The sequence below is a fragment of the Microbacterium sp. NPDC076911 genome (genome assembly GCF_040687125.1).
In the GTDB taxonomy this organism is placed as follows: Bacteria; Actinomycetota; Actinomycetes; order Actinomycetales; family Microbacteriaceae; genus Microbacterium.
The window spans coordinates 400,091-456,416 of the sequence record NZ_JBFBMP010000001.1 but is presented as its reverse complement, the minus strand read 5'-3'; the positions used below and the strand labels follow the sequence as shown (position 1 = coordinate 456,416).

55 protein-coding genes and 5 tRNA genes (2 of these 60 cut by a window edge) are annotated in these 56,326 nt (G+C 61.0%); 21 read left to right on the top strand and 39 right to left on the bottom strand.

Features of this window, described 5'->3' with window-relative positions:
* A protein-coding gene (locus tag AB0O81_RS02230; RefSeq protein ID WP_363580755.1) for a rhodanese-related sulfurtransferase crosses the window boundary here: on the top strand, window positions 1-560 show its 3' portion. 328 nt of this gene lie to the left of the window's left edge; the window shows 560 of its 888 coding nt (coding positions 329-888); its start codon lies beyond the left edge, outside the window; the stop codon is at window positions 558-560.
* Between the two features lie 27 nt (window positions 561-587).
* Here the strand turns inward: AB0O81_RS02230 and AB0O81_RS02225 are convergent.
* From AB0O81_RS02225 to rplU, 10 genes are all read right to left on the bottom strand, one after another.
* Window positions 588-663, bottom strand: a tRNA-Ala gene (locus AB0O81_RS02225).
* A 73-nt stretch (window positions 664-736) separates the two neighbouring features.
* Window positions 737-1,087 carry a ribosome silencing factor gene (gene rsfS, locus AB0O81_RS02220; protein ID WP_363580753.1) on the bottom strand — a complete coding sequence of 117 codons (351 nt, stop codon included), beginning with the start codon at window positions 1,085-1,087 and terminating at the stop codon, window positions 737-739.
* A gap of 23 nt (window positions 1,088-1,110) precedes the next feature.
* Window positions 1,111-2,322, bottom strand: coding sequence for a hypothetical protein (locus AB0O81_RS02215; RefSeq protein ID WP_363580751.1), 1,212 nt, complete (start codon window positions 2,320-2,322; stop codon window positions 1,111-1,113).
* On the bottom strand, window positions 2,319-2,915 hold the full coding sequence (gene nadD / locus AB0O81_RS02210; RefSeq protein WP_363580749.1) for a nicotinate-nucleotide adenylyltransferase: 597 nt from the start codon (window positions 2,913-2,915) through the stop codon (window positions 2,319-2,321). Before nadD ends, AB0O81_RS02215 begins: the two co-directional genes overlap by 4 nt.
* 9 nt (window positions 2,916-2,924) lie before the next feature.
* Window positions 2,925-3,149, bottom strand: a complete 225-nt coding sequence (locus AB0O81_RS02205) for a hypothetical protein (RefSeq protein ID WP_363580747.1) — start codon at window positions 3,147-3,149, stop codon at window positions 2,925-2,927.
* Between the two features lie 54 nt (window positions 3,150-3,203).
* Window positions 3,204-4,463: a glutamate-5-semialdehyde dehydrogenase gene (locus AB0O81_RS02200; RefSeq protein WP_363580745.1), complete on the bottom strand. Its 1,260-nt coding sequence runs from the start codon at window positions 4,461-4,463 to the stop codon at window positions 3,204-3,206.
* A gap of 38 nt (window positions 4,464-4,501) precedes the next feature.
* Window positions 4,502-5,284, bottom strand: coding sequence for a glutamate 5-kinase (gene proB, locus AB0O81_RS02195; RefSeq protein ID WP_363580743.1), 783 nt, complete (start codon window positions 5,282-5,284; stop codon window positions 4,502-4,504).
* Window positions 5,281-6,789 (bottom strand): GTPase ObgE, encoded by a 1,509-nt coding sequence (obgE, locus tag AB0O81_RS02190; protein WP_363580741.1) that lies wholly within the window; start codon window positions 6,787-6,789, stop codon window positions 5,281-5,283. The genes proB and obgE overlap by 4 nt, the downstream gene beginning before the upstream one ends.
* A 101-nt stretch (window positions 6,790-6,890) precedes the next feature.
* Complete coding sequence (gene rpmA / locus AB0O81_RS02185) at window positions 6,891-7,148, bottom strand: 50S ribosomal protein L27 (RefSeq protein WP_337338028.1); 258 nt, start codon at window positions 7,146-7,148, stop codon at window positions 6,891-6,893.
* A 19-nt stretch (window positions 7,149-7,167) separates the two neighbouring features.
* Entirely contained in the window at window positions 7,168-7,476 is a 309-nt protein-coding gene (gene rplU, locus AB0O81_RS02180) for a 50S ribosomal protein L21 (RefSeq protein ID WP_363580739.1), read from the bottom strand.
* Window positions 7,477-7,678: 202 nt separating this feature from the next.
* On the opposite strand from rplU, the gene AB0O81_RS02175 reads away from it, so the two are divergent.
* A complete protein-coding gene (locus AB0O81_RS02175; RefSeq protein ID WP_363580737.1) occupies window positions 7,679-7,963 on the top strand; it encodes a DUF4031 domain-containing protein in 285 nt (94 codons plus the stop codon).
* Here AB0O81_RS02175 and AB0O81_RS02170 read toward each other — a convergent pair.
* The gene (locus AB0O81_RS02170) at window positions 7,960-10,386 is read right to left on the bottom strand and encodes an Rne/Rng family ribonuclease (protein ID WP_363580897.1); all 2,427 of its coding nucleotides are present in this window, start codon (window positions 10,384-10,386) and stop codon (window positions 7,960-7,962) included. The two genes, AB0O81_RS02175 and AB0O81_RS02170, sit on opposite strands and share 4 nt — an antisense overlap.
* Window positions 10,387-10,689: 303 nt before the next feature.
* On the opposite strand from AB0O81_RS02170, the gene AB0O81_RS02165 reads away from it, so the two are divergent.
* A complete protein-coding gene (locus tag AB0O81_RS02165; protein WP_363580735.1) occupies window positions 10,690-11,292 on the top strand; it encodes a vitamin K epoxide reductase family protein in 603 nt (200 codons plus the stop codon).
* 22 nt (window positions 11,293-11,314) lie between these two features.
* On the opposite strand, the gene ndk is transcribed toward AB0O81_RS02165, so the two are convergent.
* The 8 genes from ndk to AB0O81_RS02125 form a co-directional block, all read right to left on the bottom strand.
* Window positions 11,315-11,728, bottom strand: coding sequence for a nucleoside-diphosphate kinase (ndk, locus tag AB0O81_RS02160; protein WP_363580733.1), 414 nt, complete (start codon window positions 11,726-11,728; stop codon window positions 11,315-11,317).
* Window positions 11,729-11,751: 23 nt separating this feature from the next.
* Window positions 11,752-12,150 carry a DUF4233 domain-containing protein gene (locus AB0O81_RS02155; protein ID WP_363580731.1) on the bottom strand — a complete coding sequence of 133 codons (399 nt, stop codon included), beginning with the start codon at window positions 12,148-12,150 and terminating at the stop codon, window positions 11,752-11,754.
* A gap of 20 nt (window positions 12,151-12,170) precedes the next feature.
* Entirely contained in the window at window positions 12,171-13,529 is a 1,359-nt protein-coding gene (locus AB0O81_RS02150; RefSeq protein ID WP_363580729.1) for a Mur ligase family protein, read from the bottom strand.
* Window positions 13,526-16,900, bottom strand: a complete 3,375-nt coding sequence (gene ileS / locus AB0O81_RS02145) for an isoleucine--tRNA ligase (protein ID WP_363580727.1) — start codon at window positions 16,898-16,900, stop codon at window positions 13,526-13,528. Before ileS ends, AB0O81_RS02150 begins: the two co-directional genes overlap by 4 nt.
* 214 nt (window positions 16,901-17,114) lie before the next feature.
* Entirely contained in the window at window positions 17,115-18,674 is a 1,560-nt protein-coding gene (locus tag AB0O81_RS02140; RefSeq protein WP_363580725.1) for an ABC transporter ATP-binding protein, read from the bottom strand.
* Complete coding sequence (locus tag AB0O81_RS02135; RefSeq protein ID WP_363580722.1) at window positions 18,671-19,483, bottom strand: ABC transporter permease; 813 nt, start codon at window positions 19,481-19,483, stop codon at window positions 18,671-18,673. Before AB0O81_RS02135 ends, AB0O81_RS02140 begins: the two co-directional genes overlap by 4 nt.
* The gene (locus tag AB0O81_RS02130; RefSeq protein ID WP_363580720.1) at window positions 19,480-20,466 is read right to left on the bottom strand and encodes an ABC transporter permease; all 987 of its coding nucleotides are present in this window, start codon (window positions 20,464-20,466) and stop codon (window positions 19,480-19,482) included. Before AB0O81_RS02130 ends, AB0O81_RS02135 begins: the two co-directional genes overlap by 4 nt.
* A 28-nt stretch (window positions 20,467-20,494) precedes the next feature.
* Window positions 20,495-22,108, bottom strand: coding sequence for an ABC transporter substrate-binding protein (locus AB0O81_RS02125; protein ID WP_363580718.1), 1,614 nt, complete (start codon window positions 22,106-22,108; stop codon window positions 20,495-20,497).
* Between the two features lie 169 nt (window positions 22,109-22,277).
* Between AB0O81_RS02125 and valS the strand changes: the two genes are divergently transcribed.
* A complete protein-coding gene (valS, locus tag AB0O81_RS02120) occupies window positions 22,278-24,857 on the top strand; it encodes a valine--tRNA ligase (protein WP_363580716.1) in 2,580 nt (859 codons plus the stop codon).
* Between the two features lies 1 nt (window position 24,858).
* Window positions 24,859-25,104: a hypothetical protein gene (locus AB0O81_RS02115; protein WP_363580714.1), complete on the top strand. Its 246-nt coding sequence runs from the start codon at window positions 24,859-24,861 to the stop codon at window positions 25,102-25,104.
* 7 nt (window positions 25,105-25,111) lie between these two features.
* On the opposite strand, the gene AB0O81_RS02110 is transcribed toward AB0O81_RS02115, so the two are convergent.
* Window positions 25,112-25,321: a hypothetical protein gene (locus AB0O81_RS02110; RefSeq protein ID WP_363580712.1), complete on the bottom strand. Its 210-nt coding sequence runs from the start codon at window positions 25,319-25,321 to the stop codon at window positions 25,112-25,114.
* A complete protein-coding gene (locus AB0O81_RS02105; protein ID WP_363580710.1) occupies window positions 25,318-25,923 on the bottom strand; it encodes a helix-turn-helix domain-containing protein in 606 nt (201 codons plus the stop codon). The genes AB0O81_RS02110 and AB0O81_RS02105 overlap by 4 nt, the downstream gene beginning before the upstream one ends.
* An 85-nt stretch (window positions 25,924-26,008) precedes the next feature.
* Between AB0O81_RS02105 and AB0O81_RS02100 the strand changes: the two genes are divergently transcribed.
* Window positions 26,009-28,060 carry a M3 family metallopeptidase gene (locus tag AB0O81_RS02100; RefSeq protein WP_363580708.1) on the top strand — a complete coding sequence of 684 codons (2,052 nt, stop codon included), beginning with the start codon at window positions 26,009-26,011 and terminating at the stop codon, window positions 28,058-28,060.
* On the opposite strand, the gene clpX is transcribed toward AB0O81_RS02100, so the two are convergent.
* The 5 genes from clpX to AB0O81_RS02075 all read right to left on the bottom strand — a co-directional run bounded on the left by clpX (window position 28,057) and on the right by AB0O81_RS02075 (window position 32,528).
* Window positions 28,057-29,325, bottom strand: coding sequence for an ATP-dependent Clp protease ATP-binding subunit ClpX (gene clpX / locus AB0O81_RS02095; protein WP_363580706.1), 1,269 nt, complete (start codon window positions 29,323-29,325; stop codon window positions 28,057-28,059). The two genes, AB0O81_RS02100 and clpX, sit on opposite strands and share 4 nt — an antisense overlap.
* A gap of 169 nt (window positions 29,326-29,494) precedes the next feature.
* Window positions 29,495-30,166 carry an ATP-dependent Clp protease proteolytic subunit gene (locus tag AB0O81_RS02090; protein WP_363580704.1) on the bottom strand — a complete coding sequence of 224 codons (672 nt, stop codon included), beginning with the start codon at window positions 30,164-30,166 and terminating at the stop codon, window positions 29,495-29,497.
* Window positions 30,167-30,195: 29 nt separating this feature from the next.
* Entirely contained in the window at window positions 30,196-30,792 is a 597-nt protein-coding gene (locus AB0O81_RS02085) for an ATP-dependent Clp protease proteolytic subunit (protein WP_363580702.1), read from the bottom strand.
* A 145-nt stretch (window positions 30,793-30,937) separates the two neighbouring features.
* A complete protein-coding gene (gene tig / locus AB0O81_RS02080; protein ID WP_363580700.1) occupies window positions 30,938-32,386 on the bottom strand; it encodes a trigger factor in 1,449 nt (482 codons plus the stop codon).
* Between the two features lie 68 nt (window positions 32,387-32,454).
* A tRNA-Pro gene (locus AB0O81_RS02075) sits at window positions 32,455-32,528 on the bottom strand.
* A 187-nt stretch (window positions 32,529-32,715) separates the two neighbouring features.
* Between AB0O81_RS02075 and AB0O81_RS02070 the strand changes: the two genes are divergently transcribed.
* From AB0O81_RS02070 to AB0O81_RS02060, 3 genes are all read left to right on the top strand, one after another.
* A tRNA-Gly gene (locus AB0O81_RS02070) sits at window positions 32,716-32,789 on the top strand.
* Between the two features lie 184 nt (window positions 32,790-32,973).
* Window positions 32,974-33,879: an alpha/beta fold hydrolase gene (locus AB0O81_RS02065; RefSeq protein WP_363580698.1), complete on the top strand. Its 906-nt coding sequence runs from the start codon at window positions 32,974-32,976 to the stop codon at window positions 33,877-33,879.
* Between the two features lie 36 nt (window positions 33,880-33,915).
* Window positions 33,916-34,788, top strand: coding sequence for a hypothetical protein (locus tag AB0O81_RS02060; RefSeq protein ID WP_363580695.1), 873 nt, complete (start codon window positions 33,916-33,918; stop codon window positions 34,786-34,788).
* Here the strand turns inward: AB0O81_RS02060 and AB0O81_RS02055 are convergent.
* Together AB0O81_RS02055 and AB0O81_RS02050 are read right to left on the bottom strand one after the other, a co-directional pair.
* Window positions 34,785-35,321: a gamma carbonic anhydrase family protein gene (locus AB0O81_RS02055; protein ID WP_363580693.1), complete on the bottom strand. Its 537-nt coding sequence runs from the start codon at window positions 35,319-35,321 to the stop codon at window positions 34,785-34,787. The two genes, AB0O81_RS02060 and AB0O81_RS02055, sit on opposite strands and share 4 nt — an antisense overlap.
* A gap of 25 nt (window positions 35,322-35,346) precedes the next feature.
* Window positions 35,347-37,452, bottom strand: coding sequence for an acyltransferase family protein (locus AB0O81_RS02050; RefSeq protein WP_363580691.1), 2,106 nt, complete (start codon window positions 37,450-37,452; stop codon window positions 35,347-35,349).
* A 174-nt stretch (window positions 37,453-37,626) separates the two neighbouring features.
* Between AB0O81_RS02050 and AB0O81_RS02045 the strand changes: the two genes are divergently transcribed.
* On the top strand, window positions 37,627-38,112 hold the full coding sequence (locus AB0O81_RS02045; protein WP_363580689.1) for a DNA starvation/stationary phase protection protein: 486 nt from the start codon (window positions 37,627-37,629) through the stop codon (window positions 38,110-38,112).
* A gap of 65 nt (window positions 38,113-38,177) precedes the next feature.
* Here AB0O81_RS02045 and AB0O81_RS02040 read toward each other — a convergent pair whose 3' ends face one another.
* From AB0O81_RS02040 to AB0O81_RS02025, 4 genes are all read right to left on the bottom strand, one after another.
* The gene (locus tag AB0O81_RS02040) at window positions 38,178-39,683 is read right to left on the bottom strand and encodes an amidohydrolase family protein (RefSeq protein ID WP_363580687.1); all 1,506 of its coding nucleotides are present in this window, start codon (window positions 39,681-39,683) and stop codon (window positions 38,178-38,180) included.
* A 128-nt stretch (window positions 39,684-39,811) separates the two neighbouring features.
* Window positions 39,812-40,813, bottom strand: a complete 1,002-nt coding sequence (locus tag AB0O81_RS02035) for a DNA-formamidopyrimidine glycosylase family protein (RefSeq protein WP_363580685.1) — start codon at window positions 40,811-40,813, stop codon at window positions 39,812-39,814.
* 6 nt (window positions 40,814-40,819) lie between these two features.
* Window positions 40,820-41,332 carry a ribose-5-phosphate isomerase gene (locus AB0O81_RS02030; protein WP_363580683.1) on the bottom strand — a complete coding sequence of 171 codons (513 nt, stop codon included), beginning with the start codon at window positions 41,330-41,332 and terminating at the stop codon, window positions 40,820-40,822.
* A 46-nt stretch (window positions 41,333-41,378) separates the two neighbouring features.
* On the bottom strand, window positions 41,379-42,539 hold the full coding sequence (locus AB0O81_RS02025; protein WP_363580895.1) for a ferrochelatase: 1,161 nt from the start codon (window positions 42,537-42,539) through the stop codon (window positions 41,379-41,381).
* 182 nt (window positions 42,540-42,721) lie between these two features.
* On the opposite strand from AB0O81_RS02025, the gene pepN reads away from it, so the two are divergent.
* The 4 genes from pepN (at window position 42,722) to AB0O81_RS02005 (ending at window position 48,628) form a co-directional block, all read left to right on the top strand.
* A complete protein-coding gene (pepN, locus tag AB0O81_RS02020) occupies window positions 42,722-45,268 on the top strand; it encodes an aminopeptidase N (RefSeq protein WP_363580682.1) in 2,547 nt (848 codons plus the stop codon).
* A 138-nt stretch (window positions 45,269-45,406) separates the two neighbouring features.
* The gene (locus AB0O81_RS02015; protein WP_363580893.1) at window positions 45,407-46,447 is read left to right on the top strand and encodes a mechanosensitive ion channel domain-containing protein; all 1,041 of its coding nucleotides are present in this window, start codon (window positions 45,407-45,409) and stop codon (window positions 46,445-46,447) included.
* The gene (locus tag AB0O81_RS02010; RefSeq protein WP_363580680.1) at window positions 46,444-46,926 is read left to right on the top strand and encodes a globin; all 483 of its coding nucleotides are present in this window, start codon (window positions 46,444-46,446) and stop codon (window positions 46,924-46,926) included. Before AB0O81_RS02015 ends, AB0O81_RS02010 begins: the two co-directional genes overlap by 4 nt.
* A gap of 37 nt (window positions 46,927-46,963) precedes the next feature.
* On the top strand, window positions 46,964-48,628 hold the full coding sequence (locus AB0O81_RS02005) for an FAD-binding dehydrogenase (RefSeq protein WP_363580678.1): 1,665 nt from the start codon (window positions 46,964-46,966) through the stop codon (window positions 48,626-48,628).
* A gap of 6 nt (window positions 48,629-48,634) precedes the next feature.
* Here the strand turns inward: AB0O81_RS02005 and AB0O81_RS02000 are convergent, their stop codons facing one another.
* The gene (locus tag AB0O81_RS02000) at window positions 48,635-49,306 is read right to left on the bottom strand and encodes a hypothetical protein (protein WP_363580677.1); all 672 of its coding nucleotides are present in this window, start codon (window positions 49,304-49,306) and stop codon (window positions 48,635-48,637) included.
* 134 nt (window positions 49,307-49,440) lie between these two features.
* Between AB0O81_RS02000 and AB0O81_RS01995 the strand changes: the two genes are divergently transcribed.
* The gene (locus tag AB0O81_RS01995; protein ID WP_363580891.1) at window positions 49,441-50,286 is read left to right on the top strand and encodes an acyl-CoA thioesterase II; all 846 of its coding nucleotides are present in this window, start codon (window positions 49,441-49,443) and stop codon (window positions 50,284-50,286) included.
* A gap of 7 nt (window positions 50,287-50,293) precedes the next feature.
* On the opposite strand, the gene AB0O81_RS01990 is transcribed toward AB0O81_RS01995, so the two are convergent.
* The 5 genes from AB0O81_RS01990 to AB0O81_RS01970 form a co-directional block, all read right to left on the bottom strand.
* On the bottom strand, window positions 50,294-50,812 hold the full coding sequence (locus AB0O81_RS01990) for a thioesterase family protein (protein ID WP_363580675.1): 519 nt from the start codon (window positions 50,810-50,812) through the stop codon (window positions 50,294-50,296).
* Window positions 50,805-52,484 (bottom strand): energy-dependent translational throttle protein EttA, encoded by a 1,680-nt coding sequence (gene ettA / locus AB0O81_RS01985; RefSeq protein ID WP_363580673.1) that lies wholly within the window; start codon window positions 52,482-52,484, stop codon window positions 50,805-50,807. Before ettA ends, AB0O81_RS01990 begins: the two co-directional genes overlap by 8 nt.
* Window positions 52,485-52,568: 84 nt before the next feature.
* On the bottom strand, window positions 52,569-53,132 hold the full coding sequence (locus AB0O81_RS01980; protein WP_363580671.1) for a hypothetical protein: 564 nt from the start codon (window positions 53,130-53,132) through the stop codon (window positions 52,569-52,571).
* Window positions 53,133-53,174: 42 nt separating this feature from the next.
* Window positions 53,175-53,687: a single-stranded DNA-binding protein gene (gene ssb, locus AB0O81_RS01975; RefSeq protein WP_363580669.1), complete on the bottom strand. Its 513-nt coding sequence runs from the start codon at window positions 53,685-53,687 to the stop codon at window positions 53,175-53,177.
* Between the two features lie 196 nt (window positions 53,688-53,883).
* On the bottom strand, window positions 53,884-54,096 hold the full coding sequence (locus tag AB0O81_RS01970; protein WP_363580668.1) for a methyltransferase: 213 nt from the start codon (window positions 54,094-54,096) through the stop codon (window positions 53,884-53,886).
* A gap of 108 nt (window positions 54,097-54,204) precedes the next feature.
* On the opposite strand from AB0O81_RS01970, the gene AB0O81_RS01965 reads away from it, so the two are divergent.
* The 6 genes from AB0O81_RS01965 (at window position 54,205) to AB0O81_RS01940 (ending at window position 56,253) form a co-directional block, all read left to right on the top strand.
* Window positions 54,205-54,277 (top strand) — tRNA-Arg (locus tag AB0O81_RS01965).
* A gap of 61 nt (window positions 54,278-54,338) precedes the next feature.
* Entirely contained in the window at window positions 54,339-54,962 is a 624-nt protein-coding gene (gene orn / locus AB0O81_RS01960; protein WP_363580666.1) for an oligoribonuclease, read from the top strand.
* 37 nt (window positions 54,963-54,999) lie between these two features.
* Window positions 55,000-55,075: transfer RNA gene (locus AB0O81_RS01955), tRNA-His, on the top strand.
* Window positions 55,076-55,091: 16 nt separating this feature from the next.
* Entirely contained in the window at window positions 55,092-55,439 is a 348-nt protein-coding gene (locus AB0O81_RS01950) for a metallopeptidase family protein (RefSeq protein WP_363580664.1), read from the top strand.
* A complete protein-coding gene (clpS, locus tag AB0O81_RS01945; RefSeq protein ID WP_363580889.1) occupies window positions 55,430-55,738 on the top strand; it encodes an ATP-dependent Clp protease adapter ClpS in 309 nt (102 codons plus the stop codon). The genes AB0O81_RS01950 and clpS overlap by 10 nt, the downstream gene beginning before the upstream one ends.
* Window positions 55,735-56,253, top strand: coding sequence for a DUF2017 family protein (locus AB0O81_RS01940; protein ID WP_363580662.1), 519 nt, complete (start codon window positions 55,735-55,737; stop codon window positions 56,251-56,253). The genes clpS and AB0O81_RS01940 overlap by 4 nt, the downstream gene beginning before the upstream one ends.
* A 9-nt stretch (window positions 56,254-56,262) precedes the next feature.
* Here AB0O81_RS01940 and AB0O81_RS01935 read toward each other — a convergent pair whose 3' ends face one another.
* On the bottom strand, window positions 56,263-56,326 hold the end of the coding sequence (locus AB0O81_RS01935; protein ID WP_363580660.1) for a hypothetical protein. Its footprint extends 530 nt past the window's final position; only the last 64 of its 594 coding nucleotides appear in the window; its start codon lies off the right edge, out of view; it ends in the stop codon at window positions 56,263-56,265.

Genomic DNA, 56,326 nt, shown 5'->3' with positions numbered 1-56,326 from the left:
AACTCGAAGTCGACGCGCACGGCGTCGTTGGTGGGGGGACGCACCTCTCCCCCGACGCGCTGCATCAGCTCGTCTCCGAGCGCGGCGATGATGTCGTTTTCTTCGACGGGCGAAACGCTTTGGAAGCTGCGATCGGCCGATTCGCTGGTGCGGTGGTGCCGAATGTCGAGACCACTAGAGACTTCGTGCGCTTGCTGGATTCCGGTGAGTTCGATGAACTGAAAAACCGACCTGTAGTGACGTATTGCACCGGGGGTATCCGTTGCGAGGTGCTCTCGAGTCTGATGGTGTCTCGCGGCTTCGACGAGGTCTACCAGCTGGATGGCGGAATCGTGCGCTACGGAGAACGTTTTCGCGACAAAGGGCTCTGGGAAGGTTCACTGTACGTTTTCGACAAGCGGGGTTCGATTGACTTCAGCGATGATGCCGCCACTATGGGCGAATGCAGCGGGTGCGGAGCCGCGACGAAGCGCACCGCGAATTGCAGCATCCGATCGTGCGACACCGAATTCGTTGTGTGTGATGCTTGTACTCAAATTCCTTGCGTCGTGCACAACTAAAAAATCCCCGGAATAACCGGGGATTTTTGGTGGACCTGAGGGGACTCGAACCCCTGACCCCCTGCATGCCATGCAGGTGCGCTACCAGCTGCGCCACAGGCCCATCTCGTTGCCGGCCGGAGCCGGGGCAACCCCTCTAGATTACTACACGTTAGAGGAAGTACCGAACACGAAGCTCAGTCTGAATTGGTCTTTGTCGGCAAATCGATCGCGATGACAGGACAGTCCTTCCACAGACGTTCGAGCCCGTAGTAGTTGCGTTCCTCCTCGTGAAAGACGTGAACAATGAGGTCGCCGAAGTCAAGAAGCACCCAACGAGACTCCTTGCGTCCTTCGCGCCGAAGACGTTTGTGGCCAGCCTGAAGCAACTGGTCTTCTACCTCATCCGCGATTGCGGCGACATTGCGTTCGCTACCGCCGGTGACGAGCAGAAAGGCATCGGCGAGAGGAAGCGGCTCCGAGACATCAAGCGCGACAAACTCTTCCCCGCCCTTCGAATCCGCAGCTGCGGCGGCGATCTGAACCATTTCGTAAGTGGACGTTCTTGCTGTCAAGAGAATACTCCGGTCGCAAATGCGACGATCAGCACGCCGACGAGGGCGAGCGCTAGGACGCCCGCGGTGATCGCGAGCGTCATCATGAGCCGGCTGCCCTTTTCAGGCGCCGGAGGTCGAATTACTTCGCCAGCAGACTTGACCGTGCTGATAGCAGCGCTGGCCGCAATCGGCGTGGGCGAAGAATGCGCAGGCAGTTCGCCGTCGATCAACACAGCGTCAGTTTCTTTGCTGTCAGCGGTGCCGACCGCGTGCCCGGTCGACCCAAGGCCCTCGGGCAACTGGAAAGTTCCCGTCACGAGAACTTCACCGGTAGCGGTCACCGCGCCCCCGAAGTCGGTGGCTGGATTGTCAGCGATGATGAGCGCGTTGGAGGTCGACACCGCGCCGGTGGAGCGGGAGAAGATCTGGTCAAATGAGGCGGGAACGTCGCTCTCGGTGGCTTTCGCGGTGAGCAAGTTGGCGCCGAGCAATGGATTCACGACAGCACGATCGGCCTCGCTATCGGCCTCATCGTGCGCGTCGCCACCAATCTCGACAGGTGCGACCATCGGTGCCGCCGCCTCGGCGGCGCGTGGCTGAGCCTCGGCGCTGTCTGCCGCAACCAGGCTGGCTGCTAGGGCGGATGCTTCTGGAGAAACCTTGACGAACATGTCACGCCAGCCTTCGTTGTCGGCGCTCACATCCTCGTCAAGAACGGTGGGAGCGAAGTCACTGTCACCGAACGACTCTGTTGCTACGGGTGTAGCCCCGGTGCCGAAAACTGACTTCAGGCCATCCTCCTCGACACTCTGGGTGCCGATCGTCGCCGGCACAGGCTGTGAAGCATGTTGTGCAGCAACCTCTGGGGTGATTACGGGAACGGACGCCGTGCGAATGCGCTCCTGCTGACGCGCCTGACGGCGCGTCAATGGGCTCACGCCCAGGTCGACGCTTGAATCAGCCGCAGGAGCAGGGGCGACGTCCACAGGCTCAGCGGGTCGCGGCAACGGCGTCGCCGTGACCTTTGGCGTTTCGTGCGTCGCTGCTGTGACTTCTTGGGTGAAGTCAGTTTGCTGCCCCGGCGCGTCCGTTGCGCTGGGCTCCGGTTCACTCTCGCGCTCTGGCTGCAAATCGACAGCGATGATGGGCGTGGCTCCGGTATTTCGGATTTCACGCAATTGCTTGCGGGTCAGCGGTGGGTTCGCCGGCTGCTCAGGTGTACTCATTCCTCGCTCCGGTATAGGTCGTGCTTTGCAATGTACTGGACGACTCCGTCTGGGACGAGGTACCACACCGGGTCTCCTCGTTGGACGCGCTCACGGCAGTCGGTTGATGAGATAGCCAAGGCCGGAATCTCAAGCAGGCTGACACCCTCAGTCGGTAGCCCGTCTGTGCTCAGCGCGTGGCCTGGACGGGAGACAGCGACGAAATGGGCCAGATCCCATAGATCATCATGCTCCCTCCAACTGAGAATTTGCGCTATGGCATCGGCACCGGTGATGAAAAACAGTTCAGCGCCGGGATATTCCTCGCGAAGGTCGCGCAGAGTATCGATGGTGTACGTAGGTCCGTCGCGCTGAATGTCCGTGCGACTGACAGTGAACTGCGGGTTGGAAGCTGTCGCAATCACCGTCATGAGATAGCGATCCTCACCCGGAGAGACATCTGATTTCTGCCATGGGCGCCCGGTGGGAACGAATATGACCTCGTCAAGATCGAACGACTTGGCGACTTCGCTCGCGGCAACTAAGTGGCCGTGGTGAATGGGATCAAACGTCCCACCCATCACTCCTATTCTTGGTACCTGCGTCACCGACATTCAGCGGGCCTAGTGGCCGTGTCCCACCTGCTGGACGTCGTTCTCGTGGGCTTTTGCGTATGCTTCGGCCTTGTGCGCGTGGCGGTTGGCGACGTTGCGATACGAAAGGGTCACAATACCCAGCGAAGCGAACACAATCAGCGCGACGATGCCGAAGCCGACCGTCTCGAGCGCCACGTTTCCGTGATGTTCGGACTCTTCCGCTGCGAGGTACAGGATCGTGGCGAGGGTCATGCTTGCTCCGTTCAGGTGTGCCTGTGTCGCGCAGGCTTGTTCCAGTCTAGGTGGTTAGGCCCGCACTTGCCCGGTGCCGCGCGCCAGCCACTTCGTACTCGTGAGCTCAGGCAATCCCATAGGGCCTCGTGCGTGCAGCTTTTGGGTGGAGATTCCCACTTCAGTGCCGAACCCGAACTCTCCGCCGTCTGTGAATCGTGTCGACGCATTCACCATAACGACAGCGGAATCTACCTCAGCCAGGAAGCGATCGGCATTGCTTTCAGATGCCGTGATGATCGATTCGGTGTGTCCTGTGGAGTACTGCCTGATATGCGACAGCGCCTCGTCGAGGTCTGCCACCACTTTCATGGATACATCAAGGCTCAGGTACTCGGTCGACCAATCCGATTCGGTAGCTGGCACGATGTGATCTGCCAACGTCCCAACAGTTTCATCACCGTGAACCGTCACGCCGCGAGCTTGCAGAGCCTCGGTGACGGGAGCAACCAGACGCGCCGCAGCGTCGCGAAGCACGAGTACAGTCTCGACCGAGTTGCATACGCTCGGGCGCTGCACTTTAGCGTTGACAACGATGTCGCGGGCCCATTCCAGTGGGGCGTTGGCGTCCAGGACGATATGAACGACGCCCGCGCCGGTCTCAATCACGGGGACCAACGACTCGGTGACCACAGTTTCTATCAATGAGGCGCTCCCCCGCGGGATCAGCACGTCGATGAGTCCGCGTGCCTGCATCATCTCCCGGGCTCCGGCGCGCCCGAAGTCATCGACAGTTTGGATGCCGTCCGGATCGACGTGCACTCGGGTAAGCGCATGACGCATCGCCGTGATCAACGCGGCGTTCGTCTGTTCGGCGGCTGAGCCGCCGCGCAAAACCACCGCATTGCCTGAGCGGAGCGCAAGAGCGGCGATATCAACAGTGACGTTCGGTCGTGCCTCGTAGATCGAGCCGACGACACCAAACGGAACCGAAACTTTCGTCAGAGCTACGCCGTTGGGCAACACGCGTTCGTCGAGCACTCGACCGACTGGGTCGGGCAGCTGTGCGACGTCGCGCACAGCACTCGCGAGAGCAGCGATGCGATCGGCATCCAACCGCAAACGATCTTGGAGCGCCTCAGACAGTCCATTGCTACGTCCACGAGCGAGATCTTCGGCATTCGCCGTCACGATGTCGTCTGTCGCGGTCACGATCTCGGCTGCGACAGCCATGAGCGCGTCACTCTTTTGCTGATCGGTAAGCAACGAAATCGTCCGCGAGGCGTGCTTGGCGAGAACCATTCTGTCGCGCGCGGTGGCGGCCGTGGTGAGCATCACACCAGCTTACCGAGCAGACCGATACTCGATGGCATTCAAGGCTTCGGGTGAAACCAGGTGCCGACGCTACTCCCGCGGAGCGCATCGACTACGAGGTCAGCACTTGTGACGAGTACCCCAATACCCGAGGCGGCCGCAATTCGGGCCGCCGAGACCTTCGTCGCAGCGCCGCCTGTTCCCACGCTGTTGACCACAACTGAACCGAACTCGAATCCAGCAAGCTCGTCGCCGTAGGCAACCTCGAAAATCGGCTCCGCCCCCGGCTCATCTGGTGGTCGCGTGTAGAGGCAGTCAATATCGCTGAGCAACACCAGCGCCTCTGCCCCGATTAGCTGGGCAACCATCGCTGCTAGGCGATCGTTGTCGCCAAAACGGATCTCATGCGTCGCAACGGTGTCATTCTCGTTGACGACGGGCAGGATGCGGAGTCCCAGCAGTCGGTCCATCGCCCGCCGTGCATTGGAACGGGGAGTGGGGTGCTCGAGATCTCCTGCAGTCAGCAACACCTGTCCCGCGACGATCTGAAATGGTCGTAGCGCGGCCTGATAGCGATAGATCAGGATGTTTTGTCCCACTGCGGCCGCCGCCTGCTGCGTAGCGAGGTCGCTCGGCCGCTCATCGAGCGACAAGAAGGGCATGCCCGTCGCGATAGCTCCCGACGAGACCAGCACGATCTCCGTGCCTCGACCGTGTGCTTCGGCAATCGCCTCAACGATCGGCCCGATCTTGTGCGAGCTATCGCCGCTGATTGATGAAGACCCGACCTTGACGACCACTCGTCGTGCGGCGGGGATCAGGGCGCGTGCCGCTGTGCTCACTCGTCGTCCCCAGTGCGGCTACCACTCTCCGCGATGCGCTCAGTTTCAAGTTCGGCGCGGGCTTGAGCCTTCGCATCCATTCGCTCTTTGTAGTGGTCGCGTCGTTCGGCGGTCGTACGGCGATTGCTCTGCAGGAGTCGAGGATCGGTGCCTCGAGGTGCGGTCATCAACTCGGCCGCTGACGTCACCGAGGGCTGCCAGTCAAAGATGATGCCGTCGCCCTCACCGATGACGACGGTTGCGCCTGGAACCGCGCCGGCGCGGAAAAGCTCAGTTTCAACACCGAGCTTTTCGAGTCGATCACCGAGGAAGCCGACTGCCTCTTCGTTCTGGAAGTCAGTCTGCTGAACCCAACGCAATGGCTTTTCGCCGAGCACGCGATAGAAGTTGCCGTACGTGCCGCCTTCGACACGTATCGTGAACTCCTTTTTAGATCCGCGCGGCCGGATGACGACGCGCTCTTGAACCGGAGTGGCGGCGAGCTTTGCGCGGTGTTCAGCTACGACCTCACCTAGCGCGAAGGTGAGCTGACGTAGCCCCGAATGGCTCACTGTAGAGATTTCGAACACTCGAAACCCTCGCGCTTCGATATCCGCGCGTACGAGATCGGCGAGGTCTTGAGCTTCTGGCACATCTACCTTGTTGAGGGCGACGAACTGTGGTCGCTCAAGCAGAGGTGTCTGGCCTTCTGGAACCGGATACGCAGCGAGTTCCGAAAGAATGGTGTCGAGATCGCTCAGCGGGTCGCGCCCTGGTTCGAGGGTCGCGCAATCAAGCACGTGCACGAGCGCTGTGCAGCGCTCCACGTGACGCAGGAATTCAAGTCCGAGGCCCTTGCCCTCGCTTGCTCCTTCGATGAGACCCGGGACATCAGCGACGGTGTAACGGTTATCGCCCGCCTGCACGACGCCGAGATTGGGGTGCAGGGTCGTGAACGGGTAGTCCGCGATCTTGGGTCTCGCCGCGGAGATCGCCGCGATCAGGCTGGACTTGCCTGCAGACGGAAAACCTACCAGCGCGACATCCGCGACTGTCTTCAACTCAAGATAGACATCGCCTTCCCACCCGGGTGTACCCAGGAGTGCGAAGCCGGGAGCCTTGCGCTTTGGATTTGCAAGTACCGCGTTGCCCAAACCGCCGATTCCGCCGGGTGCGACGACGAAACGCATGCCGGGGTCGAGCATGTCGGCCAGCACTTGCCCATCTGCGTCTTTGACCACAGTTCCAATTGGCACCGGAAGTTCGAGCGTCTCTCCGAGGGCACCTGAACGGTGATCTCCCATGCCGAAGCCGCCGTTGCCCGCTGAGCGGTGCGGTGAGTGATGATACGCAAGCAGCGTGGTGACCTGTGGTTCAGCGACCAGTACGACGTCGCCGCCGTGTCCCCCACTGCCACCATCGGGGCCAGCGAGAGGCTTGAACTTCTCGCGCTTGACCGACACGCAACCGTTTCCGCCCTTACCGGCGCTCAGGTGCAACGTCACACGATCGATGAACGTGACCATGCGTTCCTCCCTTTACGGTGCGGTCTGGGTCAAGCCCAGAGTAAATGGAAGGGGCGGGCCGAAGCCCGCCCCTTCTAAGAAAATCTGTGAAACCTGCGGGATTACTCCGCGAAGGCCACGATGTTGACGACCTTACGACCGCCCTTTTGTCCGAACTCGACAGCGCCTGCGCTCAGTGCAAACAGGGTGTCGTCGCCGCCACGGCCGACGTTGACGCCGGGGTGGAAGTGGGTGCCGCGCTGGCGGACGATGATCTCGCCGGCGAGAACTTCCTGACCACCGAAGCGCTTCACGCCGAGGCGCTGTGCGTTGGAGTCACGACCGTTACGAGTGGAGCTTGCGCCCTTTTTATGTGCCATCTCTGCGTCTCCTGTGGCTCTACTTGATGCCGGTGACCTTGACGCGCGTGAGGTCCTGACGGTGCCCCTGGCGCTTCTTGTACCCGGTCTTGTTCTTGAACTTCTGGATCACGATCTTCGGGCCGCGCTCTTCGCCGATGACCTCGGCGGTGACGGTTACCTTCGCGAGCTTGTCAGCGTCGGTCGTGACGGCGTCGCCGTCAACGAACAGAACGGCGGGCAGCTCGATGCTTGCGCCAATCTTTGCCTTCTGTCGGTCGAGAACGACAACCGTGCCGACCTCTACCTTTTCCTGCCGGCCACCGGCGCGCACTACTGCGTAAACCACTTCACACCTGTTTCGTCTTGGGAGCGCACGGCTCCGAATTGTCTTTGTGAGACTGGGAAAGTCCTGGTGCGGAAGCAAGGCTCTCGACAGTTTCGCCATCACTCTGCAAAACGTGACGCACCAAAGGACTACTTTACCGGATGCGGGGCGTATCAGCAAAAGCATCGACGCCGTGTCGCGAGCGAGTGAGTAGGATTCGGGGGTGGCGATCCTAATTGACGACGCGCGCTGGCCCGCACATGGCCGACTCTGGGCACATTTAGTGAGCGACTCGAATCTCGACGAGCTCCACAGTTTTGCTCGCGCGCACGACATTCCGCTCCGGGGGTTTGACCTCGATCACTACGACGTGCCGGAACAAATACACGCGCAGCTGGTCGCAGATGGTGCGGAATACGTGAGCGGGCACGAACTCGTACGTCGCCTGATCGCGTCGGGGTTGCGCGTCACCGCTCGTGAGCGGCGCGCGCAACACCTCAACGACTAGTCTTCCGGAATATGGGCGACCGGTGTGCCCGTGAGGGCAGCCGTGGTCACCCGTCGACGCGCGCGTCCCTGACCGGGGGCCTTCGGCTCGGGGAGAGCCTCGAGAACTGAATCCAGCAGCAAATCCTTCTCAGTCTTCGGAGCCTGCTGTTTCGCGGGCGCCTTTGCTGCGGGCTCTTTTCGCTTTTTCCGTGGCTTCTTGGCGCGTGGTTCAGGTGCAGCTTCGATTGCTGCAGGTGCTTCGTCGGCCACCGACTCATCGGGATGGTGAATGGTGGATGCTGCGATCTGCGCGAGCGCCGACTTTACGCCCTCGGTGATCACATGCGTGCCGCCGTTGGCTTGCGCAGGCGGCTGTTGCTGCTGTGCGGCACCGCGAGGGCGGCGGCCCTGTTGTCCGCCTGAGCTGGCAGTACGGTGCTTGACGACCGGGTCGTGGTGCACCACAACACCGCGCCCTGCGCACACGTCACACGCCTCGCTGAACGTTTCGAGCAGGCCTAACCCAAGCTTCTTTCGCGTCATCTGCACGAGGCCCAAAGACGTCACCTCAGCGACCTGGTGTTTCGTGCGGTCACGGCTGAGGCATTCAACCAATCGTCGCAGGACAAGGTCGCGATTTGACTCCAGCACCATGTCGATAAAGTCGACCACGATGATGCCACCGATGTCACGGAGCCGAAGCTGGCGCACGATCTCTTCAGCCGCTTCAAGGTTGTTCTTAGTGACAGTCTCTTCGAGATTGCCACCCGTGCCCACGAATTTCCCGGTGTTAACATCAACGACCGTCATCGCTTCGGTGCGGTCGATCACCAATGAGCCACCAGAGGGAAGCCAGACCTTGCGGTCGAGCGCCTTCTCGATCTGCTCGGTGACGCGGTACTCGTCAAACGGGTCGCGGTCGCCCTCGTGTTCCTTGACGCGGTCGAGAAGATCGGGGGCGACGGACTGCAGGTACGTCGTGATCGTCTCGTGCGCCTCATCACCCTGGATAAGCATGTGTGTGAAGTCTTCGTTGAAGACATCGCGCACGATCTTCACCAGCAGATCGGGCTCAGAGTGCAACAGCGCAGGAGCGCCGATCGACTGAATCTGCTTCGAGATGTGTTCCCACTGATTCGTCAGGCGTTGCACATCGCGGGTGAGCTGCTCTTCTGTGGCACCCTCGGCCGCCGTGCGCACGATGACACCGGAGGACTCCGGGAGGACCTCTTTGAGGATCTTCTTCAGTCGCGCTCGTTCGGTGTCGGGTAGCTTGCGTGAGATACCGTTCATCGCGCCACCGGGTACGTACACGAGGTAGCGACCCGGAAGAGAGATCTGGCTGGTCAAACGCGCGCCTTTGTGGCCGACCGGATCCTTGGTCACCTGGACCAGCACCTTGTCACCTGATTTGAGTGCCAACTCGATGCGACGAGGCTGGTTGCCAGTCTCGACGCCATCCCAGTCAACTTCACCTGAGTACAGCACCGCGTTGCGACCCCGACCGATGTCGACGAACGCCGCTTCCATGCTTGGCAGCACGTTCTGCACTCGCCCGAGATACACGTTGCCGATCAATGAAGCATCCTGATTGCGAGCCACGTAGTGCTCCACCAGAACGTTGTCTTCCAGTACCGCGATCTGAATTCGGCCGTTCTTCGAACGAACAACCATCACGCGATCCACGGCTTCGCGGCGAGCGAGGAACTCGGCTTCGGTGACCACGGCGCGGCGGCGTCCGGCTTCGCGTCCGTCGCGGCGTCGCTGCTTCTTCGCTTCGAGTCGTGTCGAACCCTTGATTCGCTGCGGCTCAGTGATGAGCTCAACGGCCCGCTGACGGGGGTGCGACTGAGTCGGCGCAGAATCCGACTGATCATTCGGCTCCTGGCGCGCGTCGCCACCACGGCGGCGGTTGCGGCGGCGATTGCTTCCGCGCTGTCCGTCGTTGTCATTGCTTTCGGGCTGTTCTTCGGCCACGTTCGGCAGAACGGTGATTTCAGGCGCGTAGAACATCAGCTGCGTCGACACAGCCGACACGAATGTCTCCGGGAGCAATCCGAGGCTCACCGCAGTGACAGGTCCGGCTGGCGTCGCTTCGGCGGGCTGCTCAGGTTCACTTGCGGGTGCTGTAGCTGACTGCGGGCGCGGGTCTCCCGCAGACTCGCTGGAGCCATCTACCTGCACAGGTGCATCTTCAGCAGGTGCGACTCCCGCGGGTGCATCTTCAGCAGGTGCGACTCCTGCAGGTGCATCTTCAGCAGGTGCGTCCTCGCGCGGCGTTTCTTCCGTAGTCGATTCGCTCGGCTCCTTTGCTGGTGCAACGGCCGGCGGTGCGCCAGGGGCAACATCGGGGACAGCCGGTGCGTCGGGCGCAGCTTCTTGTGCCGACGAGGTATCGGGCGCGGTCGGGGTATCGAATTCTTCGTTTATGCCATCGGCAATCAAGGGTTTACTCCCTGCGGGGTCGCGCCGCGCGCCACCCGGCAAAATCTTGTGCGGTGCCGCACCTGCGGTGCCGCTCTCTCACTCGGTCTGCAACACACTCTCAACTCTCGTGGTGAGACGTTGTGTTGCCAAGGGCCTTCGTTGCCCTGAAGTCTTCGGTGATGTGCACATCGGCGCGGCCGCGGCACATCAAACTTCATTATCGCACTTTCGCGCGGCGATTGCTCGCCAACGCGCAATACGCGTGTTTGCAAAGTCGTTTGTCTGCTTCGCACCAGCATCAATGGGATAATCCTCCACATGCCCAACCCGTCGCCCCGCACCCGTCCGACCGCTCTGGCCGTGTGGCTGGTGATTGCTGGCGTCATTGGATGGTGGGCGGCATTTCAGCTGACGATCGAGAAGTTTCATGCACTGACGAATCCAGGTGAAGCCGCCTCATGTGACTTCAATCCTCTGGTGCAATGCTCTGCGAACCTCGATTCGTGGCAAGGGAGCGTTTTTGGCTTTCCCAACCCGCTCCTGGGGTTGACCGCATGGGCGGCCCCCATCGTGGTGGGAATGGCGATTCTCGCAGGCGCACGCTTTGCACGGTGGTTCTGGTTGCTGTTCGAACTCGGGCTCACCCTGGCCCTCGTCTTTGTCATCTGGCTGATCAGCCAAAGCATCTTCGTGCTCGGCACCTTGTGCCCATGGTGCATGGTGACGTGGTCGGTGACGATTCCAACCTTTTACGCTGTAACTCTTCACACACTGCGAACGGGCTTGTTGCCCGCACCTGCATCGATTCGACGAGGCGCGGGCAAACTCACAGGGTGGATTCCCGTGCTCACCGTTGTCAGCTACGCGATCATTGCGGTCATCGCGCAGTTGAGACTCGACGTCTTGGGGGCGCTGTTCTAGGAGCGCGAGTTCGCGTTGAGGTTCAGAACCAGATCTCGAGCTCGCGCGCTGCAGACTCTGGGCTGTCTGAACCATGAACCAGGTTCTGCTGGACCTTGAGCCCCCAGTCACGTCCCAAGTCGCCGCGGATAGTTCCTGGAGCAGCCAACGTGGGATCAGTCATCCCCGCCAACGACCGAAACCCTTCGATGACCCGGTTCCCCGCGAGACGAATGGCGACTGAAGGGCCAGACATCATGAACTCGAGGAGCGGTTCGTAAAACGGCTTGCCCTCGTGCTCGGCATAGTGCCGCTCAAGCGTGGAGCGATCTGGCTCGACAAGTCGAACATCTACGAGCGAATAGCCTTTAGCTTCGATGCGAGCCAGGATTGCGCCGGTCAGGCCACGAGCCACGCCGTCCGGCTTCACGAGGACGAGGGTTTCTTCCGTTGACATTTGTGTATCTCCGTTCGCCTGAATCAGGCAGGTTCGGTTGGTGATGCAGCTCGCTTGGCGTTGTTGCGGTCAAGCGAGCTTCCTTTGATGGTGGCATATGCATACATGCCCCCGAAAATGAGGGCGACAAACAGCAGCGCCGGCACAAAAAATGCGCCAAGTGCGACGACTAGCTGCAGCACCCATCCCAAGGCGATGCCCCAGCGGTAACGCACCAGACCAGCCGTAAGCAGCATCAGCACCGCGACAGCGACACCGGCAACGACCCCCCACCACTGCGGCACCGTATCGGGCAGAGCCTTCAAACCGAAGATCGCCAGACCCCCCAGAAACGCGATAACCGCCTCAAAGGTGAGCACGATCGAGGCGAGCGACTCAGCTGCCCCTCGCGAGCGCCGAGGGCGTGCGGGCTTCGCGGGCACGTCGGATCTATCTGACGCAGTCACTCTTGCCAACCCGACTTCCACTCCTCGGACTCGGCGAGGCCGAGGGCCTCACCGGCGAGAATCACAGAGCCCGCGATAACCACGGCGCGCCGATCTGCAGCAGCCGCCCACTCGCGTGCGGCCATCGCGGCCTCTGCAAGATCAGTGTGCACGGTGACGGGCAGGCCCTGAGCCTCTGCGATATCTGCCACCCTGTCGGCGTCGCTTGCCCGTTCCGAGGTCGGCGCGGTCGCAAAAATGTGTGTTGCCGCCGGCGCTAAAGCCTTGACGATGCCGACCGCATCTTTGTCAGCGAGCATGCCGAGAACGATGCCCCACTCGTCAAAATCGAAGGCCTCGTGCAAAGCGGCGACAAGGGCTTGCGCACCGTGCGGATTGTGTGCGGCATCCACCAACACTGTGGGGTTTATCCCTGCCAGCTGGAGTCGCCCCGGTGTCGTGACCTGGGCGAATGACTCGGTGAGGATGTCGGGGGCGATTGGCTGCGTGCCGCCGCCTACCAAAGACTCCACCGCGGCAATCGCGAGGGCAGCGTTGAATGCCTGGTGTTCCCCGTAAATCGGCAAGTACTCGTCGTTGTAGGTTCCGGCGAGGCCGCGCACCGACACGAGCTGCCCACCGACGGCGAGGCGCTGTTGTGTGAGGGCGAAATCCGTACCTTCGATCGCCACCGACGCTCCGCGAACGCCGGCCGCTGCTCGAATCGCTGCTTCTGCTTCGGGAGTCTGGCGTGCCGAAACAACCGCCGCTCCGTCTTTGATGATTCCGGCCTTGACCTCTGCGATCTCGGCAATGGTGTCGCCCAAGCGATCGGCATGGTCAATGTCGATTGGCGAAAACACTGCAACATCGCCGTCGGCGGTGTTGGTGGAGTCCCACGAACCGCCCATTCCGACCTCAATCACGGCTACATCTACCGGCGCGTCTGCGAACACCACAAAGGCGAGAACGGTGAGCAACTCGAAGAAAGTCAATGGCGCGTCGTCGGCCGATGCCAGCTCGGCGTCGACGATTTCGACAAAGGGTTCGATCTCGTCCCACGCATCGGCAATGGCAACATCGGCGACATTCTCGCCATCCACCACGATTCGCTCAGTGAAGCGCTCAAGATGGGGGCTCGTGAATAGCCCCGTGCGCAGCCCATGCGCGCGCACCAAGCTCTCGATGATCCGGCCTGTGGATGTCTTTCCATTCGTGCCCGTGAGGTGTACGACACGGAATGTACGCTGCGGGTCATCCAGGAACTCCAGCACACGTCGAGTGCGCTCAACTCGCGGCTGCACCCACTGCTCCCCCTGACGAGCGAGGAGCGTCGAATAGACAGCGTCGGCGCGTGCGCGGTGTTTTTCGCTCATGCTGCTGCCTCGGCTTTCGAAACCGCAACGATGAAGGCGCCACGATTTGCGTACGTGCCCGCGTTGAACTCAGCGCTGTGATCGGCGGGCTTCGCATCGAGTGCGCCAAGCGTGACTGCGTGTGAAACTGCGAGCGTCTCACCAGCAATGTCGGCGACATCAAACGCGGAACGAACCGCGGCTTCATCAGTCGCATCGGTGAAGGCCAGTTCTAGATGAATGCGGTCGCTCACGTCGAACCCAGCGGCTTTTCGCGTGTCTTGTACGGCGCGAATGAGATCGCGGGCAAGGCCCTCCGCCTCGAGCTCGGGGGTGGTCGCCGTGTCAAGCAGAACGAAGCCGCCTCCGGGAATCAGAGCAAGCGCTTCGCCCTCCGGTCTTCCCGAAGTCTCGAGCACGAGGTCGTACTCCCCCGGGTTCAGCGGCAGTTCCCCGTCAGGGGTGGTCACAGAAACGGCTCCATCCTGCTCTGACCACGAGCCGGTTCGCGATGCCTGGATCGCATGCTGAACGCGCTTGCCCAGCCGAGGGCCAGCAGCACGCGCGTTGATCGAAAGGCGGTGAGTGATTCCGTACTCGCCAGCAGCATCGTCTTGGAGCTCGACGAGCTCAACGTTCTTCACGTTCAATTCGTCACGAAGGATGTCGTCGAACTGCCCGAGCGCCTGCGCGTTCGCCAGCACAACGGTCATCGATGCGAGCGGCAGACGCACGCGCTTGCCCTCCCTCTTGCGAAGGGCATTCGCCACGCTCGACACTTGACGCACAGCATCCATCGCGCTTCGAATATCGGTAGCCGCGGGAAAAGCGGTAGCGTCGGGCCAGTCTTGCAAATGCACGCTACGGCCGCCGGTGAGCCCCTGCCAGACGCGCTCCGAAAGGTGCGGAATCAACGGAGCTGCGACGCGTGTCAGCGTCTCGAGCACGGTGTACAAGGTGTCAAATGCGTCACGGCTGGTCTCATCGTCTGACACGCCAACCCAGAATCTGTCACGCGACCGACGGATGTACCAGTTCGTCAACGCCTCGCCGAACTCACGTAGCTTAGCTGCGGCCAGCGTTGAATCGAGGGCGTCAAGGTCGTTAGCGACGTCGCGCACGAGGTCACCCGTAAGCGCCAGAATGTGACGATCGAGAACATTGGTGGAATCCGTGCGCCATGTCGCTTCGTACCCGGCGTCACCCTGCCCTCCAGCGGCATTGGCGTAGGTGGCGAAAAAGTACCAACTGCTCCATAGCGGCAGCATGAACTCACGCACGCCAGCTCGGATGCCCTCTTCGGTCACGACCAGGTTGCCGCCGCGCAGAACAGGGCTTGCCATGAGGAACCAGCGCATCGCGTCAGAGCCGTCGCGGTCGAACACTTCTGAGACATCTGGATAGTTGCGTAGAGATTTGGACATCTTCTGTCCGTCATTGCCCAGCACGATGCCATGGCAAGACACACCAGTGAAGGCTGGGCGATCGAAAAGCGCTGTCGACAGCACGTGCATGACGTAGAACCAGCCACGAGTTTGCCCGATGTACTCCACGATGAAGTCGGCGGGCGAGTGCGCATCGAACCACTCTTGGTTCTCGAACGGATAGTGCACCTGCGCGTAGGGCATCGAGGCGGAATCAAACCAGACGTCGAGCACGTCTTCGATACGACGCATCGTCGACTTGCCTGACGGGTCGTCGGGATTCAGGCGAGTGAGCTCATCGATAAACGGGCGGTGAAGATCGACCTCACCGTCGGCGTTGCGAGGAAGGCGGCCAAAGTCGCGCTCCATCTCTGCGAGCGAACCGTATGCGTCGGTGCGCGGGAACTCGGGATTGTCGCTCTTCCAAATCGGGATTGGGGAGCCCCAGTACCGGTTGCGACTGATCGACCAGTCGCGGGCACCTTCAAGCCATTTGCCGAACTGGCCGTGCTTGACGTTTTCTGGCACCCACGTGATCTGCTCGTTGTTGGCGAGCATCTCGTCTTTGAACTCTGTAACGCGAACAAACCAGCTCGATACAGCCTTGTAGATCAGCGGATTGCGACAGCGCCAGCAGTGCGGGTAGGAGTGCTCATAGCTGGCAAGTCGCAACAGACGTCCGGACTGACGCACGAGGCGCACGAGTGGCGTGTTCGCATCCATCCACAACTCGCCCGCGACGTCGGTCACCTGGGGAAGGAATCGACCGCCGTCATCGAGACTCATCACGAGCGGGATACCTGCGGCCTCGGTGATGCGTTGATCATCTTCACCAAAAGCAGGAGCCTGGTGCACGATGCCGGTGCCGTCTGAGACCGTCACGTAGTCGTCAACGAGAATTCGCCAGGCGTTCTGGGTGCTCCAGGTTTCGGCGTCGGCGTAGTAGTCAAACAGCCGGTCATATGCGACGTCAGCCAGTTCAGCACCGAGCACCCACTGTTCGATCGCGGCCCGAGCGTCATCGCCTGATTCGTACCCGAGGTCTTTGGCGTAGCCGACCAGCAGTTCTTCGGCGATGAGATATCGGTGTGCCGTCGCCTCGAGCGGATCGTCTGCCGTTCCGTCCGCATCGCGGTGCACGTCCGCGGCGCCTGCCGGTCCACCAGGAACGACCACATAGCGGATCGTGGGGCCCACAGCCAGAGCGAGGTTTGTGGGAAGGGTCCACGGCGTCGTCGTCCATGCCAGGGCGCGCACCCCCGTCAGTCCGAGAACCTCCGCTTTGGCGCCGACGAGCGGGAAGGTGACCGTCACAGACGGGTCCTGACGCATCTTGTAGACGTCATCGTCCATGCGTAACTCGTGCGCACTGAGCGGTGTCTCATCGCGCCAGCAATACGGCAACACGCGGTGGCCTTCGTACGCGAGGTCTTTGTCGTACAGCTGCTTGAACGCCCAGAGCACACTTTCCATGTAGTTCGTGTCAAGCGTCTTGTAGCCACGTTCGAAGTCAACCCACCGGGCCATGCGGCCGACGTATGTCTTCCACTCCTCGGAGTACGCCATCACCGACTCGCGCGCCTTCTCGTTGAAGGTAGCGATGCCCATTTCTTCGATCTGAGCTTTCTCGGTGATGCCGAGCTGTTTCATCGCTTCGAGTTCAGCCGGAAGACCGTGGGTGTCCCACCCAAATACGCGGTCGACCTTCTTGCCGCGCATCGTCTGGAAGCGAGGAAAGACGTCCTTGGCATACCCGGTCAGCAGATGACCGTAGTGAGGCAACCCGTTGGCAAACGGAGGTCCGTCGTAGAAAACCCACTCTTCAGAGCCCTCACGTTGCGCGATGGAATCGCGGAAGGTGTCATCTTCGCGCCAGAACGACTGAACGTCCTCTTCGATTGAAGGAAACCGCGGACTCGGTACGACCGCGTCTACGGCCGGTCCGAATGCGGACTTGGGATACGACATGTCACTCCAGCAGGTTGCAATGCTTCCTGCGAGGACGACGCTCCCGGAGGGAAGAGCCGCGGTACCACCCCGCGTGACGAATGCGTCTGCATGCGTCCTCTCTCACTGCGGCTGTCACGGGCCTGACCCGCTCGGTTCTACTAAGCCGCAAAGTTCAAGACTGTTCTTCCGAGAGCTCCCCGGTGATAGCCGGATCGGTGCTGGTAGCAAGATTCTACTCGCCTTTTTGGACTTTCGCTGTGGATGCTGATGTACCTGACGCCGCGAGCAGCTCGCGCGTGAAGGGATGCTTCGGGTTGGCAAACACCGTGGAAGTCGCCCCAGCCTCCACCACCATGCCGTCCCGCATGACGAGAACGTCGTCGGAGATGGACGCGACGACTCCTAGATCGTGTGAAATGAACAGCATCGCCAGGTTGCGTTCGGCTTGAATGCGTTGCAGCATCAGCAGCACACGCTCCCGGACCGGGGCATCCAACGCCGACACAGGCTCGTCAAGCACCAGAACATCTGGGTCTGTCGCAAGTGCCCGGGCAATAGCCGCGCGTTGGCGTTGACCTCCTGATAGCTGCCGAGGTTGGCGCGTTCTTACGTCGAGATCAAGACCTACGTCGCGCAACAGCCGGGCGATGTGCGAAGCCTGTTCAGTTCGAGGAACGCCCGCAGCGGTGAGCGCCTCCTTCAGCGACCGACCGATGCTCCAGCGCGGGTCGAACGCACCCAGGGGGTTCTGGTGCACGAGCTGCACACGCACGCTCGAGCTGTCGCCCGTGCCAGGCCGCCAGAGTTCACCGTCACGCAGTATCTGGCCGGCGTCTGCTTTCTCCACCCCAAGAAGCAGACGCGCGAGGGTGGTTTTTCCCGAGCCGGACTCACCCACGACGGCAAGAGTGCGGCCCCGCGGCAGAGTGAACGAAACGTCACTGACCGCGACGCGATCAAACGCCTTCGACACTCCCCTGGCTTCGAGCACGATGTCGTTTACCAGCTCACGTGGGGCACGCGGCGAACGTCGAGCAGCCGCCACCAGTGTTTTGGTGTGAGGATGCTGCGGAGCACTGAGCACCTCGGTCACTGGGCCCGTCTCCACGATCTGACCGTGTTGCATCACAGCTACGCGATCGGCAACTCGCGCCACGGCGGCAAGGTCATGGCTGATGAAGACGATCGCGACACCGCGATCAACGATCTCGCGCAAAAGTGTCAGTACGCGCGCTTGCACCGTGGCGTCAAGAGCCGTGGTGGGCTCATCCGCGATGATCACCGCGGGGTCTGCGGCGAGGGCAGAGGCGATCAAGGCGCGCTGGCGTAAACCGCCGGATAGCTCGTGCGGAAACTGCCGAGCACGCCGCCGAGGATCGGGCATCGCCACCGCAGTCAGCAGCTCGTCAGCGTGCGATCTGCGTGCAGAGCGCGACAGTGGTTTCTTGTGCACTTCAATCGCCTCGACGACCTCACGCTCAACGCGGCGCAGCGGGTCAACCGACACGAGTGCATCTTGTGAGACCAGCGCAATACGCGCACCGCGCAGAGATCGCCAGCCAGGTTCGCTCAAGTGCGCGGCATCGATGCCGTCAACTTCGAGCGCGGTAGCCGTGACTGCCGCATCTCGTGGCAGTAGTCCCAGCAACGCAGCCGCAGTGACCGATTTGCCCGCGCCCGACTCACCGACAATCGCGAGGCATTCCCCAGGGCGCACGTCAAAGCTCACGTTGTCGACGACGATCCGGTCTCCAAAAGCAATCCGCAAGTTCTCAACACGCAGCGCCCTCACGATGATCTGCCTTCTGCTCGAGCGCGCAAGAGTCGTCCCACCGCTGTTGCCGCTACAACCGTCACGGTGATCGCCAGCCCCGGAAAGACCGAAATCCACCATGCCTGACCGAGCACATTTCGACCGCCCGACAGCATTAGCCCCCACTCGGGCGTGGGCTCCGTTGGGCCCAGCCCCAAGAAGGACAAACCGGCCGCGGCCAGAATGCTCGATCCGATCCCGATTGTCGCGAGCACACTGAGCGCGCCCACCACGCTTGGCACCACGTGTCGTGTAAACGCAGCGAACGGATGCACGCCGAGTATGCGCGCCGCTTCAACGTGTTCGGCCTGCAACAGCGTGCGCGTCTGCGCCCTCGCGAGGCGCACGTACACCGGAACCGCAGCGACGGTGACCGCGATCGCGATGTTCACAGGCCCGGGTCCGAGAATCGCCACCACGACAAGCGCGATCAGAAACTCTGGGAAGGCCAGCAGTATGTCAGTGGCGCGCATGGTCGCAGCATCCACGAATCGAGGCCCGCTACCCGAGAGGGCACCGACCACTAAACCGACCACAAAAGCCAATGCGGTGGCGAGAAGACCGATTCCCGCCGAACGGGATGCACCGTAGACAACTCGCGCGAAGACGTCGCGACCGCTCTGGTCAGTTCCGAAAGGATGCATCGCGCTCGGTGGCTCTAGGGCCGCGCGCACATCAGTGGTCAGCGGATCAAGCGAAGTAAACATCGCTGGCGCGAGCGCCATCGCGGCAATCACGGCGAGGACCACGAGGGCAATCGCGAGCAACGTGCGGCGCGCGGTGCTCATGCGGCGCCCTCGCTCGTGCGGACGCTTCGACGTGAGGCGCGGAGGCGTGGATCGAGGACAGGGTAGAGCGCATCGACGACGAGATTCACAATCACGAACACGACGGCGCTGAGCAAGATCACACCAGTGATGACCGGCAGGTCGCGATCCGTGATGGCGGTGAGCGTCACGCGGCCGATGCCAGGACGGCCGAACACGGTTTCGACGAGCACCGCGCCGCCCAAGAGAGAGCCGATGAGATACGCAGCCAGCGTCAGCGCGTTCGAAGCGCCGTGGCGGGCAGTGTGTCGCAGTGTGAGCCATGTAGAGCTCGCGCCGCGAGCACGCACGGTGGTCGCGAAAGGCAAGCGCTCGGCCGCTTCGATGCCATCGCGCAACACCTGGCCGAGCAGCGCCGCGACGGGGAGAGCCAGCGTCACGGCCGGCAGCACGAGCGACAGCGGGTCACGTGCCCCCGAAACCGGAAACCAGCCCAGTTGGAATGCGAAGAGGGCGAGCAACAGGAGCCCGATCCAGAACACCGGAGTTGACAACACCACGAGCTCAGCGGCCGACGCCACCGCTCGACTGGCGGGCCCTCGCGCAAGAACCGCTACTGTTGCCGCGATGATGATCGCAAGTACCAGCGCGAGTGAGGTCAGTTGTACCGTTGCCTCGAGCTGTCGGCCGATGACATCGATGACGGGCATGCGCAGCTGGTAGGAATCTCCAAGGTCTCCGCTGCCGAGCTCACGTAGGTAGTTGAGGTATTGCTCGAGCGGTGGCCGATCAAGTCCCAGTTCGGCACGGATCTGATCCTTCGCCGCTTCGCTGATCTGCGCTTGCGGCCCGAGCATTACTTCCACTGGATCCCCGGGAATAATCCGCACCGCGATGAAGGCGAGTGTCGCTGCCCCCCAGAGAACAATCACGATGGATGCGACGTGTCGTCCGCCCCAAGCAAGCGAGCGCCACCACCGGCTGGTGTCCGCGTCGCGCGTCATAGCTCCCTCTCACAGCGAGGGCGTCGCGTCACTCGACAGTCACGGAGTAAAACAGCGGTCGCCCGTAGAGATCGTATTCGAGGCCCGCAATCGTGTCGCCGACGGCGGTGATCAGGGAAGGGCTGTAGAGGGGCACGATTGCATTGTGCTCAGCGTTCCACTCCTGCACCTCGCCATAGATTGAGGCTCGCTCTGCGGGGTCTGTCGCGGTGAACCCACTCTCAAGCAGTGCGTCAAGATCAGCATCGCTCACTTGCGATGCGTTTTGAAATCCATCGGTATGCAGGTGATTACGCAAAAGGTCTGGATCGACGCCGGAGTACCCCCAATCGGTGAGATCAAAGGTCTTCGGACCGTACTGCTCGTTGTATGCGCCAGGCTCGAGGACTTCGCGCACAACCTCGAAGCCCACATCCCGCAGGTTCTGCTGAATTGCGTTGGCAAGCGCTGCTCGATCATCGGGCACCGGAGTCCACGCAATCCACCGTGCGGAGAGCCGCCCGTCGCCGTTGATTCGGTAACCTTCATCGTCGTACTCGGTGAATCCCGCTTCATCGAGCAGCGAATTAGCCAGATCAGGGTCGAATGCCCAGGTTTCTTCAAGAGTGGCGTTGTATCCGGGCGTGGTTGATCCCAGAATTGACCAGGCTCGGGGGAACTGGTCAAAGAAGATCTCTTCAACCGCGGGCCCGATATCGATCGCTCGCGAGAACGCTTCGCGCACGAGCGGGTCGCTGAACACGCCATACTGCTCGTTGAGATAGAGCGAGTACGGCAGCCCTGGGTACTCCATCGATTCGACGCTCAGCTCATCGCCCAGTGTGGACGCGACATTCGGGGGAAGCTGGCTCGCGAGATCGGCTTCACCGCTTGTCACAACGCCGGCGCGCACCGACGGCTCGGGCAAAATGCTTACGCGCAGTGTTTCGAATGTCGGCGCGAGGGTTCCATTCGGACCCCACGCGTAGTCAGCGTTGCGGGTGTAGATGATCTCCTGATCCGGGATGTATTCGCTGAGCACGAACGGGCCCGTACCCACGGTGATGTCGGGGCCGCCCGCTTTGAGATCGTCGGCGCGATTCTCAAGCACTGCCGGCGAGTAGAACCCGAGAAGCGCTGTGCTCGCAGCCTGAAGGAATGGCGCATAAGGCTGGGTGAATGAGACGGTCACCGTATGATCGTCGATCACCTCGGTGCCCGCATAGAAGTCGCCGCCGAGCATGCTCGCTGCTTGAGCCGACTCTGTCGCAGGGTCAACGATGCGATCGAAGTTCGCCTTTACCGCGGCTGCGTCGAACGTTTCACCGTCCGTGAAGGTCACGTCGTCTCGCAACATGAAGGTGTACTGCGTGGAGTCTTCAGAGATCTCCCACGAATCGGCAAGCCACGGGCTGAAGGTGCCATCGGCTTCTTGGAAGACCAGCGAGTCCAGTACGACGCGCTGCACCATGCCAGAGACATCGAGCTGACTCGTTTGAGGATCCATGTGCCCCGCCGACAGATTCGCTCCTTCGATGGCCCACACCACCTCGCCCGATGCCGAAGCCGATGACTCCGAATCGGCCGTGGCAGCGCACGACCCGAGGATCAGGCTCGCACCGGCGAGCAGAGCGACAGCAGAAAGACGACGTAGCGATGGCATGACACAACCTCAGCAGCAGATGGGGGGGGGGAACATGACAACCGTAGTCTATTTTTGGACTGGGTGGATTTACGCCGACGCGGGCGCATGGGAGCTGGGCGGTAAACTGGTGCAGCATCCACACTCAGGCACGCTCACACAGTGCCGCACATACCGGTCGAGGAGATCCATGTCCGACGCGCTCATTCCCGATAAGCCCGCTCTCGAGGGCCTTGAGTCCAAATGGGACAGCGCATGGACTGCGCAGGGCACCTACGCTTTCGATCGGATTCGTGCCGCAGAGGTGGGCAGGGATGGTGTGTTCTCGGTCGACACTCCCCCACCCACAGCATCAGGCAGCCTGCACATCGGCCACGTCTTCAGCTACACGCACACAGACGTAAAGGTGCGTTTTGAACGCATGCGCGGCAAGACGGTGTTCTATCCGATGGGTTGGGACGATAACGGGTTGCCGACCGAACGCCGAGTGCAGAACTACTACGGCGTTCGTTGCGACACGACATTGGCCTACGACGACGAATTCGTTCCTCCGTTTGAAGGTGGCGATAACAAGAGCAGTCGCGCTGCTGACCAGGTGCCGATCAGTCGTCGCAACTTCATCGAACTTTGCGAGCGTCTCACTGTCGAAGATGAGAAGCACTTCGAGGACCTGTGGCGTTCACTCGGCCTGAGTGTTGACTGGACTCAGACGTACCGCACAATCTCAGACGACACGATGCGCACGAGCCAGCGAGCGTTTCTGCAGAATCTGCAGCGTGGCGAGGCGTACCAGGCCATGGCTCCCACGCTGTGGGACATCGACTTTCGCTCCGCAATTGCGCAAGCAGAGCTCGAGGACCGCGACCAGCCAGCGGCGTACCACCGCATCGCCTTTCACAAGAGCGATGGCTCGGGCGATGTGCACATTGAAACGACTCGCCCGGAACTGCTCGCGGCGTGTGTTGCGCTCGTCGCCCATCCCGATGACGAACGCTACCTCCCGCTGTTCGGCACGACGGTGCGCACGCCGCTCTTCGATGTTGAGGTGCCGGTCTTGCCACACCCCTTGGCGCAGAAAGACAAGGGTTCAGGTATCGCAATGATCTGCACCTTCGGCGACGTGACCGACATCATCTGGTGGCGTGAGCTCGATCTGCCAAACCGCACGATCCTGGGCAAGGACGGCCGCATTGTCGCCGAGGCACCCGACGTTGTTTCGACCGAGTCTGCGAAGGCCGCCTACGCGCAAATCGCTGGTAAGACCGTGTTTAGCGCGAAAAAGGAAGTTGTAGAAATGCTTCGCGCTTCTGGAGAACTCGACGGTGACCCCAAGCCATTTACGCATGCCGTGAAGTTCTTTGAAAAGGGCGACCGCCCGCTCGAGATCGTTTCCACGCGCCAGTGGTACTTGCGCAACGGCGCACGGGACTCAGACCTCAGAGACAAACTGATCGCTCTCGGACGAGAGGTGTCTTGGCACCCCGACTTCATGCGCGTGCGGTACGAGAATTGGACGAATGGCCTCACCGGCGACTGGCTAGTCTCGCGCCAACGATTCTTTGGAGTTCCGATCCCGGTTTGGTACGGACTCGATGAAAGCGGTGAGCGCGATTACAGTCGTGTGCTCACTCCCGACCTTGCGTCGCTCCCGGTCGACCCCACCACCGACGTGCCAGCGGGGTACACCGAGGATCAGCGCGGTGTCGCCGGCGGATTCGAGGGCGAGGGAGACATCTTCGATACGTGGGCCACTTCTTCGCTCACACCTCAGCTTGCGGGTGGATGGGATCGAGACCCCGAGCTATGGAATCTCGTCGCGCCATTCGATGTTCGCCCGCAAGGGCAAGACATCATTCGCACCTGGTTGTTCTCAACGATGCTGCGAAGCGCTCTCGAAGACGGCCGCGCCCCTTGGCGGGACGCGTCGATCTCGGGGTTCATCGTCGACCCCGACCGCAAGAAGATGTCGAAGTCAAAGGGCAACGTCGTCACCCCGGCCGACATCCTCGTTCAACACGGTTCTGACGCCGTTCGATATTGGGCAGCATCGAGCAGACTCGGCACCGATGCCGCTTTCGATCCACAGAACCCGACGCAGATCAAGATCGGCCGGCGCCTTGCAATCAAGATCTTGAACGCCGCGAAGTTCGTGCTTTCTTTCCCCGTGCCCGAAGGGGCAGAAGTCACCCACGCACTCGATGCGTCGATGCTTACGACACTCGATGCAGTCGTGGGCGAAGCGACAAAGGCGCTGGACGCATTCGACCACGCGCGGGCGCTTGAGGTGACCGAATCGTTCTTCTGGACTTTCTGCGACGACTACCTCGAACTCGTCAAAGAGCGTGCCTACGATCGCAGCGACGTCGGTCAGGCCTCGGCCGCGTTGGCCTTGCGGACGGCGCTGTCAACGATGCTGCGCTTGTTTGCCCCGGTGCTCTCATTTGCGACCGAAGAATCGTGGTCTTGGTTCAACGAGGGCTCGATCCACACTGCGGAATGGCCCAAGCCTCTGGGAACCGAAGGCGACCCCGCCGTTCTCGTCGCTGTCGGCGAGGCGCTTATCGGAGTTCGTCGCGCCAAGACCGAAGCCAAGGCTTCACAGAAGACTCCGGTGAGCCGCGTCACGATTGCAGCGACCGAAGAAGTCATTGCGCGCTTGCGCACGGCCGAAGGGGATCTGAAGGCAGTGGGGCGCATTGCTGAGATCCACTACGTGATCGCGGACGCAACCGCGGTCACTGAAATTGAACTCGCCCCGCAGGAGGTTTGACATGCAACTAGGCACACGTTGGACGTCGGGTGAAGAACCTCCGCGGGCAGTACCCGAGAATCTGGCACGGGGAGTGCGAGAAGTCGATGCGGCGTTGCCCGTGGACTCCCTGGGTCAGCCTCGCGAGCGCTGGACGCTCACCTGGCTCGAAGGGCGCCCGATTGCCGAACTCGACTCTGGAGTCATCGTGACGCTCGACGACTCCGGCCAGCCTGTGGTCAGCCACGACGACGAGGGCGAGCTGTGAGGCTCAATTAGCGCGGCAACACTCCGAGCCCACCCGCCGCGCGTGCGTCGCGGCGCTGGCAATCCACGTATAGGGCTACCGCGACCCGCGTATCGGCGGTCGGTATCGCTCGTCGTTGCAGCCGTGCAGATACATATCGCTCTAGACGCGCTGCGGCGTACAGCACGACTCGTTCGTACCTCGTCGGACGTGCAGCGTCAGCAATGAACGCAGTCACTGGAGGTCTCCTCGGTCAGGCAAGGGAAAGACATCGCTGCGGATCGTGACAGCTCGCACGCCTTCACCAGTTTGGGCACGATGCTCAGCAACGACCTCATCGATGACCGCCATGAGCCGACGCCCGAGCTCACGGGTCTGCACAGCGGTGAGTTGCGTGGTGGATGTAGAGATAAGTGTCGCCTCGTGCCATTCGTCTGGTTCTGCACTGATCCCGCGCCCCACGAACGCCATCAGCTCCTCATTGCGATTGCGCAAGAACTCCCCCATCACCACCTGGGTCGCCGCGCGGCCAGCTGGCGTCGTCATGGCATCTGGATTCGCGAAGGACACTGAGCCGACAGGGCGCTCCCACCAGCGCTCCCGCCCGGTGCCGCGATTCGCGCATTCAACAATCAGGTCGTGCTTGGCGAGCGCCCGCAGGTGGTAGCTGGTCGAACCGCTTGATTCCCCCAGCTGCTGCGCGAGCGAGCTTGCCGTTTGCGGTCCGTATTGGCTCAAGATGTTGTACATCTTCACGCGCAAGGGGTGCGCCAGCGCCCGCAGCGCTCCAGCGTCGAGAATGCGCTCAGGAGTCGGCGAAACGTCGGATTCTGTGGCCATGTCGATCATCTTAGTGTTGCAAAGAAGTCTTTGCAACAAGTTCCTTGCAAGAGAAACTTTGTGGTTTCGCGAGTAGGCTCATCGCATGCCCCACGACAATCCGCTGCTCTCCAATTCAGCACTCCCCTATGGGTTGCCCGACTATAGGATCGTGCGCCCCGAGCACTACATGCCTGCCTTCGAACGCGCCTTTGCGGAGCATCGAGCGGAGATTCGAAACATCACTCGCGCTCGATCGATGCCGACGTTCGAGAACACGATGGTTGCGCTCGAACGCAGCGGTGAACTGCTCGGCAGGGTTGCTCGCACCTTCTATACGGTCTCATCAGCGCACGCCACCGCTGAGATCCAAGATGTCGACGAAGCGCTCGCACCCCTCATGTCAGCGCACCAAGATTCGGTTCAGCTCAACGCGGACCTGTATTGGCGGATCAAGACCCTCTATGATCAGCGTGATTCACTCGCGCTAGAAGACGAGCAGCGCTATCTCATCGAGCGGCACTACCGTGAAATGACTCACGCTGGTGCGGGGCTCGACACCGAGGCGAAAGAAGAGCTGACAGCAATCAACCAGGAGCTGTCTGTGCGCACTAACGCGTTCGAGAAGAATTCGCTTGCAGACAGCAACGATTTGGCCGTCGTTTTCACCGAAGCGGCTCAGCTCGACGGTTTGACCGATGGCGAGCTCTCTGCTGCCGCACAGGCCGCAGCGGATCATGGGCTGGAAGGCCAATGGTTGGTGACACTCACTCTGTTCACCGGCCACCCGTATCTGTCGTCACTTACAAACCGTGAGAGTCGAAAACGAATTCTGGATGCTTCTCGCTCGCGAGGTCGGCGCGAAAACGAGAACTGCAACGAGCCAGTGCTTCTCGAGATCGTGCGGCTACGCGCCGAGCGTGCCGCCATCTTGGGCTATGACTCGCACGCGGCATATGTCACCGCGGATGAGACTGCGGGCTCCCCCGAAGCAGTGCACGCACTGCTTCGACAACTGGCGATTCCCGCAGCGGCAAATGCGGCCAAGGAACAGGCAGCGCTTCAGGCAATAGTCGCCTTGGAACCGCAACCGTTCACCCTTGAGGCCCACGACTGGGCGTACTACACCGAACGCGTACGCGCGGCTACCTACGACCTCGACCGAGCCGCACTGCGACCGTGGTTTGAAGCCGAACGCGTGCTGCAAGATGGCGTATTTCGTGCGGCAGCCGAACTATACGGTGTGACCTTTACCGAGCGAGAAGATCTGCCGAGCTACCACCCTGACGCTCGCGTCTTCGAATTGCACAATGAAGATGGATCGCCGCTAGGACTTTTCATACTCGATCTCTACACGCGCGACACCAAGCGAGGTGGGGCGTGGATGAACTCGATCGTTGCGCAATCGACTCTTCTCGGCACCGCGCCGATAGTTGTGAACAACCTCAACGTATCGAAACCCGCGGCAGGCAAGCCCACCCTGCTCTCGCTCGATGAAGTGACAACGCTCTTTCACGAATTCGGCCACGCGCTGCACGGACTGTTTGCAACGGTTACGTATCCGCACTTCGCCGGAACGAATGTGTTCCGCGACTTCGTCGAGTTTCCGAGCCAAGTCAACGAGATGTGGATATTCTGGCCCGAGATTCTCGCTCAGTATGCTCGTCACGTCGACACGAATGAACCGCTTCCTACGGATGTCATCCAGAAGCTTCGAGACTCAGAGGCGTTCAACCAAGGTTTTGCAACCAGCGAATATCTGGCCGCATCATGGCTGGACCAAGCGTGGCACTCGCTCAACCGCACCGAGGCAGCATCCGTCACGGATACGATCGCATTCGAAGCCGCGGCGCTCGCTGACATCGGACTCGACAATCCAGCCATACCGCCCCGCTACTCATCGACCTATTTCGCGCACGTCTTCTCGGGCGGATACAGTGCCGGCTACTACTCATACATCTGGAGCGAAGTACTCGATGCTGACACGGTCGAATGGTTTATCGAAAACGGCGGACTCACGCGCGGCAACGGTGAACGCTTTCGGCAGCGACTCCTCGGAGTGGGTGGATCCAGGGATCCGCTTGAGGCATACCGAGACTTCCGTGGCCGCCCGGCCGAGATTGCGCCGCTGTTGAAACGACGAGGTCTCGCGGGCTAAGCGCTCTTACGCTTCTCCCGCAAAACTAGCGTTGGCTGAGCGCGTTCTTCAACGGATGCGCGCGTGATGATGACCTTGTCGACGTCGTCTGCGGACGGAATCTCGAACATGATCGGGCCTAGAACATCTTCGAGGATCGCCCGCAGTCCGCGGGCCCCGGTCTTGCGCTCTACCGCGAGATCAGCGATCGCAGTGAGCGCGCCTTCGTCGAACTCGAGTTCGACTCCGTCGAGTTCGAACATGCGCTGATACTGCTTCACCAAAGCGTTCTTGGGCTCCGACAGAATCTCGATTAAGGCGGTGCGGTCAAGCGGTGACACTGACGCAATCACGGGCAGACGTCCGATGAACTCGGGAATCAACCCGAACTTATGCAGGTCTTCTGGTCGCACTTCGCCAAAGAGGTCGAGATTGTCGTCCTTCTCTTGAAGCGTGGCGCCGAACCCAATACCGTGTTTGCCGACCCTTGCAGAAACGATGTCGTCAAGGCCCGCAAACGCACCCGCCACGATGAAAAGCACATTCGTGGTGTCGATTTGGATGAATTCCTGATGCGGATGTTTACGACCTCCCTGCGGCGGTACCGAAGCAACGGTGCCCTCGAGGATCTTCAGAAGCGCTTGTTGCACACCTTCACCCGACACGTCTCGCGTAATCGACGGGTTCTCAGCCTTGCGCGCGATCTTGTCGACCTCATCGATGTAGATGATTCCCGTCTCGGCGCGCTTGGTGTCGAAATCGGCGGCTTGGAGCAGCTTGAGAAGAATATTTTCGACGTCTTCGCCGACGTAGCCGGCTTCAGTGAGCGCAGTCGCATCGGCAACGGCGAAAGGTACGTTCAGACGCTTCGCGAGGGTCTGCGCCAAATAGGTCTTTCCGCAGCCGGTGGGGCCTAGCAACAAAATGTTGCTCTTGGCGATCTCAATCTCATCAGCGCGTTGTTCCGCTGACTGGATGGTGCCCTGCGCCCGCACACGCTTGTAGTGGTTGTAAACCGCTACCGACAGCGCTCTCTTTGCTGCGAGCTGGCCGACGACGTACTCGTCGAGGTAGCCGAAGATCTCGCGCGGTTTCGGCAGTTCGAACTCGACTACTTCTCCAGAAGAGGACTCCGCCATGCGTTCTTCGATGATCTCGTTGCAGAGCTCAACGCATTCGTCACAGATATAGACGCCCGGTCCCGCAATGAGCTGCTGAACCTGCTTCTGGCTCTTTCCGCAGAAGGAACACTTGAACAGGTCGGCACTCTCACCGATGCGAGCCATGAGGCTTCTCCTCGTCTTGCCAGGACGACCCCGGCTTTCAACAGAGCCTAACCTCTGACAACGACAACCACCGAGATTGCGACACGGTCTGTGCATGGTTGTCGTTCGCTGTGCGCGCAACAAAGTGCCCCGCCGCCCATGTGGGCGGCGGGGCAGGTAGATCTAGGAGCTACTTGGTGAGCGCCGCAGGGCCACGCTTGCGCGTGCTCAGCACCTGGTCGATGAGCCCGTAGCTGAGTGCCTCATCGGCCGACAGGATCTTGTCGCGATCGATGTCTTTGTTGACCTCAGCCTGACTCTTACCCGAGTGCGCAGCCAGGGTCTCTTCGAGCCAGGTGCGCATGCGCAAGATCTCAGCGGCCTGAATCTCGATGTCGGACGCCTGTCCGTGTCCGGCCTCGCCTACGGCGGGCTGGTGAATCAGGATTCGTGCGTTTGGAAGGGCCAGCCGCTTGCCGGGAGTGCCTGCCGCCAGCAACACGGCCGCGGCAGATGCGGCTTGACCGAGCACCACGGTCTGAATCTGCGGTGCGACGAACTGCATCGTGTCGTAGATCGCCGTCATTGCGGTGAACGAGCCACCGGGCGAGTTGATGTACATGATGATGTCTCGGTCGGGATCCTGGCTTTCCAGCACCAGCAACTGCGCCATGACGTCGTCCGCCGACGCGTCGTCAACCTGCACGCCGAGGAAGATGATTCGATCCTCAAACAGCTTGTTGTAGGGATCTTGGCGCTTGTATCCATAAGCGGTGCGCTCTTCGAACTGCGGAAGAACGTAGCGGCTGCCGGGCGACTGAAGAGCCTGTGGAGCGGCGTTTCCGAAGGTAGGGGTATGCATGTGCGGTTCTCTCTCTTTCGCCTTCGAAATCAGCTTGCGTCTTCAGCGGACGTGCCGCCACCACCGACGACATCACTCAGATGCGCGCGGATGTGATCGACGAAGCCATATTCAAGAGCTTCTTCTGCGGTGAACCAACGATCGCGATCGCCGTCCGCGTTGATCTGTTCAACAGATTTACCCGTCTGCGCGGCTGTGATCTCGGCGAGTCGACGCTTCATCGAGAGAATGAGCTGGGCCTGGGTCTGGATGTCGCTCGAGGTGCCACCGAAACCGCCGTGTGGCTGGTGAAGCAGCACGCGTGCGTTGGGCGTGATGTATCGCTTGCCCTTCGTGCCGCTGGTAAGCAGCAGCTGGCCCATCGAAGCGGCCATACCGATGCCTACGGTCACGATGTCGTTCGGCACGAACTGCATGGTGTCGTAGATCGCCATTCCGGCCGTGATGGAACCGCCGGGCGAATTGATGTAGAGGTAGATGTCCTTCTCAGCGTCTTCGGCAGCGAGAAGCAGAATCTTCGCGCAGATCTCATTGGCGTTCTCGTCACGCACTTCAGATCCGAGCCAGATGATGCGATCTTTCAGCAGCCTGTCGAAGACACTCGTCGCCATAAGCGGTTCTGGCATGTTCACTCCTGTTTCGGTGGTCTTGACAACGAATCTACCGGCGCAAGCGCCGTGACCCGCCCGTGTTCGCCCTGGGCAGAGCGGATGAAAAACTAAGGGGTGGATGCCGCAGCATCCACCCCTCACTTTTTGTCGTATGAAACGACTACTCCTTGTCGGCAGCCGGCTTCATAGCCGGAGCCTTCTTCGCTGCAGGCTTCTTAGCCGGAGCCTTCTTAGGCGTCTCTTCAGCCTCGATCACTGCGTCAGCTTCTTCGGCTGCCTCAACGATCTCCTCGGCCTCAGCAACAACGTCTTCTTCGGCTGCCTCTTCGTCTTCCACGGCGATGAAGCCCGTCAGATCGACGGCCTTGCCGTCAGTGTCAACGACCGAGACCTTGCCCAGAGCCACGGCAAGTGCCTTGTTGCGCGCAACTTCGCCGACCATGGCGGGCAGCTGGTTGTTCTCCTGCAGAGCATTCACGAAGTCCTGCGGTGACATGCCGTACTGAGCCGAGGACTGCACGAGGTACTGCGTGAGTTCGTCCTGCGACACCTGCACGTTGACGCTCTCCGCAATCTTGTCGAGCAGCATCTGAGTCTTGAACTGCTTCTCGCTCGCCTCGGCGACCTCAGCGCGGTGCTCGTCGTCTTCGAGGCGGTTTTCGCCCTCGAGGTGGTTGTTGACCTCGTCGTCGATGAGCTGCTGTGGAACCGGAATCTCGACGGTCTCAAGAAGCTGCTCGATGAGCTTGTCGCGCGCTGCAGAGCCCTGCGTGAAGACCGACTGCTGACCGACCTTCTCGCTCAGGCTGTCGCGCAATTCTGCGATGGTGTCGAATTCGCTGGCGATCTGTGCGAAGTCGTCGTCGGCTTCAGGAAGCTCACGCTCCTTGACGGCCTTGACAGTAACCGCAACTTCAGCCTCTTCACCGGCGTGGTCGCCGCCGACAAGCTTCGAGCGGAACGTGGTGTCCTCACCCGCGGTGAGTGACTCGATCGCTTCGTCGATGCCCTCGAGCAATTCGCCCGAGCCGAGCTCATACGACACGCCCTCTGCGCGGTCAATCTCGTTGCCGTCGATCGCTGCGACCAGGTCGAGCTCAACGAAGTCGCCGGTTGCTGCCGGACGATCAACCGGCACAAGAGTGCCGAAGCGAGCGCGAAGCGTGTTGAGCTCTTCGTCAATCGCAGCTTCGTCGATCTCTACGGCGTCGACCTCGATTGTGGTTCCCTCGAATGCGGGCAGGTCGAACTCGGGGCGAACATCGACCTCGATCTCAACCTTGAGGTCGCCCGAGAAGTCCTTCTCGGCGGGCCATTCGATGACCTCAGCGTTGGGACGGCCCATGACGCGCAACTCGTTCGCGGTCACGGCCTCGCGGTAGTAGTTGTCGAGGCCTTCGCTCACAGCGTGCTCGAGAACGGCAACGCGACCGACGCGCTGGTCAATGATCGGAGCCGGTACCTTGCCCTTACGGAATCCAGGAATCTGGATGTCCTTCGCAATGTGCTCGTACGCGTGAGCGATGCTCGGCTTGAGCTCTTCCGGGCTTACCGTGATGTGGAGCTTGACCCGAGTAGGGCTGAGCGTCTCGACGGTGCTGTTCACCATGCCTATTAGTTCTCCTCGTTTGGACCGCAAAATACCGCGGCGGATGAAGGTCTGTTCGCTGGATACTGTCGGGGCGACAGGATTCGAACCTGCGACTTCCCGCTCCCAAAGCGGGCGCTCTACCAAGCTGAGCTACGCCCCGGGCGGCTCCGCACACAGGTGTGTGCGATTTCGGCCCAGTGCAGTCTAGCCGACACATCTGTGCTGTCGGTCCGCGCGATGACGTGAAGATGAGAACGTGTCACGTGTGGGTCGAACTTGTGATTAGAATTGTGGATGCTGCGGGGATGTCTCTCCCGCAAAAACCCTGTCGGGCACCTGTCCGATCCGGGGCTGTAGCTTAGTGGTAAAGCCTCTGTCTTCCAAACAGATGATGCGAGTTCGATTCTCGTCAGCCCCTCCAAAGAAATTCTTGGGAGCAACCGCATTCGTTCGAGCGCTTGCGACACCATCTCGTTCGCGCTGAGAGCATCTCACTGTTCACAGCGGACGATTCACCCGATGTTGGCGATGTCTCTCCGGCTCTGCAGTGAAATGATGGTGAGCACGCCACACTGGGCGCACCCCTCATGCCAAAGGATCGCGACATGACCTCGACGAATGGCCCGATCGGGGCTGCGCCCGCTCGCAAGCTACCCAGGAAGCCCGCCTCACGACTTGCGGAGAAATGGACACACGTCGACGACGTCGACGTGTTCTACCGGGAATCACCAGTGGCTACGGCCGACAGCCGCGTCATGGCTCACATCCACGGGTTTGGTCTGTCTGGGCGCTATCTGTTGCCCACGGCCGAGATCTTGTCGGACGATTTCCACACGTATGTGCCCGACCTGCCCGGTTTCGGACGAAGCGGACGCAAGAAAGGGATGCTCGACATTCCGGATCTCGCTCATGCGACGGCTTCATTTCTCGACGACCGAGGAGTAGAGAAAGCTACTTTGGTGGGCAACTCAATGGGATGCCCGGTCATCATCGAGTTCGCGCATCACTATCCGGACAAGATCGACCGCGCTGTTCTTGTGTCCCCAGCAGGCGGCGCATTCAACCAGCCCTTGCGACGCGCCATCGGGCAATTGTCGAAGGATGCGGTGCGAGAGCCAGCGCGCATGGCGACAGTCGCTGTGCCGGACTACGTGCGCTTCGGAGTCCCGAGCACGGTGCGCCTGTTCAAGGCGCTCACCCAGTACCCGTCGCTCCAGCGCCTCCTCGAGTTGCGCATTCCCACCCTCGTCGTGCTCGGCGAACACGACCCCCTACTCCCTCACGCGCATCGAATCGACGAAGTCGCGAGCCAAGTTGACAGCCATGTGCTCGTGGTGTTGCTCGAGGGCGCTGCACACGCCATCAATTTCAGCCACCCAGGGCAACTCGCACACGTCATCAAGCTCTTCATGGATGACAAGCCGATCGTGAATGACCCGGCGTGGCCCGGCCACGTGCGGTTGTATGAAGTGCACCGCGGTACGAATCATCCGACCGCCAAGAACGACTAGCACTCACGAAGGCAGGACACGGGGAAGGATACCGATGTGAGGCCCGCAGACATTGCCGACCACCTTGACACGATCCTCAGCATGAACGACCCTGCCGCGCGCAACATCGAGATCACGCGTTGCTACTGCGCGATCTCTGATTCACTGGCAGAGGTCTTGGGCTCACATGACCTGAACTGGTTCAGTTTTGGTGCCTGGGCAAGCGCAACCGCAGGGCGAGCGATACGCGGAGAATCCCTTCCTGTCGACTGGGGCACCAGCGTGAGCGTAGCCGCCGGAAACCTCGCAATCATTGCCGATGTCGCACCGCCCTTCATTCGCTGGCTAGAAGAGATTCACCGGCACGGTGGTGCAAATCAGGCCGCTCTTGGCGCGACGCTCGAACATCCGAGCCTTATGTCGGCGCCGCAATTGAAAGCTGCACTCGTTGCGTACCAGCTCGCCATCGACTTGCGAGCGGTCGACGAAGGAAATCTGGATGTGGAGTCCGATCGCGCCGCGGCGCAGCTTGTTCTGCTCGGCAACGTGCTCATCGGGGCTCATGAGCAAGCACTCGTGGACGAGTTTATCGACGTGGCAATGCCACTCGGCGGAATTTTCGGTCTCGTGACGACACGCTTCGTTTCCATCGAGACCCCCGACGGCTCAATTGACGTCTGTCGGGACGTGCCACCGCCGAGGTATCTCGCGGGTGCGAGGTTTCCCCTAGTACTCGATTCGCTCGCAAACCCGGACCTTGTCGCGCTCGCGCTACGCTTCGGCCAATCGCCGACCAACGATGTCTCTGCCTCCAATGCCCTGAGCTGGGAATCCTACGACGAACGAATGGGATTCATTCTGACGTTCTTCCGTGCTTATCAGCGCGACGCTCGATTCTTCGTCGTGCCGGCGGAGGTCATCGGCGCCTAGAGGGCAACTGCCTGCTCATGTGCCGCGAGATGGGCGCGATAGGTCTGAGCGTTCTGAAGAATCCCCTCGCGCTCTTCGAGAGATAGCTCGCGCCGCACTTTGGCAGGGACGCCTGCAACCAGTGACCCGGGTGGCACCACGGTGCCCTCGAGTACGACAGCACCGGCCGCAACCAGGCTTCCCGCGCCGATCACAGCGCCCGTGAGTACCACACTTCCCATCCCGATCAACGAGCCGTCACCAATAGTGCAGCCGTGCACGACAGCGTTGTGGCCGACCGATACGTTTTCGCCGATGAACAGCGGAGAACCGCTGTCTACATGCACCGAAACGTTGTCTTGTACGTTGCTACCCGCGCCGATCGTGATGAAGTCGCTGTCAGCACGCAACACAGCGTTGTACCAAACACTCGCACCTTCGCCCAGAGTGACCGCACCGATGAGACGGGCGCCGGTGGCAATGAAGGCCTCCGGGTGAATGTCGGGAGCATGCCCTCCGACAGAAAGCATCGTGGCGCCGGCAGCAAGAGTCATGCCACCGACAATACGGGGCACGACGCTAGCGCGCAGCTAGCGCGGCCGTTACGGCTTGCTCATACCAGGGCGCGAGAGAATCTGCGAAAGTCACGGTCAAGTGATCTTGATCGCGGTAGATATTCGCCCCTCCCACGACCGTGCCGCACACTTCAGGACCACAAAAGACATCGGTGAAGTCGAGCAGCGTGACCCCTTCAACTCCTTCGGCAGCGCCGCGCAGGGGGTCTTCCTGAACCAACACGTCATCGCGTGCACCGACGCAGGTGGCAGCGTCCCTCGTTCGCAAACACTTGTTCGGGTCGGTCTCCCACACGGGATTATCGACAACAGTAATGACCGGCGTGCCTTTGTCGAGCACCTCCGACCATGCTTCTCGGTAGCCAGCAACTGCGGCATCGTAGGAAGAATCAAACCCCGCAGCCGAATAAGGGGTTGTCGCTATCGCCGCAGTGAACACCGCGTCGAGGTTCTCATCGGCAATCGCCGCGCGCACCGAGTCGCGCCATTGCGTGCAGGCTTCGCCGAACGCACCCGGTGCAGAAAGCGGCGTGGTGTTCCAGGGGCATGCGCCCTTGAACCACGTCACAAGCTGCCAGCCATTCTCATCAGCCAACTGCTGAAAAGTCGAGAGCAACTGATACGCATGGCTATCCCCCACCAGCGCTACGCGCGGTGCGTCAGGATCGGCAGCACCGAACGTGCATGACACCGGACGCGAATCGGTTAGCTGAACAAAGCACTGCTCGTCTGCCGGCCTATCCACGCCCGCGAAGCCCGGTGCTGGCAACACGGAGTCACCGAAATCAACCTCAGCACACGATTCGTCAAGTACCGCTGCGGCGCCAAAACAGGTGGGCGGATCATCACGGAGTTCTTCGAGCCCACGCACGCCAGCGGCATAGGCCGGGGCGTTGACACCCCAGGCCCCGACAGCAACGATGGCGACAAGCAACATCGCTCCGAGAGAAGAGAACAGCGTCACGCGTGGCGGCCGAGTGGTCAAGACTTTCCATCTTCGCGCAGGGTCTTCGACGAACCGCTTCGTCAACCACGCGAGAACGAAGCAAAGCGCTAGCAAGGCGAGCCGGTGATAGATCGTGAGTCCCCAAAACGGCACCGAAGGCGCGATGATGATCAGCGGCCAGTGCCAGAGGTACAGCGAGTACGAGATGTCACCAACGAACTGGGCCGGGCGAATCGCCAGTACGCGTGTGGGATACCACCAGTGCTCCGTGTTCGACGCTGCAATCACCGCCGCTGCGCCCAAGGTAGGTATTGCTGCCATATAGCCCGGGAACGGCGTTTGGCCATCGAATTGCAGCGCGGAGTACACAATCGCAGCGATTCCCGCCCATCCGAGAACAAAGCTTCCCAGCGCGTGCTTCACTCGCAACCACGGCACTAGCGCGATCATCGCCCCCACGCCGAACTGCCACATGCGGCCGAACGTCACGAAATAGGCCGGAGCTGGGTCGCTGATCGTGAAAACGACGCAGAAGACGAACGATGCCACCGAGATCACCGCGAGCGTGACGATGATTGCCTTTCGGCGTGCCCCCGAAAACCACTTGACGCCGATCCATGCCGCGAGAAGCATGAGTAGCGGCCACATCACGTAGAACTGCTCTTCTAGTGAAAGCGACCAATAGTGCTGAACAGTCGTGGGGTCACCGGAATGATTCAGGTAGTCAGCCGAGTTGATCGCCAAGTACCAGTTCTCAACATAAAAGGTCGACGCCAAGATCTCGCGCACCTCATTTGGCAAAGCCGAGGTGGGTGTGAGGTACGGCGACATTGCGACGATCGCGGAAAACAGCAGCACGAGAAGAGATGCAGGCAACAAGCGACGCGCGCGTCGGGCCCAGAATTGCCCCAGTCGAACTGTGCCCGTTGCGGTCAATTCGCGCATCAGGTGGGCCGTGATTAAAAACCCCGAGATGACGAAGAAGATATCAACGCCGACGTAACCACCGGTGAGGCGACCAGGCCAAAAGTGGTAAAGCACGACGCAGAGCACAGCGATCGCACGAAGGCCCTGCACATGGGGCAAGAAGGTCGTCACCGCTTGGTGTTCGGGTGAGGTTGACACCGCGCGCGAAGAGCGAAGCTCGTGATCAGCAGAAGGCACGCCTCGACGTTAGTCGTTGGTGCAGCCATCCCAGGTAGCGACTAACGATGCAGCTCGTTTTGGTTAGCCGAGCCTTGTCTTGCTTGCGGAATTTCCAAGGCTGAGTAGCGTTACACAAGACGAGACAGATCCGCCCCAACCGGGGCAATTTGATCTGAGATGGAGGCGCTCAACATGAGCAAGACGCAAACTACCGCAGCCACAGCCGCAGACCCGAACGCCGCGGCCGCAGCAGCCCAATTCTTGACCCCCGTCGTCATTGGCCTGCAGTCCCTTGCCGTAAACGGCAAGCAAGCGCACTGGAATGTTCGCGGCGCGAACTTCATTGCAATCCACGAGCTTCTTGACACGATCGTCACCAACGCGCAGAACGGCGCGGATACCGCTGCCGAGCGAATCGTCGCTCTCGGACTGCCCGTAGACGCACGTGTTTCCACGGTTGCCGACAAAGCTGCCAAGACCGCCGTCGCAGCGGGGTTCGCACAGTGGGATGACACAGTTCGCTCGGTCATCTCCGATATGGACGCAGTGATCGCCGACGTGAAGGCAGCCGTCGACGGTCTGGACGAGTTCGATCTGACGAGCCAGGACGTTGCTATCGGCATCATGCAGTCCCTCGAGAAGGACCGCTGGTTCCTCTTCGCGCACGTCGCGGCATAACCACAAAAGCACGACGGCCTTCAACTCACGAGTTGAAGGCCGTTGTGCTTGGTCGTCCGGGCTCTCTAGCCGAGATGAGTGAGCCCACCCTCGAGCATGGTCGCGAGCACATCCATCGACCGCAGCCCGCTCTCATCTGCAGTCAACGGGTTCTGTGCACACAGCACGAGATCGGCAACCGCGCCCGGTTCAATCCGGGCAACGCTGGCAGAGCCACCGTGGGTAGAAGCTCCCAGAGCCGCCTTCACGTCTACCCGCTGATGATCCTGCCACGCAGGGCGGCCATCTCGAGTACGGAAGACCGCGGCAGCAATACCCGCCCACGGATCCAACGGTGAGACAGGCGCATCCGAGCCAAAGAGCAGATTAACACCGCCATCGACCAGCGCGCGCAGCGGGTATGGCTGCGCCGTTTGCGTCTGCCAGATCGTGTCGGCCAGATCACGGTCGTCAATAGCGTGCTCGGGTTGCACGCTCGCGCCGACCCCCAGCCGAGCAAAGCGCGGAATGTCCGCGTGGGAGACCAACTGCGCATGTTCGATCGTTCCCCACGCGCCGGTGGTCGCGAATGCGTCAAGGGCGTGAGAGTTGGCAACGTCGCCGATGGCATGAATAGCGCAGGCGAGGCCCGAGACTGTCGCCCGAGTCATCAGATCCACGAGCGTCGCCGGGTCGATAGTGAGCAGACCATGATTGTCTGCATCATCCGGGTACGCATGCGAACATGCCGCAGTGCGCGTGCCGAGCGAGCCGTCTGTAATGACCTTCATCGGGCCCACCCGCGCGAGATGAGAGTTCGATCCTCGCGCATCGTCGCCTGTCTGCAGTCCCTCGGAGATAGCGCGATCGAGGTCGTGCGGATAGATTCCAAACTCCACGCGCAGGGTGTCGAAGCCGCTCGCCATCCGCCGTGCCCACGCTTCTTCGTTCCACGCCATATCGAGATCGACGAGGCCGACAATACCCTTGGACGCTGCTTCCGCCGCCATTCGCGACACGAGCGGATCGCTCACGTCGGCGGGCACAGCGTTCAGTCTCCGCGATATCTCGAAAGCGGGCTCTTCGCGCAGCATTCCTGATGCATCTGGCTCGAAGCCCTCGCGGCGCAACGCTGCCCAATTGAGCCACACACTGTGCACGTCGGCATTGATGAGGTAGGTCGGCACCATTCCTGTGACAGCGTCGAGCATCTCGAGGGTAGGTTCGTCCGGCCAGAAGGCGTCGCGAAAGCCGCTGCCGACACGTCGGCCATCCTCTCGAATGGGCGCAGTGCTCATGATGTGCGCCGCGTGCGCCGCCGACGTGGCATGTCCTAGAGCCTGACGTGTGGATTCGAGCGCCCATTGCATGACATGAACATGATGGTCCCATAGGCCAGGAATCAACCACGCGCCCTGAGCGTCGAGCACCCGACCAGTGTGAGCTATGGCGCCAGCCGATGAGATATCGACAACGAGCCCGTTCGCAATGTGAACGTCAACCACGTCACTGCCGAATGGGTCGACTCGTTCTGCGCCGCTCAGTCGCGCGTTCGCGACAACGGACACGCGCTCGCTGTTACCCAGGCTCATCGTGCACTCTTTCGCGTTTCGAGGTCGCGTTTCACTTCATCTGTGACACGCGGGTCAGCGTATGGTCCAGCGGCGACGCATGGCACAAAGCTCGGGTTTTGTCGCATGTGCCCAGCCTAGGGTTTGCGTCAGGCTTGGCAGCGCGGGCACCAGTAGAGCTTGCGTCCCGCGGCTTGTTCCACCACGATCGCTGTTGCGCACACCCGACAAGGCAACCCGGCACGGTGATAGACCCAGTGTCTGTCATCTCTGCTCGCCATGGCACGGCGATACGCTTCGGAATCCAGGTCGTCCATGGTCATCATCTGGCCGGTCTCGACGCCGATAGCAAGCATCCGCACCCAATCGCGCCAGAGCCCTCGCACCACGTTCTCGCGCACCTCTCGGCCGGGGGTATGTGGGTTCTGTTGCGCGCGAAACAGCAGCTCGGCGCGGTACACATTGCCGATGCCGCTGACCACGGACTGATCCATTAGCAGCAGGCCGATGGGGGTGGGCTTGCGCAACACCACCTCAGTGAAGCGCTCTTCGCCGTCGGAGACATCACCGACGAGCGGATCAGGCCCGAGCTTGTCGATCACCGCGGCGACCTCATCCGGCGTCTGGATAGCGCAGGCAGTAGGGCCGCGAAGATCGGCACAGGTGCGATCTGTCAATAGACGAAGCCGCACCTGCCCGACAGGTGGTGGCGGCCACTCCTCGCCATCTTCGCCCGCAAGACCCCTCGTCTGCTCTGACATACGCACGCGAACGCGCGCGCGCCGAGGCGCACCTATGGAAGACAGGGAGTTTTCACCCGTAGCATCCATGATCGGTTCAGCAACGCCCGTGCCCCGCTGGTTGGTCTGCCCCATGCGGCCGTTCGCAGCTGCGATCGTCGGATCGGTAAGAATCTCGCCGGCAAAGTCCCACGCGCCGTACATTCCCAGATGAACTCGGAGCCAGAACGACTCATCGAACTCTAGGAACATCTGCTTTCCCACGGCACGCACGGATGTCGCTGTGCAGCCGTCGATCATGGCGGCGCCCTCAGCGAATCGACCTTGCGGGCTCGACGCGTTGAGTCTCTGACCAACAAAATTGCGATCGAACTGACGGGCGATGCGGTGTACGGAGTGCCCCTCGGGCATATGGGCTCAGCCTGCTTCGGGGTCGAAGAAGTCCGGTTCGCGAGGATCCGGCTGCAACGAACCATCGGTTTCGAATGCGGCAAGCTGCGCGATGCGGCGCGCGTGGCGCTCGTCGCCAGAGAACAGCGTGTTGACGAAGCGGTCAATGAACTGTGCAACCTGTTCGAACGTGTGCTGGCGAGCGCCGATCGCGATCACGTTGGCGTCATTGTGCTCGCGCGCAAGCTCAGCGGTAGCGAGGCTCCACACCAGCGCGGCGCGAATTCCTCGCACTTTGTTGGCCGCCATCTGCTCGCCATTGCCCGAGCCGCCAAACACCACTCCCAATGACTCGACGCCTGCGTTCTGATCAGTGACTACTGCCTGGGCCGCCCTGATGCAGAATGACGGGTAGTCATCGAGAGGGTCGTACTCAACGGGACCATGATCCACGACCTCGTGGCCGCCAGCCGCGAGGTGGTGCTGAAGTTGGGTAGAGAATTCGAGGCCGGCATGATCGGTCGCGAGGTGAATGCGCATGGGCTTAATCCTAGAGATTGTGAAAGGGAAGTAGATCAGTGCGGTGTCAGGGAGCAATCCCCGCGGCAGCAGGCTTGAACCCGGCACGAACGTTCTCACAGCACGCCGGGCGACACACATCGAACCATGGACCGAGATCTGTGGCGTGCGGCCGATCGCTGCCGGGAGTTCCGTTCAGACGTTCCACCACGAGGTCAACGAGACCGCTGACGAATACCGGGTCGATGCCGGGCGTGGGTGTTCGCACGGACTTCAGCCCAGCTTCACTGGCAGCATCGGTAGCCTCAGTGTCGAGGTCCCAAAGCACCTCCATATGATCGCTCATGAAGCCGAGCGGAACGATGGCTACAGCTTCGATGCCGCTGCCCGGGAGTTCCGCGATCACGTCGTTGACGTCCGGCTCCAACCACGGCTGCGAGGGCGGACCTGAGCGTGACTGGTACACGAGCTCCCAACCGACATCAGCCGCTGCGGGCAGGTCGGCTCTGACTGCAGCCATCACGCTCTCAGCCACCGCGAGGTGCTGTGCGGCATAGGCGCCGCCCTCACCGAAGTCGATGTCGCGTGGGCCGGAGCGATCTGCGTCTGCCGTGGGAATGCTGTGAGTCGAGAACAGCACACGAATCGCTGCCGGGTCGATGTCGTCGTTGACGAATGAGGCCACCGCGTCTCGCACACCGTCAATGAAAGGCTGCACGAATCCGGGGTGATCGAAGAACTGACGCACTTTGTCGATCGTCATGGTGGACGCCAGCCCGGTCTCATCGAGCACCCGGGCAAAGTCCTCCCGGTACTGACGACAACTCGAGAATGAAGAGTATGCGCTGGTCGCAAGCGCGAGCAGCTTTCTATCGCCGGCGACATCGGCTTCTCTGACCGCATCTTGAAGGTAAGGCGACCAGTTGCGATTGCCCCAATACACCGGCAGGTCAATAGCGCGACGCTTGAGCTCAGCTTCTAGCGCGGTCTTCAGAGCGCGGTTTTGAGCATTGATGGGGCTGATGCCGCCAAAGTGGCGATAGTGATGGGCAACTTCTTCGAGTCGCTCATCGGGAATACCGCGACCCCGCGTGACATTCCGCAGAAACGGGATCACATCTTCCTGTCCCTCGGGCCCGCCGAAGCCAGCGAGCAGAATGCCGTCGTAGGCAACCGGTACCTCAACATGAGCGGGCCCAATTGAGGCCTCAACAGACGCATAGGGCACGGTCGTGGCACGAGTTGATGTTGACGCTGATTCGTGTTGCTGATGCGAAGTCACCAGACCATCCTGACACCCCGCACCGAGCAGCGGACCGCGCTCAAGGTTTCACGTAGGCTTGTACGGTTGCCGTCGGCGCCAGCAGCGCCTCATCGCGGCATCCCACCCACACCCACGGGAGCATTTCAGTGCCAGGAGAAAACCTTACCCGCATCGAGGCGCAAGAGCGCCGAGCGATCCTTTCGACCGAGTCGTATGAGATTGCACTCGACCTAACGAAGGGTGCCCAGGTCTTCGGATCGCGGACCGTCGTGCGATTCACCGCCACTGCAGGGGCTTCAACCTTCATCGATCTGATCGCTCGCGATGTGCACGAGATCGTTCTCAACGGCGTCGCGATCGACGCCGCATCGGCCTTCGCCGATTCACGAATCGCCTTGGAGAACCTCGCCGAGCACAACGAACTTGTCGTCGACGCTTCCTGCGTCTACACCAACACCGGTGAAGGACTCCACCGTTTCGTCGATCCGGTCGACGGCGAGGTGTATCTCTACACGCAGTTCGAGGTTCCCGACTCGCGGCGTGTCTTCGCTGCTTTCGAGCAACCTGATCTGAAGGCGACCTTCCAGTTCAGTGTGACTGCGCCTGAACAGTGGCAGGTAGTATCCAACTCCCCCACCCCTAAGCCAGCACCCCTCGGCGATGGGAACGCGACATGGTCCTTCGCCCCCACTCCTCGCATCTCGTCATACATAACAGCGCTTGTCGCTGGACCCTACGAGTCCACCTTCTCGGAACTGACCAGCGCATCAGGCCGAGTGATCCCCCTTGGTGTGTTCGCGCGCAAGAGCTTGTGGCAGCACCTCGACGCTGAGTACATCTTCGAAAAGACGCGTCAGGGTTTCGAGTACTACGAAGCCAAGTTTGATTACCCCTACCCGTTCGAGAAGTACGACCAGCTCTTCGTCCCCGAGTTCAACGCGGGTGCGATGGAGAACGCCGGCGCGGTCACGTTCACCGAGACCTACGTTTTCCGCAGCAAGGTCACTGATGCCGTAAAGGAACGACGAGTCGTCACCATCCTTCACGAGCTCGCCCACATGTGGTTCGGAGATCTCGTCACCATGAAGTGGTGGAACGGACTCTGGCTGAACGAATCCTTCGCAGAATGGGCGTCAACGATCGCCACCGCTGAGGCCACAGAGTGGACCGAAGCATGGACCACATTCAACGCCATGGAGAAGACCTGGGCGTACCGTCAAGATCAGCTACCTTCGACCCACCCGGTGATTGCAGAGATCACCGACCTCGAAGACGTGCAAGTCAATTTTGATGGCATCACCTATGCCAAGGGCGGATCGGTACTCAAACAGCTCGCGGCTTGGGTGGGCATCGAACAGTTCTTTGCCGGTGTCGCGGCCTATTTCAAGAAGAACGAGTGGTCCAACACCGAGATGTCTGATCTGTTAGTCGAGCTCGAAGCGACGAGCGGCCGTGAGCTCACCTCGTGGTCGAAGAAGTGGCTCGAGACCGCTGGCGTGAACACGCTCTCCCCCGAGATCGTGACAGATTCCGACGGCGTGATCACTCGGTTCGCCATCGTGCAGACGGCTCCCGCTGACTACCCGACCATTCGCCCGCACCGATTGGGGGTTGGCTTCTATAGCCTTACCGACGGTGCGCTCGTTCGGGTGCATCACGTCGAGCTCGACGTCGACGGCGACCTCACCGAGGTGCCCGAGCTGAAGGGGCAGGTTCGCCCCGATCTCGTGTTGCTGAACGACGAAGACCTCGCCTACGCGAAGATCCGTCTCGATGACCGTTCACTCGAGACGGCCATCAACCATCTCGCCAAAATCAGCGACCCGCTGGCTCGATCGCTCGTATGGGGCGCTGCGTGGGATCAGACCCGCGACGCTGAGGCTTCAGCCAGCGATTACATCGACCTCGTTCTGGGCAACATCGGCTCTGAAACCGAATCGACGACAGTGCGCACCACGGTCGGACAGCTGCAGCTGGCGGCCAACTCGTACGTCGCCCGTGAGAAGCGAGCCGCGACCCGCGAGAAGGTCGCGTCATCGCTGTGGGCGCTCGCGCAAGCCGCCGATGCTGGCAGCGACAGCCAGTTGCAGTTCGTCACGTCATTCGCGAGTGCTGCCTCCACTGGGGCGCAGTTGGCCACTATCGCTGACATTCGCAACGGCGAGATTGTGCTTGACGGCCTGGAGATCGATACGGACCTGTCGTGGCAACTGCTGGTCTCGCTGGCGGCCGGTGGAAAAGTGACAGCAGAAGAGATCGATGCTGCCCTCGCCGCAGACAACACCGCAAAGGGCGCAGATTTCGCCGCTCAGGCTCGAGCAAGCATCCCCACTATTGAAGCGAAGCGGGCCGCATGGGCCTCGCTCGTCGACAACGCCGATCTACCAAACACGATCGTCCGAGTGATCACGATCGGGCTCACCAATCCCTCGAGCATCGAGGTGCTGCCAGCATTCATCGAGCCATACTTCGAGATGTTGCTGCCGATGTGGTCGTCGCGCACCTACAAGATCGCCGAGTACCTGGTTGCCGGGCTCTATCCTGCTGCACTCGCGAGCACAGAATTGCGCGACGCAACCCGCGAGTGGCTGATGGCCAACAGCGATGCTCCCGCGGCCTTGCGCAGACTCGTGGCAGAGAACCTCGCGGGCGTTGAACGCGCACTCAGCGTGCAGGCTCGCGACGCACAGTAGAACTCATACGGATGCCTCGGCTCGTACACAGGTACGGCCGAGGCATCCGTCATTAGGATCATGACGATGAGCACCCTCTATTCGACAGACACCAGCGACGTCACTGACCCGCTGTTCTGGTCAGCGTTCTGGCCAAATATGGGTGCGTTCTTCACCGAACTCGGCGTCAAGCTTGCAAGCGTCGCACTGATCGTGCTCGGCGCGTTTCTGCTCTCGTGGATACTCCGTGTGATCATTCGTCGCGTCGTAGCCAGGATCGTCAATGGAGCGAAGACTAAGGCTCGAGTAGAAGACACCCAAGCTCTCGAACGCTCACCCCTTGCTTCGGTGCGATTGGTTCAGCGCACCCGCACGCTCGGATCGATTCTGGTGAACATCGGCAACGTGGCGATCCTGATCATCTCGCTGCTGCTCATTGTCGGAGTGCTCGCGCCAAACGCCCTCACCTCTCTCACGTTGCTGTCTGCGGCGATCGGTGCTGGCCTAGGCTTCGGAGCCCAGAACATCGTCAAAGACGTCTTGAACGGCATGTTCATCGTTGCGGAAGACCAGATCGGCATCGGTGATGTTGTCGACCTCGGGCTCGCGTCGGGCATTGTCGAATCCGTCAGCGTGCGCGTGACTCACGTGCGGGACGTCAACGGCACTCTCTGGTACGTGCGCAACGGTGAGATCACACGCATCGGTAACCTGTCTCAGGGCTGGTCGCGCGTGATCGTTGATCTTGGCCTCCCCGTTAATGCAGACATGGATGCTGCGGAGAGTGCACTGCTCGACGCCGCAATAGAACTCGCACACGAGCCCAAATGGCGCACGCGGATCATCGAACAGCCCGAAATCTGGGGCCTTGAGTCCGTGACGGGCGACGCGCTGATCATTAGGCTGGTGATGAAGACTCGTGCGCATGCGAAGGACGATGTGGCGAGCGAACTGCGGCGGAGATTGAAGACCGCGGCCGATGAACTCGGCCTCACGCTGCCGGGTATGACCACGGTGATGCCAACGGGAATCGACGGTGCGCAACGCGTGCGCGGCGCGAACCCGCCAAAGACAAAACCCCAACCGGTCGCGGTGCCCGCTTCGTCCAAGCCAGTATGGAAACCGAAACGCACCGCAAAGCCCACACCAGAGTCCGCGGTCGATAGCGACAATAACGCGAGTTCGAAGGACGAATCATGACATCCGACGCGGAACCGATGCGTTCCTTCTACGTCGAAATCGGCGGACACGACACCTTCGTGCGTCTCGTCGACAGCTTCTACCGCGGTATTGCCGCAGACGAGGTGCTGCGCCCGATGTATCCGGAGGACGACCTCGGCCCGGCAGCACACCGCCTGACGATGTTTCTCGAACAGTACTGGGGCGGTCCGAGCACGTACAGCGAGCAACGAGGCCACCCTCGACTGCGGATGCGCCATCACGGTTTCCATGTGAATCCTGATGCACGCGACCGCTGGCTACACCACATGCGTGTAGCCGTGGACGAGCTCGAACTGTCCCCGCTGCACGAAGCCACACTCTGGGACTATCTACATCGCGCCGCCTTCGCGATGGTCAATACGTTCGAGCCGACTGGCATCGGCCCCGATACCGACGGGCGCGGTGCTGCGTCCATTCCCTTGATCGCTGAGTCGCCGCACGACGGCGCGCCCTCTTAGCTCCACCTGCCTCACTCACCTCGACATTGGAGTCGATATGCCGACCACTTCGCACACCGCCGACATTCTCGTGATCGGCTGGGGGCTCGCCGGGCTCGTTGCCGCGAGTGAAGCGCTCGAGGCTGGCAAGCGAGTCATCATCGTCGACCAGGAACCACGCACGAACCTGGGAGGCCAGGCCTGGTGGTCATTCGGCGGGCTCTTCTTTGTCGACTCGCCGGAGCAACGCCGAATGGGCATTAAGGATTCTCTCGAGCTCGCACACCAGGACTGGTTTGCCACCGCGGGCTTTGATCGCAACGAAGATGCCTGGCCAAAGCGGTGGGCAGAGGCATATCTACAATTCGCGCACACGGAAAAGCGATCGTGGCTGCGGGAAAAGGGCGTCCGATTCTTTCCCGTCGTCGGGTGGGCAGAGCGTGGCGGGTACACCGCCCTCGGGCCCGGCAACTCAGTGCCACGGTTTCACATCACCTGGGGCACCGGCCCGGGTTTGCTAGCCCCGTTTCGCGCGGCCATCGAAACGGGAGAGGCGCAGGGAAGAGTCACTGTTCTCCCCCGCCATCGGGTCAGCTCACTCACGGTCACCAATGGCACCGTTGTCGGGGCAGCAGGAGAAGTGCTGGCGCCATCAGGCGCAGCGCGTGGCTTCGCCTCGTCGCGCGACGCAGTCGGTGCTTTCACGATCTCCGCGGCAGCGACAGTCGTCTCGGCCGGTGGTATCGGCGGCAACCATGAGCTTGTCCGCAACCACTGGCCCTCACGTCTTGGGAGTCCGCCCGAAAAGATGATCACCGGCGTACCTGCCTACGTCGATGGTTCGATGCTGGCGACCTCTGAGAACGCGGGCGCAAATCTCATCAATGGCGATCGTATGTGGCACTACGTCGAAGGAATCGAGAACTTCGATCCCGTGTGGCCCCAGCACGGCATCCGCATTCTTCCCGGACCTTCGTCGCTATGGCTGGATGCCACTGGCAAGCGACTGCCGGTGCCGCTATTTCCTGGCTTCGACACGCTCGGTACACTCGCACATCTGCGCGCCACTGGTCATGATCATTCCTGGTTCGTGCTTTCAAAGAAGATCATCGAGAAGGAATTCACGCTCTCAGGCAGCGAGCAGAACCCTGACCTCACCGGCAAAGACATCTCGCTCCTGATCAAATCGAGGCTCGGCAAGGGCGCCGCGGGTCCGGTGCAAGCGTTTATGGATAACGGCGCCGACTTCGTCGTGCGTGACACCCTCGACGAGTTGATTAGCGGCATGAAGGCGCTTCCAGGGGGCGAGGCGTTGAATGCAGCAACCGTGCGAGCCGAGGTTGAGGCTCGTGACCGCGAAATGGAGAACGACTTCACGAAAGACTCGCAGATCGCGATGCTCCGTGCTGCTCGCTCTTACCGCGGTGACAGACTCATCCGCACTGCCCCTCCGCATCGAATCACCGATCCTTCAGCCGGTCCCTTGATCGCCGTGAAGCTGCACGTGCTGACAAGAAAGTCACTCGGTGGCATCGAAACAGATCTGGAATCACGCGCGTTGGGCGCGCGCGGCGAACCTATCCCGGGTCTGTACGCCGCCGGAGAGTCAAGCGGCTTCGGAGGGGGCGGGATGCACGGCTATCGCGCGCTCGAAGGCACGTTTGTCGGGGGATGTCTGTTCTCTGGACGCACCGCTGGCCGTGCGATGGCTGCTGCCGTCTGAGGGCGACTATGCCTTGCCCGTTGCACGCACTTCGGTAAGTCCCATTCGGCCGGGTCTGCGGATCAACACGTGACCGCGGTCTAGGGTGATGCGCGTCCACGACGCCGCAGTTCGTACCCGGGCCTGTTCCTCACCCGCGATGAATCCGAGAGCGAAAGCGGCGAAAGCGGCGCCGAGCGGTAGGCCGTTCAACTCATTGTCAGCCGCGCCCCAGACCGCCGCGCGCACGGAACGCACAACATCCTCGCCCGGGTTGGCAGGAAGCGACTGTGCCACCGTCGTGATTCCCCACTGCGCACGTGCGGCCAACGTGGCGGCAGGAATGTCATCGGCTGTAACCCATCCCGTTCTTGGTGGTGTAACGCCCGCCCACGGCTCCGACACAGCCGTCTCTGGCAGCTCTAGCGACGTCTCGTCGTCGTGAGCACGCTGAAGAGAGGATGCTGAAACTGTGACATCGCACACAAGCTCAGGATCGACCGTCAGCACTCTCATTGCCAGAACGGTCGGGGTGGCGTCCAACAGCCCACGTGGAGCCAGCGGTGCCGAGGTCATGACCAGGACTCCGTCGGAGGCACGCAGGCGCACCGCGCCATCGCCGAGAGGGCTAGTGCGGCCCACAAAGGTCATGGCATCGGCCGCGGCATCGGCTTCGGTAAATATCAAGCGCTGGGGCATCCGCCTAAAGTATCAAGGGAACGTGCGTGCCCCGTTGCACGTGAAGAACCAGCGAGATGGAGTTTTTCGTGTCAAAGGCCGCCCCCAGCGCTCCTGACGATTTCGTACCTGACCCGGATCCGGTGGGATCGCTGATGGGTGTTCTCGATCTGTCAGGCTCCGAAGCGCGCACGCGCGAAGACATCTACACCGGTTCTTCTCAACGAATGCCTCTCGGGCGTGTCTATGGCGGACAAGTCCTCGCTCAATCCGTCGTTGCCGCGGGCCGCACGATCACCGATGGGAGGGCGGTGCACTCCATGCACGGCTATTTTCTGCGGCCGGGCGATTCAGCCAGCGGCATCACTTTTTCGGTCGACCGCATTCACGACGGTCGCTCGTTCTCCACACGACGCACTCAGGCCTACCAGGATGGCGTACCCATCTTCTCGATGATCGCATCGTTCCAAGAAGAAGACCGGGGAGTAGAGCACCAGCTCGCGATGCCGACGGGAATAGACGAGCCCGAAAATCTGGCGGATGTGGAGTCAGCGATTGCAGCGTCGCACCCGCTCCCCAAACGGCTGTTTATGGACCGCCCCGTAGAGCTGCGTCATGTTGCCGCCCCGATCTATTTGACGGTCGACGATGAGCACAAGCCAAGTCAAGCCGTGTGGATGCGGATCAAGAAGCGTCTGCCCGACGACCCCGCGTTACATCAGGCGATCCTCGCGTACCTCAGCGATATGACAATTCAGGAGCCGATTCTTCGTGGCCACGGCATCGCCTGGTCTACGCGAGGACTAAAGGTAGCGAGCCTTGACCATGCGATGTGGTGGCACCGTCCGGGACGGGTCGATGAGTGGATGTTGTATGTGCAGGAGTCACCGAGCGCGCGCGGCGGACGTGGGCTTGCCACCGGTCGAATCTACTCGCGCGAAGGAGCGTTGCTGGCAAGCGTCGCCCAAGAAGTGATGGTGCGGGTTCCGTCAGGTGCTTAGCGACGGCTCACGAGCGATGCGCGAATACGATGCTCTCGCCCAGGTACGGACTCCAAACGGCCCGCTCGATCGCGCTTAGCCGTGAAGGCCGTCCGCTCGCCGCGTCGACTTTCACGATGACCGAGGTGGCACGAGCATAGACGAGTTGTTTGCGCTCCCCCGAGTGCGCACGTGGGCTGCACACCTCGTAGTTGACGTGGACACTTGACCCGCCCACTTTTCCGAACCACATCTGCACATCAAGTGGATCGCGTTGATATGGCACCGGCGCCAGGTACTCGATTTCTTGGCGCGCGATCAGCGTCAGCACACCCGATTGCAGGCTCGAATCGAGCACCGCTGTCTCTGGAGCCTGTTCACCTTCCAGCGGCGCCCAGAATGCTCGCACTCGGGCTTCTTCGAGCAGTTTCAGCATCGAAGTGTTGTTGACGTGATTGAACGCGTCGAGATCTCCCCACCGCAGATGGATCGGGATATGGAGGCGACGGCCAGTTGCCGCCGCCTCCGTGCTGATGTTGTCAGTCACGCGTCAACTTGCGATACGTGGAACGGTGCGGCGAGGCCGCTTCCGCGCCAAGGCGCACAATCTTGTTCTCTTCGTAGGCTTCGAAGTTTCCTTCAAACCAGTGCCAGTGATCAGGATGCTCGTCGGTGCCTTCGTACGCAAGGATATGGGTCGCGATGCGGTCGAGGAACCAGCGATCGTGTGTAATGACCACCGCGCAACCGGGGAACTCCAGAAGCGCGTTCTCAAGTGACTGAAGTGTCTCGACGTCGAGGTCGTTTGTGGGCTCATCGAGAAGCAGCAAGTTGCCGCCCTCTTTCAGAGTCAGTGCAAGGTTGAGACGGTTGCGCTCACCACCAGAGAGCACCCCTGCCTTCTTCTGCTGATCGGGACCCTTGAACCCAAACTTCGACACGTAGGCGCGCGAAGGTATTTCGGTTTTGCCGATGGTGATGATGTCGAGCCCGTCGGACACGACCTCCCACAACGACTTGTTCGGGTCAATGTTCGATCGAGACTGATCCACATAGCTGATCTTGACCGTCTCGCCGATCTTGAGAACGCCGCCGTCGAGCGGCTCCAGCCCGACGATTGTCTTGAACAGGGTCGTCTTACCGACACCGTTCGGCCCGATCACTCCAACGATTCCGTTCGGCGGCAGGCTGAAGCTGAGCCCGCTCATGAGCGAACGGTCATCGAACCCCTTCTCCAAGTTCTTCGCCTCAATCACGACGCCGCCCAAACGTGGGCCGGGCGGGATGGAGATCTCATCGAAGTCGAGTTTGCGCGTGCGGTCAGCTTCGGAAGCCATCTCTTCGTAGCGGGCCAGTCGCGCCTTGGACTTCGCCTGGCGTCCCTTCGAGTTTGAGCGCACCCAGTCGAGCTCTTCAGCCAGTCGCTTGGCGAGTTTGGCGTCCTTCTTGCCCTGTACGGCCAATCGCTCCGACTTTTTCTCGAGGTAAGTCGAGTAGTTGCCCTCATAGCCGATCAAACGACCCCGGTCGACTTCGGCAATCCATTCTGCGACGTTGTCCAGGAAGTACCGGTCGTGTGTGATCGCGATCACCGCGCCAGGGTACTTTTGCAGATGTTGCTCAAGCCACAGCACACTTTCGGCATCGAGGTGGTTGGTGGGCTCGTCAAGAAGAAGCAGATCGGGCTTTTGCAGCAGAAGCTTAGTGAGCGCGACGCGCCGCTTCTCACCGCCCGAAAGCGGCGCGATGGCTGCGTCGCCCGGAGGCGTGCGAAGCGCATCCATAGCCTGCTCAAGCTGCGAGTCGAGGTCCCAAGCATCGGCCGCATCGATCTCTTCTTGCAGGGTGCCCATCTCTGCCAAGAGAGCGTCGAAGTCTGCATCAGGGTCCGCCATCAGGGCTGAGATCTCGTTGAAACGATTGAGCTTCGCCTTGATAGCGATGCCGTCTTGGATGTTCTCCAATACCGTTTTGGATTCATCCAATTCCGGCTCCTGCATGAGGATTCCGACGGTGAATCCGGGACTCAGCTTCGCTTCACCGTTAGATGGGGTATCCATGCCGGCCATGATCTTGAGGATGGTCGACTTACCGGCGCCGTTGGGTCCGACCATGCCGATCTTCGCACCAGGCAAGAATGCCATGGTGACATCATCGAGGATCAGCTTCTCTCCCACAGCTTTGCGGGCACGGACCATGGAGTAGATGTATTCAGCCATACGGTTTCTGCTCTCCTTGCGCTAGCGATGTCAGCGTCTCAGCCTACCGGGCGCGAGGCATGCCCGCCTTCTACGGAGTTCGCGCTACCAGTCGATGACCCGAGTATTGCCGACCAGACACGTGCCCTCGTCGAGGCCAGGCAGAACTACGGCGACCGGATCTCCGGTGGCGGGGCCTACCTGCCCAACGAGGCACTGCTCGCCCCACTTCACGGAGAACTGGATGCTCTCGGCAGCGTTGCCAACTGTCGAATAGTCCTCCGTCACTTCCATGTCGGCTTGGTCGAAGCCGACTGCAACGAGCGCGTCAACATACGCACGCCCCGACGCATTGTCGGCTGATGCCCACACCTCGTCGACTATCTGTGCGAACACTTCCAGATTTTGCTCCGCCGTTCCGTCCGCATCGAACGCGGGGACGGTTGCGGTAGGCGTCGGCGTAGCCGCCGAGGTCGCTGTGACGCTCGCGCTGGGGGTAGGAGTTTCGACCGGCTCAGCCGGAGCGCAACCAGCCAAGGCGCAGGCAAGCAAAACCATGCCCACGGCGCCAGACCACCGGCCACGGGTGGTAGCGGGCAAGGCAGTCGTAGCGGACAAGGCAGTCGTAGCGGACAAGGCAAACACGGGTCGCTCGGGACGTCGATGCACCCAGCGATTCTAAGGGCAGACATCCCGAGCACCCCCTGTGAGTCAGACCGGCGCGTGAATAGCCTGCTGTTCTGATGCCGATGCTGGCTGATCGTCTATCGAGGTCGCCGCGCCCGGGAGCGCGGTCGGCCAGTCCGAGCCTGCAGACCCGTCTGCCGCCCATGCGTCACCACTGGGCTGGTCGGCTCCCGCATCATCGCGCGGCGCGCGGGTGTACACGGTGCTCCCCCAGCGCAGATCATGACCGACAGCATCCGCTTCAATATCGGCAGACATGCCTTTTCCCGCCGACGACTCCCACGTTCGAAGCCGAAAGCGACCGCTCACGATGACCGGATGTCCTTTGCGCAACGAAGCGAACACATGCTCGCCCAGGGTGCGAAACGCTGAGACCTGATACCAGTTGGTCTCGTCGTCGGTCCATTCACCAGTGGCTTTGTCTCGGCGCCGTGCGGTCGTACCGACGCGAAAGCTCGTCACTATGTCGCCGGTAGAGATACGCCTTTGCTCCGGATCCGCGGCCAAGTTGCCCCTGATCGTGATGGTGTCTTGCATGCTCTGCTCCTTTCACACCCGGGAAGGTCCGCGGGCCCGCCGGCGCCGCGTGCCCGTCAAGCGCCGGCGGTCAGATCAGAGTGCCCTGCAACGAGGCGGCAAAGACTGCTTGGTCGCGGTCGTGGGAACAACAAACATGCCGGTCATGCTGGGGAGGATGCAGCAGACTCTGCGCACGAGCGAACGCTCACGTCGCCTAGTGCTCGCGGAACGACGGCCAGTCGCTTCCCGGGGGCATATGCGCATGGAGCGCGTTCTTAGCGATCTCCATCGTCTCGTATGTGCCTGTAACTGCATCGGCGCCGGCAATCGTGACGGTGTAGCCGCTGTCATCCTTGCGGATGCTCCCTGCAACGCCTGACGCGCCGTATGCAATCCATAGAGCGTGGTGTGTGTCGGTGGTGCTCATCATCGAACTCCTTTCGAATACCGCTTTCTTGGAACGGTACGCCGGGTTCGCTCGCGGCGCTAGAGTTCGTTGGAGCGTGTCGCAACGCTGTAACCTAGTGTTACCTTTCCCTCCGTAGCTCAGGGGATAGAGCGAGCGGTTTCTACCCGCAAGGTCGGGGGTTCGATTCCTCCCGGGGGGGCAAAAAACTCACGTTTGTCATCGTTAACGGCTTTGTCGGCGTTCGCCAATAGGCTGGAGCCATGGCGGCAGGCTCAAAGAACGACCGACTCGTATGGATCGACTGCGAGATGACGGGGCTCGACCCCGAGATTGACGAACTCGTCGAGATAGCGGTGGTCGTCACCGACTTCGATCTCAACGTGATCGACGATGGCTTTCAAGTTGTCATCAAGCCCGACGCGTCAGCGCTCGAGAACATGAATGACTTCGTTACGAAAATGCACGAGAAGTCAGGACTGCTCAAGGAGATCCCCGACGGTGTGAGCCTCGGCGACGCAGAGTTTCAGGTGCTCGAGTACCTGCAACGATTTGTCGCGGAGGGCAAGGCGCCGATTGCGGGAAATACGATCGGCACTGATCGCATGTTCTTGGCCAAGTACATGCCCAGAGTGGACCGCTGGTTGCATTATCGCAGCGTCGATGTATCAAGCATCAAAGAACTCTCCCAGCGGTGGTACCCGCGCAGCTACATCCACGCCCCGGTGAAAGATGGCGGCCATCGGGCACTCGCTGACATCCTTGAGTCGATTCGAGAGCTCGCGTACTACCGACAAGCCGTCTTCGTGGCAGAGCCCGGACCGACAAGCGAGGACGCGAAAGCCGCCGCGGCTGCAGCAGTGTCATCATTCGCCTCTCGAATGTGAGAGAATATTTCGGTTGCCCATTCCGGTGGGAAACATGGTGGGTATAGCTCAGTTGGTAGAGCGCGGCCTTGTGGTGGCCGATGTCGCGGGTTCGAGCCCCGTTACTCACCCCAAGTATCGGAGTTGCTGATGGAAATGGATGCAGCAACTTTCGAGCAGCTAGTAATTGACGAGTTGGATCTTCTGCCCGACGATATGGTCGATGGATTAGACAACATCATCTTCGTCGTTGAGGATCTCGCAGAGGATGGTAGCGCTGATCTCTTGGGCTTGTACGACGGGTGGGCGCTGACTGAGCGCGATCTTTACGGAGTCGGAGAACTGCCCGATCGGATTATTGTGTACCGACACGCGCACCTGGCCGTCTGCGACAACGAAACCGAATTGCGCGACGAAGTGCACAAGACACTTGTGCATGAGATCGCGCACTTCTATGGGATTGATGACGCGCGTCTGCACGAGCTGGGCTGGGCATAGTGAGCGCGCTAGTAGCCCCCGACGTCACTGAAGATCTCGAACTTCTCTCTGCACAAGAACCGCAACGTGTGTGGCAGACACTGGTGTGGGATGACCCCGTGAATCTGATGAACTATGTGACACACGTCTTTCGTACATACTTCGGCTACCCCAAGCCTGTGGCAGAGAAGCTGATGCTTGCCGTCCACAACGATGGTCACGCGATAGTTGCCGAAGGCGCGCGGGAGCAGATGGAGCTGCATGCCCAGGCCATGCATGACTACGGGCTGTGGGCCACTGTGAGGCAGGCACCGCAGTGACAAGGGAGATTGTTCTCGAGTTCGCACGCATCGAAGCTGCCCATATTGCGGGGCTGACTACCCAGTTTGTCGAGTTGCTCTCGGAGCAACCCGATTCGCCACAGGATCCCGCAATCGCTCGTCTCGTTCCGGACGCGTATCGCGAAGATCCGGATGCTGCGCGAGAGTTTCGCGGGCTCACCGAAGTAGATCTGCTCGACAGACGGCGCAGCGAGGCCGCCATCGTTCTGGCTTCGCTAGAAGGTGCTGTGGCGACAGACGCGCTCACATCGCAGCCAGGTGACCCTGCGTTGCGCGAGACGGTCGCCGTGACTCTTAACGCGACCGAAGCAGACGCGTGGTTGCGCACGCTCGCAGCCGTTCGTTTGGTTCTCGCTACCCGGCTGGGGGTGGCCGACAGCGATGAGTCGCGCGACGAAGACGACGCGCGATTCGGAATCTACGACTGGGTGGGATACCGGCTACACCTTATTGTGGATGCCATAGACGAAGCCACTGATCTCACCTCCAAATAGCCACCCGCGCTATGGAACCCGCACCACATGTGTGGCGAGCGATTCGGGGGCGTCCAAGGCAAGATGGACCGCT

Bases quoted from the DNA above. Each gene is read 5' to 3' on its own strand.
- AB0O81_RS02045 (WP_363580689.1), top strand. From the start codon at position 37,627: ATGAGCAAGACGCAAACTACCGCAGCCACAGCCGCAGACCCGAACGCC.
- AB0O81_RS02150 (WP_363580729.1), bottom strand. From the start codon at position 13,529: ATGAGCGAAAAACACCGCGCACGCGCCGACGCTGTCTATTCGACGCTC.
- AB0O81_RS02200 (WP_363580745.1), bottom strand. From the start codon at position 4,463: ATGCTCACCACGGCCGCCACCGCGCGCGACAGAATGGTTCTCGCCAAG.
- AB0O81_RS02055 (WP_363580693.1), bottom strand. From the start codon at position 35,321: ATGACTCTTGCTGCCGGCGCCACGATGCTTTCTGTCGGAGGGCATGCT.
- AB0O81_RS02165 (WP_363580735.1), top strand. From the start codon at position 10,690: ATGCCCAACCCGTCGCCCCGCACCCGTCCGACCGCTCTGGCCGTGTGG.
- valS (WP_363580716.1), top strand. From the start codon at position 22,278: ATGTCCGACGCGCTCATTCCCGATAAGCCCGCTCTCGAGGGCCTTGAG.
- AB0O81_RS02130 (WP_363580720.1), bottom strand. From the start codon at position 20,466: ATGACGCGCGACGCGGACACCAGCCGGTGGTGGCGCTCGCTTGCTTGG.
- AB0O81_RS02115 (WP_363580714.1), top strand. From the start codon at position 24,859: ATGCAACTAGGCACACGTTGGACGTCGGGTGAAGAACCTCCGCGGGCA.
- AB0O81_RS02040 (WP_363580687.1), bottom strand. From the start codon at position 39,683: ATGAGCCTGGGTAACAGCGAGCGCGTGTCCGTTGTCGCGAACGCGCGA.
- ndk (WP_363580733.1), bottom strand. From the start codon at position 11,728: ATGTCAACGGAAGAAACCCTCGTCCTCGTGAAGCCGGACGGCGTGGCT.
- AB0O81_RS02100 (WP_363580708.1), top strand. From the start codon at position 26,009: ATGCCCCACGACAATCCGCTGCTCTCCAATTCAGCACTCCCCTATGGG.
- ettA (WP_363580673.1), bottom strand. From the start codon at position 52,484: ATGGCTGAATACATCTACTCCATGGTCCGTGCCCGCAAAGCTGTGGGA.
- AB0O81_RS02030 (WP_363580683.1), bottom strand. From the start codon at position 41,332: ATGCGCATTCACCTCGCGACCGATCATGCCGGCCTCGAATTCTCTACC.
- AB0O81_RS01970 (WP_363580668.1), bottom strand. From the start codon at position 54,096: ATGAGCACCACCGACACACACCACGCTCTATGGATTGCATACGGCGCG.
- AB0O81_RS02215 (WP_363580751.1), bottom strand. From the start codon at position 2,322: ATGAGTACACCTGAGCAGCCGGCGAACCCACCGCTGACCCGCAAGCAA.
- rsfS (WP_363580753.1), bottom strand. From the start codon at position 1,087: ATGGTTCAGATCGCCGCCGCAGCTGCGGATTCGAAGGGCGGGGAAGAG.
- AB0O81_RS02000 (WP_363580677.1), bottom strand. From the start codon at position 49,306: ATGCCCCAGCGCTTGATATTTACCGAAGCCGATGCCGCGGCCGATGCC.
- AB0O81_RS02010 (WP_363580680.1), top strand. From the start codon at position 46,444: ATGACATCCGACGCGGAACCGATGCGTTCCTTCTACGTCGAAATCGGC.
- AB0O81_RS02105 (WP_363580710.1), bottom strand. From the start codon at position 25,923: ATGGCCACAGAATCCGACGTTTCGCCGACTCCTGAGCGCATTCTCGAC.
- AB0O81_RS01950 (WP_363580664.1), top strand. From the start codon at position 55,092: ATGGAAATGGATGCAGCAACTTTCGAGCAGCTAGTAATTGACGAGTTG.
- orn (WP_363580666.1), top strand. From the start codon at position 54,339: ATGGCGGCAGGCTCAAAGAACGACCGACTCGTATGGATCGACTGCGAG.
- AB0O81_RS02090 (WP_363580704.1), bottom strand. From the start codon at position 30,166: ATGCATACCCCTACCTTCGGAAACGCCGCTCCACAGGCTCTTCAGTCG.
- AB0O81_RS02205 (WP_363580747.1), bottom strand. From the start codon at position 3,149: ATGACCCTCGCCACGATCCTGTACCTCGCAGCGGAAGAGTCCGAACAT.
- AB0O81_RS02085 (WP_363580702.1), bottom strand. From the start codon at position 30,792: ATGCCAGAACCGCTTATGGCGACGAGTGTCTTCGACAGGCTGCTGAAA.
- AB0O81_RS02005 (WP_363580678.1), top strand. From the start codon at position 46,964: ATGCCGACCACTTCGCACACCGCCGACATTCTCGTGATCGGCTGGGGG.
- clpX (WP_363580706.1), bottom strand. From the start codon at position 29,325: ATGGCTCGCATCGGTGAGAGTGCCGACCTGTTCAAGTGTTCCTTCTGC.
- AB0O81_RS01995 (WP_363580891.1), top strand. From the start codon at position 49,441: ATGGGTGTTCTCGATCTGTCAGGCTCCGAAGCGCGCACGCGCGAAGAC.
- AB0O81_RS02125 (WP_363580718.1), bottom strand. From the start codon at position 22,108: ATGCCATCGCTACGTCGTCTTTCTGCTGTCGCTCTGCTCGCCGGTGCG.
- AB0O81_RS02135 (WP_363580722.1), bottom strand. From the start codon at position 19,483: ATGAGCACCGCGCGCCGCACGTTGCTCGCGATTGCCCTCGTGGTCCTC.
- nadD (WP_363580749.1), bottom strand. From the start codon at position 2,915: ATGTCGGTGACGCAGGTACCAAGAATAGGAGTGATGGGTGGGACGTTT.
- ssb (WP_363580669.1), bottom strand. From the start codon at position 53,687: ATGCAAGACACCATCACGATCAGGGGCAACTTGGCCGCGGATCCGGAG.
- AB0O81_RS02015 (WP_363580893.1), top strand. From the start codon at position 45,407: ATGGGTGCGTTCTTCACCGAACTCGGCGTCAAGCTTGCAAGCGTCGCA.
- obgE (WP_363580741.1), bottom strand. From the start codon at position 6,789: ATGGTCACGTTCATCGATCGTGTGACGTTGCACCTGAGCGCCGGTAAG.
- tig (WP_363580700.1), bottom strand. From the start codon at position 32,386: ATGGTGAACAGCACCGTCGAGACGCTCAGCCCTACTCGGGTCAAGCTC.
- AB0O81_RS02035 (WP_363580685.1), bottom strand. From the start codon at position 40,813: ATGCCCGAGGGGCACTCCGTACACCGCATCGCCCGTCAGTTCGATCGC.
- ileS (WP_363580727.1), bottom strand. From the start codon at position 16,900: ATGTCGTATCCCAAGTCCGCATTCGGACCGGCCGTAGACGCGGTCGTA.
- AB0O81_RS02065 (WP_363580698.1), top strand. From the start codon at position 32,974: ATGACCTCGACGAATGGCCCGATCGGGGCTGCGCCCGCTCGCAAGCTA.
- rpmA (WP_337338028.1), bottom strand. From the start codon at position 7,148: ATGGCACATAAAAAGGGCGCAAGCTCCACTCGTAACGGTCGTGACTCC.